This window comes from Longimicrobium sp. (assembly GCA_036377595.1).
GTDB lineage: Bacteria > Gemmatimonadota > Gemmatimonadetes > Longimicrobiales > Longimicrobiaceae > Longimicrobium.
In genome coordinates, this window is the sequence record DASUYB010000089.1 from 225,213 (window position 1) to 282,883 (window position 57,671).

At 71.5% G+C, this 57,671-nt stretch carries 45 protein-coding genes (2 of these 45 cut by a window edge); 23 read left to right on the forward strand and 22 right to left on the reverse strand.

The window, feature by feature from the left end; genetic code table 11:
* The 5 genes from VF092_13735 to VF092_13755 all read left to right on the forward strand — a co-directional run.
* Nucleotides 1-1,375: the 3' portion of a VanW family protein gene (locus VF092_13735; GenBank protein ID HEX6748352.1), read on the forward strand. 455 nt of this gene lie to the left of the window's left edge; the window shows 1,375 of its 1,830 coding nt (coding positions 456-1,830); its start codon lies beyond the left edge, outside the window; the stop codon is at nt 1,373-1,375.
* A gap of 341 nt (nt 1,376-1,716) precedes the next feature.
* Nucleotides 1,717-3,177: a sodium:solute symporter gene (locus tag VF092_13740; protein HEX6748353.1), complete on the forward strand. Its 1,461-nt coding sequence runs from the start codon at nt 1,717-1,719 to the stop codon at nt 3,175-3,177.
* 161 nt (nt 3,178-3,338) lie between these two features.
* Complete coding sequence (locus VF092_13745) at nt 3,339-4,154, forward strand: undecaprenyl-diphosphate phosphatase (GenBank protein HEX6748354.1); 816 nt, start codon at nt 3,339-3,341, stop codon at nt 4,152-4,154.
* 163 nt (nt 4,155-4,317) lie between these two features.
* Entirely contained in the window at nt 4,318-4,551 is a 234-nt protein-coding gene (locus VF092_13750; protein ID HEX6748355.1) for a hypothetical protein, read from the forward strand.
* Nucleotides 4,552-4,974: 423 nt separating this feature from the next.
* The gene (locus VF092_13755) at nt 4,975-6,651 is read left to right on the forward strand and encodes a M28 family peptidase (protein ID HEX6748356.1); all 1,677 of its coding nucleotides are present in this window, start codon (nt 4,975-4,977) and stop codon (nt 6,649-6,651) included.
* A 102-nt stretch (nt 6,652-6,753) separates the two neighbouring features.
* Here the strand turns inward: VF092_13755 and VF092_13760 are convergent, their stop codons facing one another.
* Nucleotides 6,754-8,562, reverse strand: coding sequence for a M1 family metallopeptidase (locus tag VF092_13760; GenBank protein HEX6748357.1), 1,809 nt, complete (start codon nt 8,560-8,562; stop codon nt 6,754-6,756).
* Nucleotides 8,563-8,683: 121 nt separating this feature from the next.
* Between VF092_13760 and VF092_13765 the strand changes: the two genes are divergently transcribed.
* A complete protein-coding gene (locus tag VF092_13765; protein ID HEX6748358.1) occupies nt 8,684-9,187 on the forward strand; it encodes a DUF4112 domain-containing protein in 504 nt (167 codons plus the stop codon).
* A gap of 344 nt (nt 9,188-9,531) precedes the next feature.
* Nucleotides 9,532-10,143: a DUF4082 domain-containing protein gene (locus tag VF092_13770; GenBank protein HEX6748359.1), complete on the forward strand. Its 612-nt coding sequence runs from the start codon at nt 9,532-9,534 to the stop codon at nt 10,141-10,143.
* A gap of 83 nt (nt 10,144-10,226) precedes the next feature.
* Here the strand turns inward: VF092_13770 and VF092_13775 are convergent, their stop codons facing one another.
* Nucleotides 10,227-10,646 carry a VOC family protein gene (locus tag VF092_13775; GenBank protein ID HEX6748360.1) on the reverse strand — a complete coding sequence of 140 codons (420 nt, stop codon included), beginning with the start codon at nt 10,644-10,646 and terminating at the stop codon, nt 10,227-10,229.
* A gap of 83 nt (nt 10,647-10,729) precedes the next feature.
* Nucleotides 10,730-11,830 carry an isoaspartyl peptidase/L-asparaginase gene (locus VF092_13780; GenBank protein HEX6748361.1) on the reverse strand — a complete coding sequence of 367 codons (1,101 nt, stop codon included), beginning with the start codon at nt 11,828-11,830 and terminating at the stop codon, nt 10,730-10,732.
* A gap of 168 nt (nt 11,831-11,998) precedes the next feature.
* Between VF092_13780 and VF092_13785 the strand changes: the two genes are divergently transcribed.
* Nucleotides 11,999-12,361 (forward strand): hypothetical protein, encoded by a 363-nt coding sequence (locus tag VF092_13785; GenBank protein ID HEX6748362.1) that lies wholly within the window; start codon nt 11,999-12,001, stop codon nt 12,359-12,361.
* Between the two features lie 4 nt (nt 12,362-12,365).
* Here VF092_13785 and VF092_13790 read toward each other — a convergent pair whose 3' ends face one another.
* The 5 genes from VF092_13790 to VF092_13810 all read right to left on the reverse strand — a co-directional run bounded on the left by VF092_13790 (nt 12,366) and on the right by VF092_13810 (nt 19,260).
* Nucleotides 12,366-15,164: a CHAT domain-containing protein gene (locus VF092_13790; GenBank protein ID HEX6748363.1), complete on the reverse strand. Its 2,799-nt coding sequence runs from the start codon at nt 15,162-15,164 to the stop codon at nt 12,366-12,368.
* Between the two features lie 97 nt (nt 15,165-15,261).
* On the reverse strand, nt 15,262-16,404 hold the full coding sequence (locus VF092_13795; protein HEX6748364.1) for a PQQ-dependent sugar dehydrogenase: 1,143 nt from the start codon (nt 16,402-16,404) through the stop codon (nt 15,262-15,264).
* On the reverse strand, nt 16,401-16,667 hold the full coding sequence (locus VF092_13800; protein ID HEX6748365.1) for a DUF2007 domain-containing protein: 267 nt from the start codon (nt 16,665-16,667) through the stop codon (nt 16,401-16,403). Before VF092_13800 ends, VF092_13795 begins: the two co-directional genes overlap by 4 nt.
* 321 nt (nt 16,668-16,988) lie before the next feature.
* The gene (locus VF092_13805) at nt 16,989-18,470 is read right to left on the reverse strand and encodes a 1-acyl-sn-glycerol-3-phosphate acyltransferase (protein HEX6748366.1); all 1,482 of its coding nucleotides are present in this window, start codon (nt 18,468-18,470) and stop codon (nt 16,989-16,991) included.
* A 280-nt stretch (nt 18,471-18,750) separates the two neighbouring features.
* On the reverse strand, nt 18,751-19,260 hold the full coding sequence (locus tag VF092_13810) for an LEA type 2 family protein (protein HEX6748367.1): 510 nt from the start codon (nt 19,258-19,260) through the stop codon (nt 18,751-18,753).
* Nucleotides 19,261-19,802: 542 nt separating this feature from the next.
* On the opposite strand from VF092_13810, the gene VF092_13815 reads away from it, so the two are divergent.
* Both VF092_13815 and VF092_13820 read left to right on the forward strand, forming a co-directional pair.
* Nucleotides 19,803-20,789 carry a ferritin-like domain-containing protein gene (locus tag VF092_13815; GenBank protein ID HEX6748368.1) on the forward strand — a complete coding sequence of 329 codons (987 nt, stop codon included), beginning with the start codon at nt 19,803-19,805 and terminating at the stop codon, nt 20,787-20,789.
* Between the two features lie 12 nt (nt 20,790-20,801).
* Nucleotides 20,802-22,295, forward strand: coding sequence for a hypothetical protein (locus VF092_13820; GenBank protein HEX6748369.1), 1,494 nt, complete (start codon nt 20,802-20,804; stop codon nt 22,293-22,295).
* Nucleotides 22,296-22,459: 164 nt separating this feature from the next.
* On the opposite strand, the gene VF092_13825 is transcribed toward VF092_13820, so the two are convergent.
* The 10 genes from VF092_13825 to VF092_13870 all read right to left on the reverse strand — a co-directional run bounded on the left by VF092_13825 (nt 22,460) and on the right by VF092_13870 (nt 38,982).
* Entirely contained in the window at nt 22,460-24,325 is a 1,866-nt protein-coding gene (locus VF092_13825; protein ID HEX6748370.1) for a POTRA domain-containing protein, read from the reverse strand.
* A gap of 199 nt (nt 24,326-24,524) precedes the next feature.
* A complete protein-coding gene (locus tag VF092_13830; protein ID HEX6748371.1) occupies nt 24,525-25,859 on the reverse strand; it encodes a tetratricopeptide repeat protein in 1,335 nt (444 codons plus the stop codon).
* A 52-nt stretch (nt 25,860-25,911) separates the two neighbouring features.
* Nucleotides 25,912-26,508 (reverse strand): hypothetical protein, encoded by a 597-nt coding sequence (locus tag VF092_13835; GenBank protein ID HEX6748372.1) that lies wholly within the window; start codon nt 26,506-26,508, stop codon nt 25,912-25,914.
* Nucleotides 26,509-26,924: 416 nt separating this feature from the next.
* Nucleotides 26,925-28,250, reverse strand: a complete 1,326-nt coding sequence (locus VF092_13840; protein HEX6748373.1) for a sigma-54 dependent transcriptional regulator — start codon at nt 28,248-28,250, stop codon at nt 26,925-26,927.
* A gap of 643 nt (nt 28,251-28,893) precedes the next feature.
* Nucleotides 28,894-29,754, reverse strand: a complete 861-nt coding sequence (locus VF092_13845) for a glutaminyl-peptide cyclotransferase (protein ID HEX6748374.1) — start codon at nt 29,752-29,754, stop codon at nt 28,894-28,896.
* Nucleotides 29,751-31,616 carry a PDZ domain-containing protein gene (locus VF092_13850; GenBank protein HEX6748375.1) on the reverse strand — a complete coding sequence of 622 codons (1,866 nt, stop codon included), beginning with the start codon at nt 31,614-31,616 and terminating at the stop codon, nt 29,751-29,753. Before VF092_13850 ends, VF092_13845 begins: the two co-directional genes overlap by 4 nt.
* Before the next feature lie 322 nt (nt 31,617-31,938).
* A complete protein-coding gene (locus VF092_13855; protein HEX6748376.1) occupies nt 31,939-33,684 on the reverse strand; it encodes a hypothetical protein in 1,746 nt (581 codons plus the stop codon).
* Nucleotides 33,685-33,946: 262 nt separating this feature from the next.
* Nucleotides 33,947-35,830 carry a methyl-accepting chemotaxis protein gene (locus VF092_13860; GenBank protein HEX6748377.1) on the reverse strand — a complete coding sequence of 628 codons (1,884 nt, stop codon included), beginning with the start codon at nt 35,828-35,830 and terminating at the stop codon, nt 33,947-33,949.
* On the reverse strand, nt 35,827-36,927 hold the full coding sequence (locus VF092_13865; GenBank protein HEX6748378.1) for a branched-chain amino acid ABC transporter substrate-binding protein: 1,101 nt from the start codon (nt 36,925-36,927) through the stop codon (nt 35,827-35,829). Before VF092_13865 ends, VF092_13860 begins: the two co-directional genes overlap by 4 nt.
* 666 nt (nt 36,928-37,593) lie before the next feature.
* Complete coding sequence (locus tag VF092_13870; GenBank protein ID HEX6748379.1) at nt 37,594-38,982, reverse strand: hypothetical protein; 1,389 nt, start codon at nt 38,980-38,982, stop codon at nt 37,594-37,596.
* 413 nt (nt 38,983-39,395) lie between these two features.
* Between VF092_13870 and VF092_13875 the strand changes: the two genes are divergently transcribed.
* The 3 genes from VF092_13875 to VF092_13885 all read left to right on the forward strand — a co-directional run bounded on the left by VF092_13875 (nt 39,396) and on the right by VF092_13885 (nt 42,395).
* Complete coding sequence (locus VF092_13875; GenBank protein HEX6748380.1) at nt 39,396-40,565, forward strand: acyl-CoA dehydrogenase; 1,170 nt, start codon at nt 39,396-39,398, stop codon at nt 40,563-40,565.
* Nucleotides 40,566-40,884: 319 nt separating this feature from the next.
* Nucleotides 40,885-41,844, forward strand: a complete 960-nt coding sequence (locus VF092_13880; GenBank protein HEX6748381.1) for a S1/P1 nuclease — start codon at nt 40,885-40,887, stop codon at nt 41,842-41,844.
* A 158-nt stretch (nt 41,845-42,002) separates the two neighbouring features.
* Complete coding sequence (locus VF092_13885) at nt 42,003-42,395, forward strand: hypothetical protein (GenBank protein HEX6748382.1); 393 nt, start codon at nt 42,003-42,005, stop codon at nt 42,393-42,395.
* A 353-nt stretch (nt 42,396-42,748) separates the two neighbouring features.
* Here VF092_13885 and VF092_13890 read toward each other — a convergent pair whose 3' ends face one another.
* The 3 genes from VF092_13890 to VF092_13900 form a co-directional block, all read right to left on the reverse strand.
* Entirely contained in the window at nt 42,749-45,217 is a 2,469-nt protein-coding gene (locus tag VF092_13890; GenBank protein ID HEX6748383.1) for a TonB family protein, read from the reverse strand.
* Nucleotides 45,218-45,485: 268 nt separating this feature from the next.
* Complete coding sequence (locus VF092_13895; protein HEX6748384.1) at nt 45,486-45,938, reverse strand: type II toxin-antitoxin system VapC family toxin; 453 nt, start codon at nt 45,936-45,938, stop codon at nt 45,486-45,488.
* Complete coding sequence (locus VF092_13900; protein ID HEX6748385.1) at nt 45,935-46,117, reverse strand: hypothetical protein; 183 nt, start codon at nt 46,115-46,117, stop codon at nt 45,935-45,937. The genes VF092_13895 and VF092_13900 overlap by 4 nt, the downstream gene beginning before the upstream one ends.
* Nucleotides 46,118-46,340: 223 nt before the next feature.
* On the opposite strand from VF092_13900, the gene VF092_13905 reads away from it, so the two are divergent.
* From VF092_13905 to VF092_13940, 8 genes are all read left to right on the forward strand, one after another.
* A complete protein-coding gene (locus tag VF092_13905; GenBank protein HEX6748386.1) occupies nt 46,341-46,847 on the forward strand; it encodes an acyl-CoA thioesterase in 507 nt (168 codons plus the stop codon).
* Nucleotides 46,847-47,497 carry an HD domain-containing protein gene (locus VF092_13910; GenBank protein HEX6748387.1) on the forward strand — a complete coding sequence of 217 codons (651 nt, stop codon included), beginning with the start codon at nt 46,847-46,849 and terminating at the stop codon, nt 47,495-47,497. Before VF092_13905 ends, VF092_13910 begins: the two co-directional genes overlap by 1 nt.
* A gap of 139 nt (nt 47,498-47,636) precedes the next feature.
* Nucleotides 47,637-49,340, forward strand: a complete 1,704-nt coding sequence (locus VF092_13915; protein ID HEX6748388.1) for a GAF domain-containing sensor histidine kinase — start codon at nt 47,637-47,639, stop codon at nt 49,338-49,340.
* A 681-nt stretch (nt 49,341-50,021) separates the two neighbouring features.
* Nucleotides 50,022-51,056 carry a TerC family protein gene (locus tag VF092_13920; protein HEX6748389.1) on the forward strand — a complete coding sequence of 345 codons (1,035 nt, stop codon included), beginning with the start codon at nt 50,022-50,024 and terminating at the stop codon, nt 51,054-51,056.
* Entirely contained in the window at nt 51,056-51,703 is a 648-nt protein-coding gene (locus VF092_13925) for an SCO family protein (protein HEX6748390.1), read from the forward strand. Before VF092_13920 ends, VF092_13925 begins: the two co-directional genes overlap by 1 nt.
* Before the next feature lie 160 nt (nt 51,704-51,863).
* Nucleotides 51,864-52,148, forward strand: a complete 285-nt coding sequence (locus tag VF092_13930) for a hypothetical protein (GenBank protein ID HEX6748391.1) — start codon at nt 51,864-51,866, stop codon at nt 52,146-52,148.
* Between the two features lie 201 nt (nt 52,149-52,349).
* Nucleotides 52,350-53,711 carry an outer membrane protein transport protein gene (locus VF092_13935; protein ID HEX6748392.1) on the forward strand — a complete coding sequence of 454 codons (1,362 nt, stop codon included), beginning with the start codon at nt 52,350-52,352 and terminating at the stop codon, nt 53,709-53,711.
* A gap of 69 nt (nt 53,712-53,780) precedes the next feature.
* Nucleotides 53,781-55,064 (forward strand): SGNH/GDSL hydrolase family protein, encoded by a 1,284-nt coding sequence (locus tag VF092_13940; protein ID HEX6748393.1) that lies wholly within the window; start codon nt 53,781-53,783, stop codon nt 55,062-55,064.
* A gap of 261 nt (nt 55,065-55,325) precedes the next feature.
* Here VF092_13940 and VF092_13945 read toward each other — a convergent pair whose 3' ends face one another.
* A complete protein-coding gene (locus tag VF092_13945; protein ID HEX6748394.1) occupies nt 55,326-56,405 on the reverse strand; it encodes a M57 family metalloprotease in 1,080 nt (359 codons plus the stop codon).
* Between the two features lie 331 nt (nt 56,406-56,736).
* On the opposite strand from VF092_13945, the gene VF092_13950 reads away from it, so the two are divergent.
* Both VF092_13950 and VF092_13955 read left to right on the forward strand, forming a co-directional pair.
* Nucleotides 56,737-57,204, forward strand: a complete 468-nt coding sequence (locus VF092_13950) for a SufE family protein (protein HEX6748395.1) — start codon at nt 56,737-56,739, stop codon at nt 57,202-57,204.
* 131 nt (nt 57,205-57,335) lie between these two features.
* Nucleotides 57,336-57,671, forward strand: the 5' portion of a protein-coding gene (locus VF092_13955) for a cytochrome c (GenBank protein ID HEX6748396.1). 174 nt of this gene lie beyond the right edge of the window; 336 of the gene's 510 nt are visible here — the first part of the coding sequence; its start codon is at nt 57,336-57,338; the stop codon falls past the right edge of the window.

Here is a 57,671-nt window from a genome sequence, read left to right on the forward strand (position 1 = left end):
GCAGGCCGGGTGCGAGATCGTGGAGCGGCACGCGCACACGCGCGGCGTTCCCGGGTCGCAGGCGGAGCGCGGGCGCGACGCCACCGTGTTCTGGAACTACGTGGACCTGCGCTTCCGCTCGCCGCGCCCGTTGCGCGTCGAGGCGCGGATGGATGCGGACACGCTCACCGTGCGCCTGCGCGGCCTCCCCGCCGGGGGCGAGGCGCGGACGCGAACGCCGGCGCGCGTACGCGTGCTGCGGGTGCTGGGAGGCGAACCGCGCAGCTGCGGGTCGTGCGGCCAGGACGAGTGCTTCCGCCACGACGACCGCCCGCGCGAGCCGGCCGGACGCGCCGCGCACCTGGTGGACGAGTGGTGGCCTGAGCTGGACCGCTATCTCGCCGGCGTCAGGAGACCGGGCGACGTGCTGGGGATTCCGCTGGACGGGCGGCGGTTCCGCAGGCCGGCGTATGCGTGGACCACGGACGGCGCCGCGCGCGTGCGGCAGAGCTGGCGGCAGACGCTGGCGCGGGCGTGGCGCTCGCGCCGGCTGGCGGCGCAGGGCGCGGCCCGGCAGCGCGCGCTGCTGGCGGCCGCGGCGGCGCTGGCGGAGAGCTACCTGCCGCTCCTGCGGTGGGACGTGACGCACGTCGTCGTCTCCCAGAACCTGCTCCCGTTCCTGTGGCGCGGCGGCCACCTGGGCGGGCGCACCTTCGACGTGCTGATGTCGTCGCCGCCAATGGCCGAGCTGCACGCGCGGCTCGACGCGGCGGCGCGGCTGCACCCCGGCAGCCCCACGCTGGCCGACTTCCGCGCGGACGAATCGCTCGTCCGCGACGAGGCCGAGGCGCTGGCGCACGCGCGCCGCGTCGTCACGCCGCACCGCGACGTGGCCGCGCTGTTCGGCGAGCGCGCCGAGGTGCTGGACTGGGTGATGCCGTCCCCGCGCACGACTCGACGGGGCGACGGCGGGCGCCCGCGCGTCGTCTTCCCCGGCCCGACCGCCGGCCGCAAGGGCGCGTACGAGCTGCGCGAGGCGCTCGCGGGGATGGAGGTGGAGCTGCGGGCGATGGGCTCGCGGCTGGAGGGTCCCGGCTTCTGGGACGGCGTGCGCCTGGCGGAGCCGGCGCCGCACTGGCTGGACGGGGCGGATCTCGTCGTGCTCCCCGCGTTCGTGGAGAACCGGCCGCGGCGGCTGCTCGAGGCGCTGGCGAGCGGCGTTCCCGTCGTCGCCACGGCGGCGTGCGGGCTGGGCGATGCGGAGGGACTCATCACCGTCGACGCGGGCGACGCCCCCGCGCTGCGCGGCGCGATCCAGCGCGTGCTCGACGCCCGGGTGGCGTCCGCGGCTGAGAGGGTGTCCCCGATTCCTGACACCCCTCGGGTGTCATCCTGAGAGAGGCGCTGCATCGAGCTCTCATCCGCACGAGCGCTGGGCGCCGACCGAAGGATCTGCTCGGCGCCGCGATGATCCCGGCTTCTCTCGACGGACTTCCGGCCCGCCCTGCAAGATCCTTCGGGCGCGCAGGCTTTGGGTAGAACGCGAGTCCGGTGCTCCGCGCCCTCAGGATGACATCCGGGAGGGGCCCACTGGGTCTGATCACGCTCTCCGAGGATCGTCCACGCGCGACATCATCCCCCCGCCACGCCTGCGCGGTTGCACGGCGGGTGGGGGGATGATCTATTGCGCACCTTCACCCCATCTCCCGCGTCGTCCCACTCTCGATCTCGCCCGGCATGAGGCACGCCTTCACCGCGCTGGACTGGGCCGTCCTGATGGCGTACCTGGTCGGCGTCACCGCGCTGGGCACGCTGCTGGGGCGGCGGCAGAAGGACGCGCGCGACTACTTCCTGGCCGACCGCTCCATCCCCTGGTGGGCCATCTGCTTCTCCGTCGTGGCCACGGAGACGAGCGCGCTGACCTTCATCAGCGTCCCCGCGACGGCGTACGGCAGCGACTTCTGGATGCTGCAGCTGGCTATCGGCTACGTGATCGGCCGCGTGGCCGTCTCCGCGCTCCTCCTTCCCGGCTACTTCCGCGGCGAGACGCTGACCGCGTACGCGCTGCTGGAGCGCCGCTTCGGCCCGGGGACGCGGCGCTTCGCCTCGGTCGTCTTCCTGGTCACCCGCGTGCTGGCGGACGGCGTGCGCGTGTTCGCCACCGCCATCCCCATCCGCCTGATCACCGGGCTCCCGTACTGGCAGGCGATCCTGCTGACGGGCCTCTTCACGGTGATCTACACCTGGTACGGCGGGCTGCGCGCCGTCGTCTGGGTCGACGTGGTGCAGCTGTTCGTCTACCTGCTCGGGGGGATCGCGGCGCTGTGGATCCTGGCGCGCCTGGTGCCGGGGGGATGGGGCGGGATCGTGGCCGCCGCGCCGGGGAAGATGCGCATCGTGCACCCGGAGGGGGGATTCGCGAGCCCGAGTTGGGTGCTGACGGGCGTCGTGGGCGGGACGTTCCTGTCGATGGCGTCGCACGGCGTCGACCACATCATCGTGCAGCGCCTGCTGGCCGCGCGCTCGCTGGGCGACGCGCGCAGGGCGCTGGTGACGAGCGGGGTGGTCGTCTTCCTCCAGTTCGCGCTCTTCCTCTGCGTGGGGACGGGGCTGTTCGTGTTCTATCGCGGGCGGGCGTTCGCCGCGCCGGACGAGATCTTCCCCACCTTCATCGTCGAGCAGTTGCCGCCGGGGGTGACGGGGCTGGTGATCGCCGCGATCCTGGCGGCAGCGATGAGCACCATCGCCAGCTCGCTGAACTCGTTGGCCAGCGCGGCCACGCACGACCTGTACGCCCCGCTCACCGGCCGGACGGACGAGACGCACCTGATGCGCGTGGGGCGCACGCTGACGCTGGTGTGGGGCGCGGTGCTGGTGGGCGCGGCGATGCTGTTCCAGTTCGCGCGGCAGGGCACGCCGGTGGTGGTGATCGCGCTGCAGATCGCCAGCTTCACCTACGGCGGGCTGCTGGGCGGGTTCCTGCTGGGGCTGGTTTCGAAGCGCGCGGGGCCGCGCGACGCGGTCGCGGGCATGGCGGTTGCCATCGCGCTGATGGCCGCGCTCTGGGCCGCCCAGCAGTTCGGCGCCATGCCGAAGGTGATCGACAGCCTGTGGTTCGCGCTGCTGGGCTCGGCGGTGACAGTGGGCGTGGGGTGCGCGCTGGCGGCGGTGCGGCGGCCGGTTTTGCGGGGCGAATGAATTCGCTGCGACAACCACACGAAGTCCGCCTTCGCGGACTACCGGCTGCGGCTTGGACGAGGCGGCGGCGCGCGCGACGGGCATCACGCCGGAGACACACGCAGATCCAGCAGTTGCTGTTTCTTCCTTCAAGAACCTAGAGACGAGAACGGACGGGCGCGGTGGATCCGATCCTGTTGCTGAAGGCGGCGGTGATGGGGCTGGTGGAGGGGGCCACGGAGTTCATCCCCGTGTCGTCCACCGGGCACCTGATCATCGCGGGCGACCTGCTGGGCTTCGACCGGTGGCACGGGGCGGAGACCTTCGAGATCTTCATCCAGCTGGGGGCCATCCTGGCGGTGGTGTGGCTGTACCGCGCCAAGATCTTCGGCGTGGTGCGCACCGCCCCGCGCGACGAGCGCTCGCGGCGGCTGATCCTGAACCTGGTCATCGCCTTCCTGCCGGCGGCGATCGTCGGCTTCCTGGCGCACGACTTCATCAAGGACAGGCTCTTCAACCCCGTCACCGTCGCGATCGCGCTGGTGGTGGGCGGCTTCGTCATCCTGGCGATCGAGGCGTGGCACCGGCGCGTCGTCACCGAGACGGTGGACGACGTGCGGCCTCGCGAGGCGCTGGGGGTGGGGCTGGCGCAGCTGCTGTCTCTGATCCCCGGCACGTCGCGCTCGGGGGCCACCATCATGGGCGGCGTGAGCCTGGGACTGAGCCGCGTGGCGGCGACGGAGTTCAGCTTCTTCCTGGCGATCCCCGTGATGTTCGCGGCCACGCTCTACGACCTGTGGAAGAGCCGTGACCTGCTCTCCGGCGCGGACCTGCCGGTGTTCGCGGTGGGCTTCGTCGTCTCGTTCGTCTCCGCGCTGCTGGTGATCCGCTGGCTGCTGCGCTTCGTGGCGCACCACGACTTCCGCGGTTTCGCATGGTACCGCATCGTCTTCGGCCTCCTCCTGCTCGGCTTCTACTGGGCGACGATGCGCGGATAACAGATGGTCTCACGCAGAGTTAGCAGGGTGTAGCAGTGATACTGACCGCTAACTCTGCCAACCCTGCGTGACAAAATTTTTTCTCGATTTCGGGGTTCGGAACGTGTGTTTTTGATGTATATTTCTCTGTGCTTTCATCGTCTTTCATCCGCCGGAGCATGCCATGCGTACAGAAGGCGCGTACTCGGAGCTTGCTGATTTCCTCGCCGCCAACATCGCGCCGGACACGCTGATCGCATTCCGCCCATCCGGGAACACGCGCCGCCGGGTCGTCGACCTCGTCGAGCGCGAAAAGACCTCGGGTCTGTCCCGCGCAGAACGGTCGGAGCTCGACCACTTCCTCTCGATCGAACACCTCATGCGCTTGGCAAAGGCGCGCGCACGTCTGGCGGAGTGAATTATCGGCTGCCGCAATTGATTGTGCATTCCGGCCGGATGTCATTCCGAGCGGCGCCGCTGCTCCGAATCTTCGATCGCGCGGATGCCGGGCGGCGCCCGAGGAATCTGTGGCATACGTCCGAGCGACAGGCGGCCTGTGGCTCAGGAGCCGGCCACAGATTCCTCAGGCGCCACGGCTTCGGCATGGAAGACAGGTCAGCGCGGCGCCTTCGGAATGACATTCCTTCCGGCAATGCGCAGTTGATCCGGAGATTCAGTGTGACAGATCTCCACTCTTGCGTGTGAATGCATCAGAGCGCCCCGGAACGCCTGGTTCCGCGGCGCTCCCGATTTTTGCGTGGCTTGGCGGCGAATCTCGCCTCATATCCCCAGCACCACCTCGCCGGAGGCACGGGTGATCCACGGACGGAGCAGGCTCGGCATGATCGCGGCGGGCGCGCTCGGGTGCGCGCTGGCGGCCGGTCCGGCGCTCGCTCAGGCGGGCGTGGCGCGCGCGGAGCAGGGGGTCACGGCGGAGCGGCTGCTGCAGCACGTGCGCGTGCTGGCCTCGGACCGCTTCGGCGGGCGCGGGCCGGGGACGTTCGGCGAGGACTCGACCGTCGCCTACCTGGCCGACCAGCTCCGGCGGATGGGGCTGCAGCCGGGGAACGCGGGGAGCTTCTTCCAGACCGTGCCACTGGTCGGCACCATCAGCCAGGTGACCGCGTCGGTAGCCGTGCGCGGCCAGCGGCAGGAGCTGAGGCAGCCGGATGACTATGTCGCCTGGTCGATGCGGCCGAATGCGGAAGTGCGCGTCGACGACAGCGAGCTCGTGTTCGTGGGCTACGGGGTGGTGGCGCCGGAGTTCGGGTGGGACGACTTCAAGGGCGTGGACGTGCGCGGCAAGACGGTGGTGATGCTGGTCGGTGACCCGCCCATCCCCGATCCGCGCGACCCGGCGAGGCTGGACCCGCGCGTCTTCCGCGGTCCCGCGATGACGTACTACGGGCGCTGGACCTACAAGTACGAGACGGCGGCGGCGCGCGGCGCGGCGGCGTGCATCATCGTCCACCAGACGGGGCCGGCGGGATACGCGTGGGGCGTCGTGGCGTCGAACACCGGCCGCGAGCGCTTCGACATCCAGGGCGCGGGCGCGCAGCACATCCCCGTGGAGGGGTGGATCCAGCTCGATGTTGCGAAGCGGCTGTTCTCCGCCGCGGGGCAGGACTTCGACGCGCTGGAGCGCGCGGCCGCCACGCGCGCGTTCCGCCCGGTCTCGCTCGGCGCGACGGCCAGCTTCGTGGTGCGCAATGCCGTACGCGAGGTGCGGTCGCGCAACGTCGTGGCGCGGCTCGACGGGCGCGACCCGGCGGCGCGCAGCCAGTACGTCCTCTACACCGCGCACTGGGACCACTTCGGGATCGGCCGCACCATCAACGGCGACTCGATCTACAACGGCGCGCTGGACAACGCCGCCGGACTGGCGTGGCTGCTGGAGACGGCGCGCGCCTACCGTGCGCTGCCGACCGCGCCGCGGCGGAGCATCGTCTTCCTCGCCGTCACCGCGGAGGAGCAGGGGCTGCTGGGCGCGCGCTGGTACGCGGCGCATCCCATCTACCCGCTGGCGCGCACGCTGGCGGACATCAACATGGACATCCCCAACCCGTGGGGCCGCACCCGCTCGATCGTCAGCGTGAGCCACGGCCAGACGACGCTGGAGGGGATCCTCGCGCGCGAGGCGGCGCGCGTGGGGCGGCGGGTCGTGCCCGATCCGGAGCCGGAGAAGGGCTACTTCTACCGCTCGGACCACTTCGAGCTGTCGCGGCAGGGGGTGCCCGCGCTGGCGTTCCTCTTCCCCGGCACGGACTACATCGGCCGGCCGGCGGACTACGGCACCCGCGTCCGCGCCAACTACGTCGCCAACGATTACCACAAGCCGACGGACGAGGTGAAGCCCGACTGGGACCTCGCGGGGATGGTGGACGACACGCGCCTCCTCTTCCGCGTGGGGATCGACGTGGCGAACGGGACGACGTGGCCGCAGTGGAACCCCGGCACCGAGTTCCGCGCCGCCCGCGAGCGGATGCTCCATCCCCGCAACTGCGGCAACTGCGATTAAAGACTGGTCTCACGCAGAGGAGCAGAGGCAGCGGAGAACTGAACGCAGTTCCTCTGCTGCCTCTGCTCCTCTGCGTGAGCTCCTTCTGTTCAGCAGATCACGTCACTGCACCGGCGCGGCGTTGTTCGCGCGGTTGTAGTCGATCAGCACCCACTTTGGATCGAGCATCACCGTCGCGGGCTTCGCGGCGGTCGTCACCGTCACGGTCTGGCGGCGGTCGCGCGAGGTCAGGCGCTGGGTGGCGCCGCCCACCTGGAGGTCGACCGGCATCCACGCCTCGCCGGCGCGCTGCACGGTGACGGTGGTGCTCCATCTCCCATCACCCAGCTGGCGCGCGCGGGCTTCGGCGACGGAATAGTCGAGCTTGTCGGTGCGGCGGATCCACTGGTCCCAGAACCAGCCCAGCTGCTGCCCGCTCACCTGCTCCGCCACCTGCCGGAAGTCCTCGCCCGTCACGTGGCGGAACTGGTAGCGCCGCGCGTACTCGCGCAGCACGCGCTCGAACACCGGCGTCCCGAGATGCTCGCGCAGCATGCGGAAGACGGCCGACGGCTTGGTGTAGGTCATCAGGTTGTACATCCGGAAGCTGCGGAACGCCTCGGCGGGGAGCGCGATGGCCTGCGTGCTGTCGCCGCGCTCGACCTGCTCCAGCGTCTGCATCGTCCCGCGCCAAACGTTGGTCGTGTCGCCCGTCCGGCGGTTCTTCTCCTCCGTGTACCAGCTGGTCATGAACGAGGTGAAGCCCTCGTCCAGCCATCCCTCCTTCCACTCGTTGTTCCCCAGGATCCCGTGCAGCCACTGGTGCGTGGTCTCGTGCACGATCAGCCCCTCGGCGGCGCTGCCGTCCATCACCACCATGGGGAACTCGGTGCCGCCGCTCTCGATGCGGTGGAGGTTCGTCAGCTGCGGCCACGGGTACTGCGAGAGCTTCGACTGCAGCCACACCAGCGCGTCGTACGTCCGCCGCGACGCCTGGTTGTTGGCCCACGACGTGTCCTCGGGGAGATAGAGGACGTGGATGGTGGGGAGCCCGCGCGCCACGGAGTCGGCGTCGCTGACCACCGCGCGCTCCACGATGTCGTGGCGGTAGCGGGGATCGATGGACCAGGCGAAGTGGTGCACGTTCTCGGCGTGGAAGCGCACCAGCTTGCGCCCCGCCGCCACCGGCTCGGTGACGAGGCCGAGCGCGCCGCCGCCGCGGTTGTAGAAGCGCTTCTCGAAGTCCGTCACCGTGTAGCCCGGATCGCCCGCCACCGCCACGCCCGTGGCGCCGATCACCTGGTCGGCGGCGACGTCGAGGGTGACGTCGTACGTCGCGTACTCGCCGTAGAACTCGCCCTGCGGCAGCAGCGGGTGCGCCTCCCATCCCCAGCGGTCGTACACGGCGATGCGCGGGTACCACTGCGCGAAGTCGTAGTGCCGCCCCGCCCTCCCCTGCCGGCGGGGAAGCGTCGCCAGCCGCGCGTCCCAGTCCATCCGCAGCTCCGCCGTCGCGCCCGGCGGCAGCCGCGCGGGGAGCGGGATGGCGGCGACGGTGGAGTCGGGCGAGAGCGGGTAGACGGGGCGCACCGCGCGGCCGTCGACGGTGACCGAGGTGAAGCGCTCGTAGGCGTGGTCGTTGGGCCCCAGCGCCTGGAAGCGGTCGACCCCCTGCTCCAGCTCGCGCCGCGCCCACGCGCTGTTGGGGCGGAAGGCGTTCAGGTGCTGGTGGAGATAGATGGTGTCGAGCGCGCGCGGGGCGTGGTTGGTGTAGCGCAGCCGCGCGCGGCCGTGCAGCACCGACGTCTGCTCGTCGAGCCGCGCCTCGATGCGGTACTGCACGCCCTGCTGGAAGGCGCCGGCGCCCTGCGCGGGCGCGGCGAGCGGAACGAGGAGGGCCGCGGCGGCCGCGGCGGTCACGCTGAGTCTCATCCACACCTGCAGGGGTTGGGGTCCGGCGCCAACATCGCCCGGCGCGCGGCGGAGTGCAAGGCGCCGCGGCGCGCCGTGTGCGTAGCGGGCGTGCCGGACCGCGGAACCGACGGGAGGCGGCGTGGCGACGAAGACCGTGGCGATGGACGACCCTCGCGAAGCGAAGCGCACCGCGCTGGTGCGGCGGCTGGACACGCTGGCGTACCTGCTCGACAACTCCATCCCTATCCCCGGCACGGGCACGCGCGTGGGGCTCGACGCGGTGATCGGGCTGATCCCCGGCATCGGCGACGCGGCGGGCGCCATCCTGTCGGGCTACATCGTGCTCGAGGCGGCGCGGCTCGGCGCCGGCTTCGCGGTGATCCTGCGGATGCTGCTGAACGTGGGGATCGAGACGGTGGTGGGCGCCATCCCGCTCCTCGGCGACCTGTTCGACGCGGGATGGAAGGCCAACGAGCGCAACCTCCGCCTGCTGCACCGGGCCATCGACGCGCCCGGGGCGGCGCGGCGGACGAGCTGGCTGTTCGTGGGCTTCGTGCTGCTGGTGATCCTGGGGATGCTGGCGGGGGTGGCGTGGGTGGTGTGGTGGCTGCTGACGCACTTCACCCAGCCCGCGACGTGGTAGGCCAACTGCCCGCGGGGTGACGGCGATCCAGAGCAGACCGCGCGCTTCGACGGCAGGGATTCGGCGGATCACGTCCCATATGTCTCACACAATCCGCCATTGATTGTGCAAACCTTATCATCTCTTTCTCCAACTTTAAGCTCATAAGCAACAGCGCCAATCCGGTAAACATATGGTTGACAAGAATCCATCTCCGCTCTTATACTGCCTTTCCAGTTACGCACGTCGGTAGCTGTCGCCTGCCTTGCCAGCACACGCCGGCCGGGCCGGAGTGCGCAACGATGCCCATCTCCGGGCGTGACCGGCGTGCATCACCCCCGTACCCACCCTACGAGGAGGCACACATGCGGAGACAGTTCCTGCTGGCGTCCGTCGCGACGCTGGCGCTCGCCGGCTGCGCCGACGGGCCGACGGCCGCCGTCCAGACGGAGACCCCGGATGCGCCGAAGTCCGCGCCGTCGTTCTACGCGTCGGGCGACCGCTTCGGCATCTTCGACGGGATCACGCCCGCCAGCACGCTCGACGCCTCGCCCGGCTGGGAGGTCGGCACCCGCTTCTACGTCACCGCGCCCGGGTGCGTGGTGCAGCTGCGCTTCTACCGGGCCGCGGGCGAGACGGGGACCAACACCGTCAAGCTCTGGTCGAACTCGGGCCAGCTCCTCGCCTCGCAGACGTTCAGCGGCGCCACCACCGGGTGGAACTACGTGGAGTTGCGCAACCACGGCATCGGCCCGTACTACGACTTCAGCGTCTGCCTCCAGACGAACACGTGGTACCGCGTGTCGGTGAACACCAACACGAAGCAGGTGAAGACCTTCGGCTATCTCGACAGTGGCCCCATCGTCCGTGGGCCCCTCGTGGCCGACGCGGGCTTCTACGGCCAGCCCACCGGCAGCATGCCCACCACCCAGACGGGCAGCATCTTCTTCGTGGACGTGGTGTTCGAGGCGGACTAGCCGCTCGCGCGGACCGGCGCGGACGGAAAACGCCCCGCGGGACTCAGGTCCCGCGGGGCGCCGCCGTCTGGAACACATCCTCCTCACCCGTCGCCGAACGTCTCCGCGTCAGTGAGGTGCCAGATGGAGGGGGTGCCGAGCTCGATGCTGTTGCCGGCCGGGTCGCGGAAGTAGATCGATCTCCCCCCGCCCGGCCACTCCTTCTCCTGCTCGATCTCCACGCCCCGCGCGCGCAGGTGCGCCCGCCACCCCTCCAGCTCGCCCGCTGCCGCGGCGAAGCAGGCGTGCCCCGCGCCCGCCGCGCCGTGGCCAGGGATGAATCCCCCCGCCGCCGTCTCGCGCGGGTCGAAGACCAGGAACACGCGCCCGCCGCAGCGGAAGAACACGTGCCGCCCCTCCACCCGCGCGATCCGCTCCAGCCCCAGCACCTCCGTGTAGAAGCGCTCGGCCGCGTCCAGGTCCTCGGCGTAGAGGCAGGTCTCCAGGATCTCGCGGGCGCGCATTGGCCAGTGCGAAGGTGCGAGAGTGCGAAGGTGCGAAAGTCGATCGGCCGCCGGAGGTTGCGTGGCGGCCGATCATCTTTCCCCTACTGCTTGAAGATCTGGATCTCGACACGGCCGGCGGCGTCGATGTGGCCGCGGTACATGCCGCTGGTGTTGAAGGGCCACGCCCAGTTCCCCTGCCGGTCCATCGCGATCACCCCGCCGTCGCCGTTCTGCGCCACCAGCTGGCGCATGACGATGCTGTCGGCGGCCTGCGCCAGCGGCAGGCGCGCGTACTCCACCAGCGCGCAGATCGAGTGCGCCACGGTGTTGCGGATGAAGTACTCGCCCGTGCCCGTGGCCGAGACGGCGCAGGAGCGGTTGTTGGCGTACGTCCCCGCGCCGATGATGGGCGCGTCGCCCACGCGGCCGTAGCGCTTCATCTGCGTGCCGCCGGTCGACGTCCCCGCGGCGAGGTTCCCCGCCTGGTCGAGCGCCACCGCGCCCACTGTGCCGAACTTCCGCTCGTCTGGCACCGACCACGCGGGCTCGGCCATCGCCGTCCCCGTCCCCCGCGCGCGGGCGCTGTCGGCGGCGCGCTGGCGCTCCCACGACCGGCGGCGCGGCTCGGTGATGAAGTAGCCCGGGTCCACCTGCTCGATCCCCTGCTGCCGGCCGAAGAGCTCGGCGCCGTCGCCCACCATCATCACGTGCGGGCTCTTCTCCATCACCGCGCGCGCGAGGTTGATCGGGTTCTTCGTGCGGTGGATCCCCGCCACGGAGCCCGCCGCCAGCGTGGCGCCGTTCATGATCGCCGCATCGAGCTCGGCGTTCCCCTCGGCGTTCAGCACCGCGCCCTTCCCCGCGTTGAAGAGCGAGTCGTCCTCCATCACGTTGATGGCGGCCTGCACGGCGTCGAGGCTGGGCCCGCCGCGCTGCAGCACCGCGTAGCCGGCGCGGAGCGCGCGTTCCAGGCCCGCGCGGTAGGCGGCCTCGCGCTCGGGCGTCATCTGCTGGCGCGAGATGGTGCCGGCGCCGCCGTGGATCACCATCCCCCAGCGCGCGGGCTGCTGCACGGAGCCGGAGCCGGCGGGGAGCGCCGCGGGGGTGGATGCCGGCGCCGGCGCGGGGGGCGCGCACGCCGCCGCGGCCAGGGCCAGGGCGAGGAGGACCGCGGGGATGCGGAGGGACGGATGCGTGCTCATGCCGGTCGCAGGTTCGAGTGTTCCGTTGGGAAGATGACCGTGGGGGCGCCGCGAAGCGCGTGCCGCATGTCCATCAACATCCTTGACCGCGCGCGCCGTGCCCCCCGGATTATGGGGCGCGGAACCGCCGAGGGCCAACCCACCACACCCACCGGATCGGAAACGACAATGCATCCCGACAACGAATGGCTCACCTTCATCGCCGCGCTGCTCTTCGGCGTGGTGGTAGGATGGGTGACGTACCGCACGCTGCGCCACGCCACGGTCACCGGGCTCTCCGACATCGCCACGGTGATCGGCGCGATCGGCGGCGCGGCGATCACCGGCCTGTTCCCGCTGGCCGACGGGGCGTTCAACGGCTACTGCATCGGCCTGTTCCTGGGCTTCTTCCTCTACTTCCGCACCGCGCGCGACCCCCACGCGCCGGCGTGGATGGGTGGGCCGAAGCCCGGCGCGGGCGGCGGCGGCGGCGTGGGACCGCAGCCCGGCCTCGGCCCCAAGCCCGGCGTGCCCGGCGGGCCGCACGCCTGAGCGGCTAGGCGTCGACCAGCAGCTTGAGCCCGGCCAGCGCGTACATCGTGTAGGCCAGCCCCAGCAGGTTTCCCTTGTCGGCCAGCGCCCAGCGCATCTCGCGCAGCGCGTCGTCGGCCGCGGCGCCGCGCACCAGGGCGCCCAGCAACAGGTCGGCGGCTTCGATGGCCACGGGAAGCTGCACGCTGATCTCGGTGCCGATCACGCCGGCGGCGCCCGCGAAGCCGAAGGTGGAGACGAAGTTCAGCAGCCGTCCGGGCTCCAGCTCGAAGGTGTGGCAGCCGTTGACCACCACCAGCGGCCGCCGGTCGAGCCAGACGTCCGGCGGCTGCGTGCGCAGCCACCCCGAGAGCTTGTTGGCGTACACGCGGCGGTTGGGGTCCGCGTCGCCGCGGCCGATCCCCAGGTAGCCGTCGGCGGTGGCCTCGTCGTACCGGCCGTGGCAGAGGAAGTAGACGACCTCGGGCTGCGCCAGGATCTTCTGCACCCCCGGCCAGTCGTCGGCCGGCGGCGGCGCGTAGCGCACCTTCGCCAGGCCGGAGAGCCGGTTCAGGTGGGCCTCGGCCGCCTTCAGCGAGTCGTCGTCCAGCTCCTCGGTGACCGCCGCCACCAGGTCGATCTCCGCCCCGCACTTCACCTTGTCGGTGGTGCCGGGCGGGTCGCGGTCGTCGTCGGCCAGCAGCGCCCCCAGCGGCTGCTCCACGCGGTGGGCCAATCCCCAGAACCCGTAGGGGCAGATCACGTCCATCTGGTGCCACGCCTCGCCCGCGTGCGGGCAGGCGGTGCGCAGCGGCCCGGTGCGGACGCCGTCCTCGCCCCATTCGGCCAGCACGTCGCACCAGCGCACCTTCGCGGGGTCGGCCTCCACCAGCGGGTACTCGTACATCACCGCCCAGGGAAGGACCCAGTTGGCCGCCCCCGTGCGCGCCACCTGCACCACGCCCGCGCCCGCCGCGCGGCGGAACTTCCACTCCCACGTCCGCGCGTCCATCCCCTTCGGCCGGAGGTTGGTGGCCACCATCTCGTACAGGCGGCTCCCCTCGCTGGCCAGGCGGAACAGGTCCATCTGGAACTGGTCGCGGTCCTTGCCGTTGCGCGCGTCCAGCCCCGGGACCGCTTCGTCCACCCTGTAGCTGCCGGGGTCGCGGCGGAAGAACACCTCCATCAGCCGGGCGCGCACCCCGTCCAGCACGGTCCTGGCCTCCCCGGGGTCGAACGGCAGCCAGGCGGGGACGGCGTCGGGGGCGTCCTTCAGGATGATGCGGTGCCCGCCCGCGCCGTCGCCGTTCAGCGCGAGGGAGAGCGACACCGGCACCGCCTCCTCGCGCCCGTCCACGAGCAGCGTGCGGGTGGCGAAGGCGTCCAGGTCGAGGTCGGCGGAGAGCACGTAGTCGACCTCTATGCGGTTGTCGCGCTCCAGCGTCTCGCCCGGCGCCGCCCGCACACCGACCCGGACGATGGCGGACTGCACCAGGTTGCTGCCGAAGTACATGCAGAGCCGCCCCAGCGCCTCCCCGGAGCCTTCATCGACGCTGGCGGGGGCGGTGACGCGCAGCGCCAGCGGTCCCGGCCGCCCGGCCCGTACGCCGTCGACCACCGGGAAGCTCCGGCCGGCACGCGCGGGGAGGAAGATCTCGCCGGTGACGGTGCCCGGGGTGAAGTGCTCGCTGATCAGCACCACCTGGATCGGCCACCCTTCGTCGGTGGGCGGCAGGTGCCGCTCGGGGAAGGTCTTCTTCCCCTTCACCAGCGTCTTCTCCGGGTCCCACGGCGGCCCGACGTCCACGCGCAGCTCGTACTCGCGCCCGGCGCCCAGCGCGGCGCGCGGCGGCAGCACGTCCGCGGCGCCGGGCTCGGCGAAGTTGGCGTTCAGCACCCGCGGCGCCGGACCTCCCCCATCTCCCTCCTCTTTCTCCACCGGCGGCCGCCGCTTCTTCCCGCCGTTCGGCCGGGGGACCTCTTCCTTCTCGTCCGGCTGCAGCGACTCGGCGCCACCACCGTCGTCTCCCTCCGGCTCCACGGCGGACTTGGTCTCTTCGCCATCGACCTCCTCCGTGCCCCGGGACTCCCTGGCGGACTCCGCCTTCTCCTCGACCTCGTCCGGCTCCCCGGCGAACGCCTGCTCGCGCGCGCCCACCCGGGGCTTTCCGGCCGAGCCCTGGACGGGGTGCGCGACGACGATCTCCGGACGGTGGCCGGCGGGGAAGACGGGGATCTCGGGGACCTCGTCGCCCAGGAAGAGCTCCGCCTCCAGCCCGCGCTCGTCGTCGAAGCGGAACGGGCGCGCGGCCTCCTCCAGCGACGTCCCCTCCGCGAGCGACTCGTAGAGCTTGCGGAAGTAGCGCTTCGACGAGAGCGGCGCGTCGGGAATCCGCACCCGCAGCGTGGCCGGGCCGCCCGCGCGCACCACCTCGCGGGCGAACCCGTCCATCTTCGCGGGGGCGCCCTCCAGCACCAGCAGCCCGGTGCCGAGGTCCCTCAGCATCTCCGCCACGTGCTCCGGGTCGGCTTCGGCCAGCGGGGCCGAGGTCACCGTGTGCAGCACCGGCACCGTTCCGCGCGCGTACGCCCTCACGTCGCGCATCCGCAGCACCTCGTGGCGATAGGGGACGATCACCCCCAGCGAGCCGCCGATGATGTCGCGGAGCTTGCGGACGTAGTCGGGGCGGAGGACCGGCCCGGTGATGGCCGACGACAGCCGCCAGGCGCGCTCCTCGCCCAGCAGCTCCAGCTCGCCGTAGCGGCCGATGCGGGTGGCGGCCAGCACCGCCGACGCGCGGCCGAAGCGGCCCGGCTCGGCCATGCGGGTGCGGGAGGGGATGGAATGAACGAGGTACATTGTGCCCTGCCATGAGGATGGAGTCCGCGGCGGGGCCATGCGCCCGGCCGCGGCGACGGGATCACGACGCGGGCGCGATGCGGAGGACGCGGCCGCCCGCGGTGGTGATGTACAGCTCGTGGCTCATGTCCTCGCCGAACGAGGTCACGTTGCCGATGCTGCCGACGTCCCACTGGCGGGGATCGGCGGCCTGCGCGCCGTCCCAGCGGAAGCTGCGCAGCCAGCCGTTGCAGTAGTCCGAGTAGAAGTAATGCCCGCGGACGGCGGGGATGGCGCTGCCGCGGTAGACGTAGCCGCCGGTGATGGAGCACCCGTCGCCGTGCCCGTACTCGGCCACGGGAAGGGTGAGCCCCTGCTGGCTGCAGCTGCCCGCGTTGTAGCAGTGCATCCCCTCCATCAGGTTCCACCCGAAGTTCAGCCCGCCCGTGCGCGCGGAGACGACGTTCACCTCCTCCCACGCGTTCTGCCCCACGTCGGCCACGTACAGCAGGCTGGACGAGGCGTCGAACGAGAAGCGCCACGGGTTGCGCACGCCGTAGATCCAGATCTCCCCCCGACGCCCCGCCTGCCCCGCGAACGGGTTGTCGGCGGGGATGGCGTACGGCTGCGCGCCATCGACGTCGATGCGCAGGATCTTTCCCAGCAGCGCCGCCAGGTTCTGCCCGTTCCCCTGCGGGTCGCCGCCGCCGCCACCGTCGCCCAGCCCCACGTACAGCTTCCCGTCGGGGCCGAAGAGCAGCAGCCCGCCGTTGTGGTTGGCGAACGGCTGGGCGACGCCGAGCACGACCATCGCGCTCTGCGGGTCCGCGACGTTGGGGTCGCCGCTCACGTGGTAGCGGACCACGCGCGTGTCGCCGTTGCGGTCGGTGTAGTAGACGTAGAAGAAGCCGTTGGTGGCGTAGTGCGGATGGAAGGCCATCGACAGCAGCCCGCGCTCGCCGCCCGAGGTGATCAGCGAGGTGACGTCGAGGAAGGGCGCGGCCCGGAGGCTGCCGTTCTGAATGATGCGGATCTTCCCCGTCTGCTCGACCACGAACAGGCGCGGGTCCGACGGCGGGGAGGTGAGGAAGAGCGGATGGTCGAGCCCGCCGGCCACCTCCACCAGGCGGAGGCCGTCGGCGGGAAGCGGCGGCGGATTGGTGTCCGACGGGCCGCCGCGCCCGCACGCGGCGATGAGGAGGAGGACGGCGAAGCGGCTGATCATGCGGACTCCTCGTGGACGTCGTCGTCCGTGCCGGGATCGAGCCCTTCCAGGATCATCCGGGCGTCGTCCTCGCGGTGCCAGGGAACCATCACCCGCGCGCCGAACATGGAGGGGCCCTGGTACCCGGCGCCGAAGATCCCCAGGTGCGCGCCGGTCACGCGCGCGGGGATGCCGGCCTCCTCGAGCGTGGCCGCGGCGAAGTCGGCCTCGAGCACGGCGCCGTACTCCGCGACGATCACCCAGGGTGCGGTTGGATCTGGCATGCTCTCTTGGACTCTCCGCGTCAGCCGGTGTTCCCGGGATCAATGGTAATCCGCCGCGCGTGCGGGGACAAATGGCGGGGTGCAGGGATCGGGCTGCGATGCGGACGTGACGGAACGCCGCCGCGGTTCCCCCCCACCCCCGGCCCCTCCCCCACGAGGGGGGAGGATGGGGGAGGGGAGACCTGATCGCGGGATCGGCTTCCGGTTCGCGGTTGCAGTTGCCGTTCACCTCTCCCAGGCTGTTTTGGGAGAGGTCGAAAAATGGAGATGGGCGAGACGGCTGTTTTTGTCTCGCCCATCTCCATTTTTCGGGTGAGGGCCCTATCCGGGCGAGGCTCGCGCAGGGGCCATGGTGTCAATCACCGTATCGGGCAGCGCGACGGCGGCCGGGCGCGGCGGGAGCAGGTGGGCGATGGAGTTGGCGTAGTAGGCCAGCGCCTGCATCTCCCGCGGCTCGGCGGCGAACAGGCCGTCGCTCTCGCGCGCGAGGTGGCGCAGGGTGAGCATGCGCAGGCCCACCGTCACCGCGTAGTCCATGTCGCTGCGGGGGATGTAGATGCGCGCGCCGGCCGCCTCCAGCTCGCGGATCAGGTCGCGGACGCGCGCCTTCAGCTCCAGCTCGCTGATCGCCGTGGCCGGGTCGCGCACGAACACCGTGGCCACGAGCGAGACGGGGACCACGGGAACGACGTCGCCGACCTCGCGCATCAGCTCGGCGCCGAGCGCCTCGACGGCGGCGTGGCGCTCGTCCTTCCCCATCGTCCTGAAGTCAAGCCCCCGCTCCGCGCAGTACGCGCGCATGGACACGGGTGTGCCGAAGTTGGCGCAGGCGTAGCCGAAGCGGTGCCAGTGCCCGCGCGCCATCAGCCACAGGTTGCGCCCCACGAAGCGGAGCGAGTTCACCGCCGCGGCCATGCGCCCCGCCTTCGGCCGCTCGGGCTGCAGGTCCAGCAGCAGCGTGCGGTCTTCCAGCGTGCGGTCGTAGTTGATGCCGACGGGGATGAACACCAGGTCGCGCTCGCCGTGGGGGTCGAACGCACGGAGGATGTAGTCCAGCAGCCCCAGCTTGGGCCGGCGGAGGCGGCCGTCGCGGCTGAGGCCGCCCTCGGGGTACACGGCCTGGGTCACACCGGCGCTGGTGGCCATCCACACGTAGCGCTCCAGCACGCGGCGGTACAGCTCGTCGCCGCTGTTGCGGCGCACGAAGTAGGCGCCCATCGAGCGGATCAGCGCCTGCAGCGGCCAGACGCGCGCCCACTCGCCCACCGCGTAGCTGAGGGCCGCGCGCTTGCTGGCCAGGTAGCCGACCAGCACGTAGTCCATGTTGCTGCGGTGGTTCATCACGAAGACGACCGTGCTTCCCTTCGCGATCCCCGCCAGCCCGGCCTCGTCGCTGTAGCCGAGACGGACGCGGTAGAGGAAGCGCGCCAGCCGCCGCGCCGCCCAGTAGCCGATGCGGAAGTACAGGTACGCATTGAACGCGGGCACGATCTCGCGGGCGTAGCGGCCCACGCGCTCCATGGCCACCTCGCGCGGCATCCCGCGTTCGCGCGCGAAGGCCTCGGCGGCTTCGAGCACGCGCGGGTCGTACATCAGCCGGTCGATCAGGACCTGGCGCTTGGTGAGGTTGAAGTGGGGGATCTCGATGGGAAGCCGCGTGTTGATCTCCTCGATCACGCGGTTGGTGCGCTGGCGCAGGAACCACCGCACGCTGGGCACCATCAGCCGGTCCAGCGCCGCCCACGCCGCGAGGATCGCGATCAGTACGAAGAGCCACGCGGGGAGGGTGACCGTGCTGGACATCAGGAAACAGGGGACAGGGGACAGCGGGAAACTCAGCGCGAAACCAGCCATCCGCGCCGAATGAGATTCCGCGCCGGCGCAGTCCGCGAAGGCGGACTTCTCGCCTTTCGAGCGGTGGGTTTCTAACCCACCGGAGATGGAGGGCGGATTGCCCGAATGGATATCCCAACTGCTGGATGGCGATCAATCACAGGATAAATCGCCGCGAGAGTAGATCCAACGAAAACGGCGGCGCCCGATCACAAGGCGCCGCCGTTCCCCTGTCCCCTGTCCCTAAATCCTATCTCGTCACCCGCACGTTGCCGGCAAGCAGGTTCATCGGGCCGAACGTGGGCTGGCCGAGCACGCCCGCGTCGACGCCGACGGTGCCGTTCAGCGCGTAGCGGATGGACTGCCCCGTCGCCGCGCGCAGCAGCACGTCGGCAAGGCCGGGGATGTCGTTGAAGTTCACGATGATGTCCAGCGGCACCAGCACGTCGCCGTTGGCCTGCAGCGGAACGCCGAGCGGGAAGTCGACCTGCGCGGCGTTGCGCCCCTCCAGCTGCAGCCCGCCCGCCAGCCGCGCCAGCGTCAGCCCGATGGGATTGGGATTGCGCACCCGCGCGTACAGCCGCAGCGCGGCGCCCCCGCGCGGATTCTGGAAGCTCGGGCCGACCAGCCGCAGCTGCGGCTGCTGCGAGTTGTCCACCGTGAACTGCGGCGCCTGGATCCCCAGCTGCGCCAGCGTGGCGCACCCGGACAGCAGCGGCAGCGCCATCAGCATCACGCCCGCGCGCCTCAGACTCTTCATCGCCATCTCCTCGTCTCCCTTTGTGGAGGTCGAATCTCCAGGAACTTCATCTCCAGGGACTTCGACCGATCATCGCTCCAACCAGCCGGCATCCCCGCGGCCGCGGACGACCCCCTCCCCCGCTTCGCAGGGGCGGGGGAGCACTCAGCGCCGACGCCTGCGTCCGCGCCGAGGTCTCCCCTCCCCCATCCCTCCCCCCGCGTGGGGGAGGGGCCGGGGGTGGGGGGGGAGGCAGGCTGCCCCCGGGAGGCACTCCGCCCCGCGCCGGGGGGATTGCCGTCTCGCACAACCCCATGCGCCGCATCCGCATCCACGCTTCAGCCGTGTGTGCCGTCTCCCTTGCCACAGCCGTGCCACCATCCCGCGCACACCCGATTCTCCCGCGGCGGCGCGGGGTGCCGGGTGGAATGATTGGTGCATCCCCGCGTCGGCTCCCGTCCCCACCCGGCGACATGCGCGCGCCCGGCGGAGAGGACGGCGGAACGGACTGGGACATGGCCGGGGAAGGCACTGAACCGCCTGCTGCGCAAAGGAGGAAACCGGTGGACACGCAACTGACCGGCATGGGAGGGACGCACGCGCCGGCGCTCCAGGAGGTGCTGGACGGGCTGAACGACCTGCTCCAGCTCGACCACGACGCCGTGGCCGCGTACGACGTGGCCATCGCCAAGCTCGAGGACCGCGACCACGCCGACATGATCGCCGGCTTCCGCCGCGACCACGAGCGCCACATCCGCGAGCTGAACGAGCTCGTGTCGCGGCTGGGCGGCACTCCCGTCAACCATCCCCATGCCACCGGCCCCTTCAAGACCGCCCTGCAGGGGCTGGGCGGGCTGGCCGGCGACAAGGGGCTGCTGATGGCCTTCCGCACCAACGAGCTGCAGGTGCGCACCAAGTACGACAGCTACGCCAGCAAGGCCATGCTCTGGCCCCCCGACGTCAAGCGCATCATCGACGGCGCCGCGCTCGACGAGGAGCGCCACTACGCCTGGGTGGCCGGCGTGCTGCAGCGCATGGGCGTGGGCCAGGGCGAGGTCGAGGGCGTGCACTCCATGAACGCCGCGCGCGAGGCCGCCAACGTGGGCCACGGCGTGGTGGAGACGGCGAAGGACGCCGTCGCCGGCGCCGCCTCGGCCGTGGGCGAGAAGGTGAGCGGCCTGGCCGGCGCGGTGGGCGGCACGGTCGGCGGCGCGGCCTCGGCGGTCAGCGAGACGGTGAGCGGCGCGGCCTCGTCCGTGGGCGACACGGTGAGCGGCGCGGCGGGGAGCGTGGCCGACCGGGTGAGCGGGCTGGCCGGCTCGGTGCGCGAGCGAGTGACGGGCGGCGCCGACGCGGTGCGCAACCGCATCGCGGGGCTGCTCGACACCGACGAGGGGCCGCTGGCGGGCGCCCGCGGCTATGTGGACACGGCGCGCAGCGGCGTCCAGTCGGCCGCCGACGGGTTCGAGGGACGGGTGCGCGAGAAGCCGCTCCAGACGCTGCTGCTGGCCGGCGTCGCGGGGTTCGTCATCGGCCGGCTGCTTCGCTAGGGAGAAACCGCAATGGCTGACTACCGACACGACGACGACCGGACGCTTCCGGGCGGACCGGGGATGAACCGCACCCCCGAGACCGACCCCGAGCACCTGATCCCCGAGCACACGCACGCCGCGGCGCCGGGGACCATCGGCGCCAGCTCGACCAGCGACGACCCCGACGTGGTGCGCGGCGAGATCGAGCGCACCCGCCAGCGCATGTCCAGCACCATCGACGAGATCGAGGGCGCGCTGCTGCGCAAGAAGGGCGAGATCCAGGACCGGCTCGACTTCGCCGCCCCGGTGCGCCAGCGGCCGTGGGCCTTCGCCGCGGGCGTGTTCGGCACCGGGCTGGCGCTCGGCTTCCTCACCGGCGGCGGCAGCCGGAGCGACGACGACGGCGACCGCGAGTACGTGAAGATCCCCCGCACGCTGCTGGAGGGGATCGGGGTGGAAGAGGCGGGCTCGTCGGGGAACACCGCCGGGAACGGCCTCGGCGCGGGCGACTGGGAGCTGCGCACGCGCGAGCTGATGCAGGTGGTGGCGCGGCAGGAAGAGGAGATCCGCGACCTGCGCGCCGTCGTCTACGGCCGCGACGACGACCTCGACGCGCTGGCGAACGCGGAGATCGGCGCCCCCGAGTCCATCGGCGAGGTGGAGATCGAGGACGAGTGGGACGAGGACTGGAACTTCAGCGACCAGGGCGACGACTTCCAGGACTTCGAGGCGCTGGGGATGGAGGCCGAGGACGAGGGCGGCTTCAGCCTCGGCAAGCCGCTGGCCGGGGTGATCGCCGCCGGCGTGGCGGGGATCGTGGGTGGGCTGGCGAAGAAGCTCATCGACAACCGCGGCTCCGACGAGCTGGACGTGGAGATCGACCTGGAGCCCCGTCCCCCCGCCAGTGTGGTGGACGACCGCGCGCACCGCTACACCGCCCGCGGCACCGCGGACGTGCGCGAGGCGCTGGCCGCGACGGAGACGGAGCCCTACCAGCCGACGGGGCGCACGCGGATGGAGCGCGAGCGCGAGCGGCACTACGAGGGCACGCTTCGCCCGCCGCAGTACGGCGAGCCGCTGGAGGTGGAGGTCGAGCTGGACCAGGCCGGCTACGTGCCGCGCCGTCCCCGCCGCCGGAGCCTGCGCGCGCCGGAGATGAGCCCGCTGGCCGGCGCCGTGGCCGTGGGCGCGGCGGTCGCGATCAGCGGCCTGGTCGCCCGCCTCCTCCACAACCGCCGCTCGGACGAGATGGACGTCGAGGTCGAGCTGGAGGACCGCACCGGCTACCGCCCGTCCGCGCAGCCGCGCACCGCCTACACTTCGACTCCGCGTTCGACCGGCGAGATGGAGGTGGAGGTCGAGCTCGAGTCGCGCGGCACCACGACCTCGGGCTACACGGCCGCCGATGCGGGCACGCAGCGGGAGCTCGACGTGGAGGTCGATCTCGAACCTCGCGCCGGCGATCCTCGGCCGCGGAGTGACGACCTGGGCGGCAGCGGCACCCAGTCTCCGCCGCTGATGTAAGACGGAGGAGAGGACACGGAGATCTCGATCCCCGTGTCCTCCCTGTTTTAACCCAAACAGCAGGTCTCACGCAGAGCAGCAGAGGCAGCAGAGGTGAGTTCTCCGCTGCCTCTGCTGCTCTGCGTGAGGCAAATCTTTTCCGGATTCGGTGGCACCAGGAGCGCTTACCGGTCCGTCGGATAGTCGAACAACGACACGCCGATCGGGCGGCGCGAGCTGCGGCCGATCTGCGGATCGTCCTCCACCGCGGTGCGGCCCACCGCCTGGCCGGTGCCGATGGAGATCTGGATCGAACGCGGCTTGAAGTCCGGCGCCACCGGGAACGCGAAGTCCAGCCGGTACGTACGCCGCGACCCCGGCGGGAAGGCGATCCGCAGCCCCGCGCCCGCGGCCACCAGGATCGGCGAGTCGCGGCCGAACGGGTCGCCGCCGGCCCACGACTTTCCCGCGTCCACGAACACCGCCGAGCCCAGGTCGAACAGCCGCGGGAACGGCCACGCCAGGAACGCGCGGTGCTCCAGCGTAGCCACCACGCGCCGCTGCCCGGCGTACACCTGCCGCGGATAGCCGCGCAGCCCCGCGCGGTGCCCCAGCGTCAGCTGGAAGGGCACCATCGCGTGCCATCCCCCCGCCGCGTGCGCCGCGGCCACGAACGTGTGCTTGCTGTCGCCCGCGGGGCGCCAGTACGCCCACACATCGCCCTCCCCGAAGATGTCGCGCCAGACGGCGCCGCCGGACCCCTCGAAGTCGCGCTTGGCCTCCAGCAGCAGGCGCGTGCCCGCCAGGATGCCGCCGGGCAGGTCGCGCGCGGCGTTCAGCCCGAAGTCGAACGACAGGTCGTCGCCGTCCGACAGCGCCTCGATGCTGCGCCCCACCGCCGCCTCCAGGTCGGCGCCCAGCTGCACGTCCTCCGCGCCGTGCACCGCGTCGAGCCCGCGCCGCCGGTCGAACGTCACCCGCCGCTGGCCGGCCAGCAGCACCAGCCGCGTGGCCGACACCGGCTCCAGCCCCGGCACCACCCCGCCGCCGGGAAGGAGGGAGACGGGGATCCCCTCCTCCACCGTGCTGAAGGTGTCCTGCGGAAAAGTCCGCCGCTCCCCCGCCAGCGCGAGACCGAAGAGCGTCAGGTTGCCGCGCCGTCCGAACCGCCGCACCACGCCCACGTCCCATCCCGTGCGCTCGACCGGGAACAGCCGCTTGTCGAGCCCGTCGCTGCCCTGCACGTAGTACTGGAAGTTGCGCTCGTCGCGGAAGATGGCCTGCCGCCACGCCCACCGCGCCCCCTCGCCGCGGAAGGGAAACGCGATCCGCTCGCCCCCCGAGAACCCGATCGGCGTCTTCGCCAGCGACACCTCGGCGTCCAGGTGCGTGCCGAAAAGCTGCGGCGTGCCCGCGCGCCCACCGAACACCCGCTCGCCCTGCTGCTGCCGCCAGAACGCCGCGACGCGCGCGCCGCGCCCGGCCAGGTTGTCCTCGCGCAGCTCCACCCCCGTCACTTCGCCCGAGCCCGCGGCCGCCTCGAGCCGGGTCGACCACTCGTCGCGCGTCTCCACGATCACGTCGTAGCTGCCGTCCGGCTGGCGCACGGAAAAGACGTCGGCGTCGGCCAGGTAGCCGGTCGAGCGCAGGATCCGCTCGCTGTCCTCCAGCAGCTCGGGGCGATAGCACCCGCCCTCGTGGAACAGCAGCTCGCGGCGGATCACCGACTCGCGGGTGCGCACGTGCAGCCGGTTGGCCAGCCGGTACGCGTCGGTGAAGCGCTGGTCCAGGTTGGGGTCGCCGACGAGGAAGACGGAGTTGTTGTCGACGAAGATGTTGCCGATGCGCGGGCACCCCGGCGCCGTGTCCCCCCGCGCGACCGCGGCCGAGTCGGGCCGGGGGAGGGTGGAGATGGTGTCGCCGCGCGCCGCCGCGGTGTCGCGCTTCGCGCCGGGGATGGTGTCCTGCGCGCGCGCGGCGGCGGGCGCGCACGCGGCGAGCGCGGCGGCCGCCAGGGCGGCGCGAAGCGGGTTCGATCGGGTCGGCGGCACTCTGGGCCTTGGGCGGAACGAGCGGCCCCGCGGCACCCAGGGTGCGGCGGCCGGGTCGTTCCTGCGCGTGTCTGAGAGCGAGCGGTCAGGGGTCCGGGAGCACGGGGGAGCAATCTTCGCGCCCCACGCCGGGGAACGCAAACGGCGGGGCCGCAAGCCGCGGCCCCGCCGTTCGCATCCCGTCTCGCCGTCCGGCGCGCTAGTCGCCGGCGGCCGCCAGCGGCGCCTCGCCCTCGGGCTCCAGCTCGTCCGCCTCCGCGCGCAACGCGGCCAGCGCGCGGTTCACCCGCTCGACCTCGCCCGCCGCGCCCAGCTCGCGGAAGATCTCGCGCGCCCGCTCCAGGTAGGCCGCGGCCTCTTCGCCGCCATCGTTCTGCGCCCGCAGCGCCGCGTAGTCCAGGAGCGTTTCGGCCTCGAGGAAGGGATAGCCCTTCTCGCGGGCGATCTCCAGCGCCTTCTCGAAGAAGGTGAACCCGTCCGCGTCGCCCAGGACCCGCGCGATGTTGCCGCGCCCTTGGTACATGTAGCCGATGGTGTAGGGCGATCCCGCCGCGATCGCCTGCTCCTCGGCCAGGCGGCCCCACTCGTCGGCCTGCGTCACGTGCCCCTCGTGCAGCCACCACTCGGCCAGGTCCGTGGCGATGGTGGCCCGCAGCACCTTGGGGATGGACATCTTCAGCGCGGTCTCGTAGCCGCGGCGCGCCTCGTCCCAGCGCTCCTGCGCCTCGCGCAGGTGGGCGTGGTTGTGGTGGCAGATCGCCAGGTCCACGGGAGAATCCAGCGAGTCCCACACGCGGAAGGCGCTCTCGAACCACCCCTCGGACTCCTCCAGCCGCTGCTGCCGCGTCGTGAGGTTCCCCAGGTTGTTGTAGATCTGCCCGCGCTCCAGGGTCAGCCCCGTGGCCGCGGCCTCGGTGAGCGAGAGCGCCTCGTGGTAGCACGACTCGGCCTCGTTCCAGCGGCCCTGCCACATCCGCACGTTGCCGATCCCGATCCGTCCCACGACCTCGCCGTGCACGTCGCCCGAGTCGCGCGCCAGATCGGCGCTCCGCTCGTAGTAGGCCACCGCCTCCTGGAAGTCGCCCACGCTCACCGCCACGCGCCCGATGCGGCGCAGCGCCAGGATCTGCGCGCCCTTCTCGACCAGGGGAAGCGAGATGGTGAGCGCCGCGCGATAGCACTGGCGGGCGCCCATCAGCCGGCCGCTGGCCTCCAGGCTTTCACCCAGGCTCACCAGATGGCGCGCGGCCTGGTCGTGGTCGCCCGCGAAGAAGCTCTGCAGCAGCGGGCGCAGCCCGGCGTGCAGGAGGGTGACGAACTCGTGCAGCGCCCGCTCCGCCTCGTCGACCGCGCGCTCCACCACCTCCGGGGTGACGATGCGCTTGTCGATCGTCGTGTAGGCGCTGGAGCTGTCCCATTCCTTCCCCGGGTCGCGAACCGCGGCGGCAACCAGCCGCAACCGGAGGACCTCGAGCTCTTCGAGGTCCGGCAGCAGTCCCAGGATTTCTTCGATGGTCGCTTCAGGGCGGCTCACTGCTCTCACTTCCAGGAGGGTCGGTTCACACCGGTCACAGAACGACAGAAGCTCAGCCGCCCGAAACGCTCATGCCGCCGCCGCGCGCGCTGGTGGTGCCGTATTCCGAGAAGTGCGGGGTCTGCGTGAAGATCTGCGAACCGTCGGCCGACACCGTGCCGCCCACGTCGACCCACGCGTTGTTCCACCACACCACGTGCGCGTTCGCGTCGCCCTCGATGGTGGTGCCGCGATAGGGGAAGCCGATGGTCACCGGGCTCGCGAAGGGCACGTTGTGCGGCCCGAACTCGGCCACCACGCGCTCCGAGCCGTTGGGGTCCACCGGCAGCCGGATGGTGAACATCGTCACCTTGTCCACCGCGCCCGCGGGAACCACGATGGTGAAGCCCTGGAAGTCGAGCCGCCCGCCCTGCGGGCCGATCCACGCCTTGGCCCAGGCGATCGTGACCTGCGGCTTCACCTTGAAGCGCGCGATGATGTCCAGCTCGGTCGACGAGGCCAGCTCGGTGGTGGTGGACGTCGTCGTGGCCCCGCGCTCGGAGCGGGCCGGCGTAGCCGCCGTGGGCGTTCCGGCCTCGGAGCACCCCGCCGTGAACGAGACCGCCGCAGCCGCAACAGCGAGAAGCAGGTTACGAAACCTGAGGCTCATCAAGACCTCCGGAGTGGTGGAAGGCAGGCACGCACCCGGGTGGGCGGCACGGTGCATACCAGACGGCGCGGTCGCGCCAGAGAGTCGGCAAGTACCGACAAGTTAACGGTTTATACGACAGATGGCAACCCGTTCCGGCCGAGATCCGGCGCGGACGAGTGCACCAGAAGTGTGCGGAGTCGCTGCCGGATGGTGCGGGCCTCCGGAGGAGCCTGGCACCGGTCTCCCACCCGTTCGGAGCGGGCCCGTTCGTGCATGATCGCCCCGTGGACGCACCCTACCTCAATCTGCCGCCATGGGTACGGCCACCGCTTGGACGCGCTTGGCCCCTTACGCGTCCCGTTCGCGCCCTCGGCGAAAGCTGCGTGCCACGCGAGGCGCAGACGCAGGCGGAGCGCACCCGCTGCGACGAGGCCTCAGTGCTCGATCCCGTACTCGGCGATCTTGCGACGCAGCGTGTTGCGGTGGATCCCCAGCCGCTCGGCGGCCATGGTCAGGTTGTCCTGCGTTTCGCGCAGCGCGCGGCGGATCATCCGCTTCTCCATCTCCTCCAGCGTCACCAGCGGCATCTCGCCCGGCTCCTCGCCCGCCCCGCGCGCGGCCGGGGGGTGCAGGATGTCGGGGGGAAGGTGCTGGGGGAGGAGGACCTCGCCGTCGGACATCACCACCGCGCGCTCCATGGCGTTGCGCAGCTGGCGCACGTTCCCCGGCCAGGGGTGCGCCCGCAGCGCGGCGAACACCTCCTCGGCGATGGCGCGCACCGGGCGGTCGTGCTCCCGCGCGTAGTGGGCGACGAAGTGGCTGGCCAGGAGGTCGAGGTCCATCCCCCGCTCGCGCAGCGGGGGAAGGGTGAGGGTGACGACGGCCAGGCGGTAGAAGAGGTCCTCGCGGAAGCGTCCCTCCGCGACGGCGCCGTGCAGGTCGCGGTTGGTGGCCGCCACGATGCGCACGTCGATGGGGACGGCGCTGCTGCCGCCCACGCGCTCGATCTCCCGCTCCTGCAGCGCTCGCAGGATCTTGCTCTGCAGCGCCAGCGACATGTCGCCGATCTCGTCCAGGAACAGGGTGCCCCCGCTGGCGCGCTCGAAGCGGCCGATGCGCCGTCCGATGGCGCCAGTGAAGGCGCCCTTCTCGTGCCCGAAGAGCTCGCTCTCCAGCAGGTTCTCGGGGATGGCGGCGCAGTTGATGGGTACGAACGGCCCGCGCGAGCGCCGCGAGCGCGAGTGCAGCACCCGCGCGACCATCTCCTTCCCCGTGCCGCTCTCGCCCAGCACCAGCACGGTGGCGTCGCTGGCCGCGGCGCGGGCGACGGACTTGTAGACCGCCATCATCCCCTGGCTGGCCCCCACGATGGTGGAGTCGTCGGCGACCTCGGAGGGAAGGGGGCGGAGGCGGCGGACCTCCTCGATGCCCAGCAGGATCTCGCGGACGCGGCCGCGCGGGACGGGCTTGGGAAGGACGTCGTGGGCGCCCTGGCGGATGGCCTCCATCGCCAGGTCCATCGACGGGTTCTGGGCCAGCAGGACCACGGGGGTGGGATTGCCGTCGTGCAGGCGACCCAGCAGCTCCAGCCCGCCCCCGGAAAAGTCGGCGTCGAGGAGGATCAGGTCCCAGTGCGCCTGCGCGACCATGCGCAGCCCCTCGGAAAGGGACTGCGCCGAGTGAAGCTCGGTGTGGCCGTTAAGCTCCGGTTCGAGCGTGCGACCGACGCCGCGGTCGGCGTCGAGGAGAAGGACCCTCAACGGAGTGCAACCCCCGGGTACACTGTGGTTGGACGCGAATAATAGTGATCGCGCCACGAATTGCGCAAACTACCGAAGCGCGACGGAAAAGAAACGGTAACCGATACCCTGCGGCCACCGCACAAACGTTTCGCAAGATATTCTCTTGCAACGCCTTTGTGATCGGGAACGTGACACCGAGGCGCCGATGCAGCTTCTTCCACCGCGGGAAGATGGCGCCTCTCCATCCGTGCACCGAATTGGTGCAAGCGACAATTCGTGGGATGTTTGTTCCCGAACGGGAACGCATCGAAGGCGGATTCGGGGAAAGGTCGTGGCGGAAAGTGCGTGAGTGCGGAAGTGCGGAAGTGCGGCCCAACGCACTCCCGCACTCATGCACTCACGCACCCAGACGCAACACGCCCGGGGCACGCGCTTGCGAGCGAGCCCCGGGCGGGAGCAGATGCCTTCGTCAGACCCGCTTCACCGCCAGAGGCGGAGGAGGCGGAGGAGACTCGGCCAGAAGCGACCAAGGAGCTTAATGACCAGCCCCAGGATCACCGTCTTGAAGAAGTAGCGAAGGAGAACGAGCACGGGGGTCCGGCGGTTCAGGGTGTCTGACGTCTTGCTCGGCGTACTCTACGCGGGCCGCCGCGCGGAAGTTTCATCGCGCCGGCGCCCCGCCCCCGCCGGCCACCCCCGGCACGGTGATCTCGAACAGCGCCGGCCACAGCTTGCCGGTGACGAACAGCCGGTCGTGCTCCGCGTCGTAAGCGATCCCGTTGGGCACCGCCTCGGGGTCCGGCCGCTGCCCGGCGTCGAGCAGGCCCGTTAGCTCCACCCACGCCTTCACCTTCCCCGTCTGCGGGTCGATGCGGGCGATGCGCTCGGTGTGCCACACGTTGGCCCATACCTCGCCCTTCACCCACTCCAGCTCGTTGATGTCGTTGACGTACTCGGTGCCGTCCATCACGTCGAGGGTGCGCTGCACCGTCCACGTGGCCGGGTCGAGGAAGCGGAGCTGGTTGGAGCCGTCGCTCAGGATCATCGACCGGCCGTCCGTCGTCAGCCCCCACCCCTCGCCCTGGTAGGCGAAGGTGCTCTGCTGCCTGAAGTCGAGGCCGTAGATGAACCCCTGCTGGTTCTGCCAGGTGAGCTGGTAGAGACGGCCGCCGAAGAGCGCGAGCCCCTCGGCGAAGTAGGGCGAGGGGACGTCGATGCGCTGCAGCACCTTCCCCGTCTCCAGCTCCGCCTTGCGCAGGGTGGAGCGGCCCTCGCGGCCGGTGCTCTCGTACAGCGCGCCGTCGTGCCAGAGCAGCCCCTGGGTAAAGGCCGCGGTGTCGTGCGGGTAGCTGCGCACCACGCTGGCGGCGGTCACGGGCGCCACCGGCCGGGGAGGCTGGTCCACGGGGGGGATCTTGTCCGGGTCCTGGTTTCCTCCCGCGCGCTTGCAGGAGCAGAAGGCCAGCAGTCCCATCGCCAGCAGCGTGGCGGGGCGCGCGGCGCCGAGGAGCCGCGGGCTCATCGCGCACCTGCCTTCGAGCCGAGCCAGTCGCGGCGGAAGGCGCGCATCGCGTCGGTCACCGTCATCCCCGCCTTCTCGTAGGTCACCACCTCGACCGCCGGGTTCTCCACCAGTGGGACGGACATTTCGTGCCGCACGCCGCGCTGCTCCACCTCCATCCGCACCGTCTGTCCCGCGGCCTTCCCGCGCAGCACCACGATCAGCGAGTCGGCCGAGGGCGTGGGGACCCCGTCCACCGACAGGATGCGGTCGCCGCGGTCGATCCCCGCGCGGTAGAGCGATCCTCCTTCCACCGACGGCTGGACGACCACGGCGGCACCCTCGTCCGTGTCCAGCCCGGCACCGAGCCACGGGCGCCCCGGCTGGGCCTTGCGGACGAGGAAGCCCGCCTGCGCGAGGAGCCGCGCGTAGTCGACCGCCTCGTGCCCCTCGACGTAGCGGCGGAAGAAGTCGTTGGCGAACGCCGTGTCGTGCGTCACCTGGCCGAGGACGCGGCGCAGGTCGGCCAGCGTGTACGGCCGCTGCGGCGCCAGCGCGGGCGTCTGGTACTGCCCGAACTCGCGCCACATCGCCCGCATGTAGTCCTGGAGGGAGATGCCGGGGAAGCGCTGGCGGAGCGTCAGGTCCAGCCCCAGCCCGAGCGCGGCGCCCCAGGTGTAGTAGGAGATGAAGGTGTTGCCGCGATTCACCGGGTCGATCGAGGTGGCCGCGTCGACGAACGGCGCCTGCATGCTCATCTCCACCGCACTGAAGTGGCGGCGGCCGGGCGCGTTGATGACCGTGTTGACGTCGCCCGAGATGTCGCCGGCGTACTGGTCGTCGGTGTAGAGCCCGGCGCGGCGGAGGAAGAGCGCGTCCCAGTAGCTGGTGAAGCCCTCGGCGAACCACAGCTCGCCGCTCATGTTCTCGCGCTCGAAGTCGAACGGCTCCAGCGACCGGGGGCGCAGCCGCTCCACGTTCCACGAGTGGAAGAACTCGTGCGACACCGTCCCCAGGTTCCCCAGCCGCTGCGCGGGGTCCACGATGTTGCGGCTGCTGGAGACGATGGTGGAGTTGCGGTGCTCCATCCCGTCGCCGCTGGCCCAGGGGAGGTAGTCGGCGATGAAGGTGTAGGTGCCGAAGTCGTACGGCGCCGGCGCGCCCCACATCGCCACCTCCTCCGCCACGATGCGGCGCGCGGCCTCGGCGAAGGTATCGGCGGCCGCGTCCGTCCCCAGGTGATGCAGGGCGATGCGCCAGGTGTACGTCTTCCCCCCGTGCTCCGCCGTCCAGGTGCGGAAGACGACGGGCCCGACCTCCGTGGGCGAGTCCATGAAGTACTGGAGATTGGGCGCCTCGAACACGGTCGAGTCCGCCGTCGGCCGCAGCTGCGTGGCCACGCGCCAGCCGGGCTGCGGGCGGAAGACGACGCGGATCGGCACCTCGTCCATCCCCCGCGCGAACATGAAGGTGGCGGGCATGTTGAGATGGGCGTGCGTGCGGTCGACGCCGAGATAAGTCCCGTCCGTGCGGTCGCCGAAGACGGTGTAGGCGACGCGGACGGTGGTCCCGTTCGGCGTCACGTCCCACTGCTGGGGATTGGGACGGGTGACGGCGAGCGGGCGGCCCGACGCGTCGGTCACGCGCACGTCGTAGACGTTCTTGGCGAACTCGTGGCGCGCGTAGCGGCCGGGCGACGAGACGCTCATCCGCAGCTGCAGCGGGCGCCCCTGCGGCACGCCGCGGAAGACGGCCGTCACCTGCGCCTCGTGGTGCGCGGCGTTGGGGAAGGCGATCTCGTACTCGACGCGCCGCTGCTGCGCCTGCGCGGGCATGGCGGCGAGCGCGAGGAGCACGGCCGCGCGGGGAAGGATGCGGTTCATCCGGTTCAGGGCGATGGGGATGCGGTTCCGAACGAGCGCAGGAGAGTAGCGCGTCGCGCGGTGCGGGGCCAGCGCAGGTGCGGAGGTGGGGTGCACGCGCGGATCGTGACGGGGATGAAACCGCGCGGCGGGGGGATTGTTCCGAACGGGCGGAGATCGGCCAGGGGATCGAGTGAGGACGGGCGAATGGAATTCGCGGCAACAACGGCCCGAAGTCCGCCTTCGCGGACTCCCGCGGCGGCATCGTCGTGAGATGCCAAAGTCGAGGGCGGCGAATCGATCCCGATCCGCCGCCCTCGCCGTTCATCTCCATCTCCCGTCCCTACCAGCGCGAGCCGGGCGGCACGGGGGCACCGCCCCAGCGGCGGTTGAAGTCCTCCAGCACCGAGCCCGGATCTCTCCAGGTGGCGCGCATCACCGTCACCAGCCCCATCAGCGACCAGGGGTTGTGGCGATTCACGCGTTGCGGCAGCGACCCGCGCGGGTCCCATACGGGCTCGCAGAGGTCGATCTGCTCGCCCAGGTCGCACAGGTACACGGCCTCGGCCTCCTTGGCCCGCCCCGCGTCCAGCAGCACCGCGCCCAGCGAGTGCCGCGCGGCGTATGGGAAGGGCGGCGGCTCGTCGTAGCTCAGCGAGTCCTGCAGGAGCACCGCGCGCCGCAGCGCGGCGATCGCGGGCCCGTAGTCGCGGGCCACGGACCGGATCTCGCCGTCCAGGATCCCCGCGGCGATCTCCAGCAGCCGGCCGGCGCGGTTGCCCATGATGATGGAGTCGCGCACCGGCCCCCGGGCGATGGCGTACAGCTCGGACAGGTGCCGGTTGGCCGCGACCGTGTCTCCCCTCCGCAGCCGCGCCATCCCCTGCCCGAAGTGCCAGATCCCCAGCGGATACCTGTACTTCGGCTGCGGCAGCGCCAGCGCCTGGTCCCACTCGCCGAAGCGGACGTGCACCAGCATCCGCGCGGTGAGGAAGTGCTGCGCGTTGTAGAAGCGCGAGATCAGCTCGTCGCTGGCGATGCTCTCCAGCGCCCGGGCCGCCGCCATCGCGTCGTCGCGCCGGCCGCCGAAGTTGGCCGACACCCACAGGAAGTCGTGGTTGTGCGCCCAGTACATGGGGTAGCGCCCCGCCATCCCGCGGAAGACCAGGTACGCGCTGTCGAGCGCCACCGCGCGCTGGTTGTGCCGCACCCCGTCGGCGTAGCGTCCCAGGCGGTGATAGATGTGCGACGGCATGTGCACGATGTGCCCCGAGCGCGGCATCAGTCCGGCCAGCGTGTCGGCCGCCCACTCGGCCGAGTCGGGCCACGGGGAGCCCTCGAAGACGTGGATCCAGAGGTGCGCCGCGCCCACGTGGTCGCGCTTGCGCCCCAGCACGTCGTGGAGCTGCGCCAGCACCGAATCGGTGCCGGGCTGCTTGTTGCCGTTCAGGTCCCACTGGTTCCACGGCCGCAGGTCCATCCGCGCCTCCGCGGCGATGGCCCCGGCGTCGAGATCGGGGTGCCCCTCCGCCAGGCTCAGCCGCCACACCTGCGCCATCGCCCGTGCGTAGGCGCTGTCCATCTGCGCGCGGAGGGTGTCGAGGCGCGCCTGCGGCACGCGCGGGAAGTCGGGGAGCGGGAGGTAGCGCGCGGCGCCCGCGTCGAGGTACGCCCGCTCCATCGTGGTCAGCGGCCGCAGCCCGCGCGCCGTCTCGATGGCGCCGGCCGCCTGCCGCCAGCGCGAGGTGTCCATCGCCAGGTTGATGTTGGGCCCGAGCGCCACCGCCTTCCCCCAGTAGCACATGACGCAGCCGGGGTCGAGCTGGTAGGCCTTCTGGAACGAGAGCACCGCCTCCAGGTGGTTGAAGCCGTAGATCAGCGCCAGCCCCTGGTCGAAGTACGCCTGCGCGCGCGTGTTGTCGGTGACGGGATGGTGCACGTTCGTGCGCACCGAGTCCCAGAGCGGCACCGAGTCCGGATTGAGCGGCTGCGGCTCAGGACCCGAGCCGTGGACGTGCTGCGCGAACGCCGCCGCCGACACGCAGCACAGGCCGGCGGCGAGCACGAGGATGCCTCGGAGAGGTCGCATGGTGGCTGTCCGGCTGGAGGGGATGAACGGGAGGAGAATCCAAGGTGCGTCGTAGTATCCCCGCGGAACGATCCTGCTGCAAGCATTTTGCGCGAGGGCCAATCCTCATACCCATTCCGAAGATTCGGTGTGCATTCCGATAGCCTCAAAAGAATGACTCACACGGAGGGAACGGAGGGAACGGAGGAACTGAACGCGGCAACAAAAGATGAGGGGCGACGGAGATCCGCCGCCCCTCGATCTTCATCCGCCGACCATCTCCCTACCGGCCGGCCATCACCCGCCGCCTGCGCAGCCGCTCGTGCGCGGAGACGAGGTCGGGGTGCACGAGGGTGTTGGGGTCGATCAGCGAGGTGTCGACGTACGGCGCCGGCACGTCCACGCCGCCCACGGCCTCCAGCTCGGCCGGCGCGACCGGCTCCTCCGACGGCTCCGGCGCGTGATCGCCGACGGTGAGGTTGCCGACTAGGCCGCGCAGCTCGGCGGCGCTGCCGATCAGCCGGCGCGTGGCGTCGGCGACGAGCAGGCACGCGCTCTCCTGCTGCGTCGTGGCGGCGCGCACGCCCTCGGCCGTCTCGGCGTGCACCTCGGCCGTCTCCGCCACCGCGGCGATGCCCGACGCGGCGTCGACCGCGGCGGCGGCGTTCCCCTCGGCGGCGCTGGTCACGCTCTCGGCCGCCGCGCGGGTGCGCTCGGCCGCGGCGAGGATCGTCGCCAGCGCGGCCTCGACCTGCTGGGCCACGCGCTCGATCTCGTCCACCTGCGCGGCGCCGGCCGTCATCGCCCGCGCGGTGGACTCTACCCGCTGGCGCACGGCGCGGGTGATCCCCGCCACGCGCTCGGCGCCAGCGCGCGCCTGTCCGGCCAGCTTGCGCACCTCGCCCGCCACCACGGCGAAGCCCGCCCCCTCCTCACCCGCGCGCGCCGCCTCGATCGCGGCGTTGAGGCCCAGGAGGTTGGTCTGCGCGGCGATCTCGTCCACCGTCTCCACGAAGCTGGAGATGTCGCCCACCGCCTCGTGCAGCGCCTCGGTCTCGGCGGCGGCGTCCTGCACCGCGCGCTTGATCTGGATCAGCGTCAAGAGCGCCTGCGCGGTCTCCTCGCGGCGGCTGCGGGCCACGTCCTCGATCGACGCGGCCAGCGCCGACACCTCGCGCACCTCCGCGGCCACCGAGCGAGCCTGCGACAGCATCGCCCGCAGCGCGTCGTCCACCCGGCGCAGCTGCGTCACCTGGTCGGCCGCGCCGCCCGACACCTGCGTCATCGAGCGCGTCACCTCGCCCACCGCGGCCGCCAGCTGCTCGGAGATGGCGGAGAGGTCGTCGGCCGAGCGGGTGATGCTGTCGGCCGCGCCCGCCGCCCCCGCGCCGATGCGCGAGAGCGAGTCGCTGGTGCGGTTCATCGCCTCCGCCAGCAGCCCCAGCTCGCCGGGGAGATGGCCGGTCGTCCGCGCGGTCAGGTCGCCCTCGCCCAGCGCGCCGGCGTGGCGCGCCAGCTGCCCCAGCGGGCCGGAGATCGACCGCACCACGCGCAGCACCACCACGGTCGCCACCACCGCGGCCACGGCGATCAGCGCCACCAGCAGCCAGGCGCGGCGCTGCGCCGCCTCGTCGAGCGCGCCGGCGGTCTCGCCCAGCCGCTTGGCCTTGGCCTCGCCCAGCTTGTCGAGGTCCGCCAGCATCGCCGCCTCGATCGCCCGCGCGCTGTCGGTCTGCGCGGCGGCCTCGGCGGCGCGCCCCATCTCGCGGAGCCGGCGGGCGACCACGTAGCGCACCTCGGCGTCCGAGAGCGCCTGGTCGATCCCCACCAGCGTGGTCTTGTCCTCGGCGCGCAGCTCGCGGCGGCGGAGCGCGCGGTGGGTGCCGTGCGTGTGCCAGCGCAGCGAGTCGAACGCGGCCGCCGCGCCCGCGTCGGTGTTCTCGATGTAGCGCGCGGCCACGGCGATCTCGCGGGCCACGTCGGTGGCCAGTCCGGTGCTGAGGCGCGCCTCCTCCTCCACCCCCTGGTTGGCGGTGCGGATGGAGGAGGAGAGGGAGCGGAGCGCCGTCCACCCCACCGCGCCCGCGGCCAGGACGAGGACGAGCATCACGCCGAAGCCGGAGAGGAGGCGGGTGCGGATCTGCCCGCGGGTGACGATCTGGCTCATCGCGCGTCCTCCACGGGAACGAGGGCGCCGTTCTGCACCCGGGTCATCACGAAGCCCGCACGGTCGGGGTCGCCGTCTGCGCGGAAGCGGATCTCGCCGGTCACGCCGCGGAAGGCGTTCCCGCCCTTCACCCTCGCCATGTAGTCGCGGATGGCCGCGCGGTCGGGGCCCACCGCCTCGATCGCCTTCACCAGCAGCATGGCCGCGTCGTAGGCCATCGCCGCGTTGGCGTCGGGCTTCACCCCGTAGCGCGCGGCGAACTGCTCGGCGAAGCGCCGTCCCTCGTCCGAGCGGTCGAGCCGCACCGGCGTGGCGATCAGCGCGCCTTCCGCCGCCGCCGTGTCGGCCGCCACGCCGGGCCACCCGTCGCCCGCCAGCCACTGGGTGGTGAACCCCTGCCGCGCCGCCTCGCGCAGCAGCGCCCGGCCCGACATCTCCGTCCCGGCCACGAAGACCAGGTCGGGCTGCACGCCGCGGTAGTAGGAGACGAACGGCTCCACCTTGCTGCCGTCGTCGGCGATGGGGTCGACGCCGATGGGGCGGCCGGGATACGCGGCCAGGAAGGCCTGCGCCAGGTCGCGCCCGTAGACGTTGTTCTCGTAGAGGACCACCACGCGCTGGCGGCCCAGGCGCGCGGCGTAGCGGGCCAGGTTGGCGCCGTTCACCGAGTCGTTCACGGTCACGCGGAACACCCAGGGCGAGATCCCGGTGATCTCGGGCGAGGTGGCGCTGGGAACGACGGCCACCAGGCCGCGATCGTACTCGGGCGCGGCGCCCACCATCCCGCCCGAGTTGGCGTGGCCGACGACGCCGACCACGTCGGGGTTGTCGTAGAAGCCGCGGGCGACGGTGCCGGCCTTCACGCCGTTCCCCTCGTCGTCCACGGCCTGCACCTGCAGGCGGCGGCCGTCGATGCCGCCGCGCGCGTTCACCTCCTCGACCGCCATCTCCACGGCGTGGCGCACCATGGTGGCGTATGCTTCCTTGAACGGGCCTGCCGTGCCGATGACGATGGTGCCGCCGCCGCGCGAGCACGCGGGGAGCGCAGCGCAGACGAGGATGGGCGCAAGCCAGCGCCGCAGTGCGGATGTGCGCACCGGTTCTCCTTCTCCGGGGAATCGGGCTGGAGGGTCCTGAAAGATGGGAAGTCGCCGTGACCCAGAACGAACGCCCGCCGGGTGACCTGAGAACGGGCGTAGCAGATGCACCGGGCGATTGGAGCAGCCGCCCCCGGCATCTGCTGCAAGGTTTTGCGACACTTGGATGAGGCGCTGAATTATAGGACGGAAAATGGCTGGCGTCAAACCTCGTAGCAGATTTTCTGCACAATTGGTCCATCGCTGGCGCAAAACGATTGCATTTGCGTCGGGTGGTGTAGGAAAATGTGTTTGGGGGTGATGACGGAGGGATGGATGGAACCAGGACAGACCCGGACGATGGGCAGGAAGATCGCGCGGGTGGGGATCTCAATTCCAGGAATCGGGTCGATGCACAGGAGCGATCCCACGCTGACGTCATCCCGAGGCTGGCCAGACCGTAACCAGCGTCTGCGAAAGCGTTTGCAGGCCGAAGGATCTATAATCGCGTCGGCACGAGATTCGGTCGGACGTACGAATACTCCACCCAGACCTCATCTCACGGGCGGGTAAACCCGCGGCTGGAAGATTGGGAAGCCTGCTGCGCAGGCTGTGTTAGGGACGATAAAAGGCGCCGGCCGCGGATCGCTCCGCGGCCGGCGCCGATCGTTGAGGATCGAGCTAGGGTCAGCTGTTCGACGTTCCCGACCCCGACTTGCCGCTGTCGTCGGTGGTGTCGGTGGGCGTCTCGTCGAGCCCACTGCCACTGCCGCCGGCGCCGGAGCGCGGACCGAGCGAGTCCTCGATCGGCGGGTCGCCCGGCTTGGTGTCCTCCGTATCCTGCGGCCACGTGCCGGACGACGAGCTCCCCGTGGACGTGCCGCCGGTCGTCGAGGACGAGCCCGTGCTCGATCCGGTGCCCGCGTCCGTCCCGCCCAGCCCGAAGGAGCGGTCGGCGGACGATGCGCCACTGGCGCCGCTCGCGCCGGTGCCGGTGGTGGCGCCGCTCGGCGTGGAGCCGGAGGACGTGGACGCGGTGCCGGCGCCGGTGCCGTAGCTCGACGCGCCGCCCGGCGTGGTGCCGGTGCCGTACCCCGCGCCGGACCCGCTGCCGGCCGCGGCGCTGTCCGGCGGCGGCATCCCTTCGCTCGAGCCGGTGCCGCCGCCCGTCGCGCCACCGCCATGCCGCGTCTCCGCGCGGTCGGCGCGCTCCTCGAAGTCGCGGCGCAGCCCGTCGATGGCGTTCTGGATGCGCGAGAGGAGCGCGTCGACGCGCGGCTGCACCTCGCTGACGAAGCTGTCGACCTTCGGGCGGACGCGGTCCTTGGCGTCGCTCACCTTCGGCTTGATGTCTTCCAGCGCGGAGTCGATGCGCGAGTCCAGCTCCTGGAACACGCTCTTGATCTTCGGCCGCAGCTCGTGCAGCGCGGACTCGATGCGCGACCCCAGGTCCTCGAACGGATCGCGCCGCCCGCCACCCGACGACGTCCCCGAGGTGCCCTCGCCGCTCTCGGCCGAGCCGGTGCCGGACGACGAGGTGCCGCCGGTGTAGCCCGGCCCCGCCTCCGAGCCGGCGGCCGAGCCGGTCGAGCTCCACCCCGACGACCCACCCGTCGAGCCGGTACCGCCCGTCGTCCCCGAGCTCGCCCCGCCGAAGTCGGTCCCGGCGGCTCCCCCGGATCCGCTGGACCCGGTGCCGCCCGTCGAGCTCGCCGAGCCCCATCCCGCAGAGCCGCTACCTGCGCCGCTTCCGCCCGATGTACCGCCGGCGTCCGACGTCCCGCCGCTCGAACCCGTGCTCCCCCATCCCGCCGATCCGCCGCTCCCCGAGCCGCTTCCGCCGGACGAGCTGCCCGCGTCCGAAGTGCCGCCGGTACCGGACGACCCGCTGCCGCCGCTTCCGCTCGACGAGCCGCCGATGTCCGACGAGCCGGTGCCGCCGCTCGAGCCGGAGGCACCCGCGGGATCAGCGCCGCCGGTGCTGCCGCCATAGCCGCCGGTGCCATGCGAGTCCGGCGAGTCAGGCGGCGTGGAGCTGCTGCCGGAGCCCGCGTTGTTCCAGGGATTGTTGTCCATTGACCGTCTCCGTTCAGGAAGAGCGTGCGAAAGCACCGGCCGGGCGAGCGCGCCGGCCATGCCGGGATCTACGGACCCGGAGCCCGCCGGTTTCGGACGCACCCCCCGTGCCCGAACGACGTGCGGGAGTCGGCCCGGGCGAGACCGAGGTGTGCGCGGCCGGCATCGCAGGCCCCCTCCCCCGGCTCGCTCCGCTCGCCACCGTCGCGCGAAGCGCGGGGTGGGGGGCCTCCGCGGCCGCGCCGGCGCCGGCCGCTGCGCGCATCCCAATTCCCGCGCCTCCAGCGCCAAACTCGCCCCAACCGCGTAGTTCTCCCCTCGTCGTTTGCGGCGGAAGGTGCTAACTTGTGCGCGCTTCACCGCTTCGGCCCGGCCGAGGCTGCCGGACAACCCATACGCGATCAATCCAGAAGATGGCTACCGTTGACCTTGCCGCCGGCGGCGCCCCGCTGACCGTGCTGAGCGAAGACGAGCAGATGTTCCGCGACGCCGTGCGGCAGTTCGCGGAAGACGAGGTGCGCCCCCGCGTCCACGCCATGGACGAGGCGCAGAAGATGGACCCCGCGCTCATCCCGCAGTTCTTCGAGCTGGGGCTGATGGGGATCGAGGTGCCCGAGGAGCTGGGCGGCACCGGCAGCTCGTTCTTCACCGCCGCGCTGGTGGTGGAGGAGCTCTCCCGCGTGGACGCCAGCGTGGGCGTGTTCGTGGACGTGCAGAACACGCTCGTCAACAACGCCTTCCTGCGCTGGGGGTCCGACGACCTCAAGGCGAAGTACCTCCCCCAGCTCTGCGCCGAGAAGGTGGGCGCCTACGCGCTCTCGGAGGCGGGCTCCGGCTCCGACGCGTTCGCGCTGGCCACGCGCGGCGCCAAGGCCGACGGCGGCTTCCGGCTCACCGGCCGCAAGCTGTGGATCACCAACGGCGGCGAGGCCGAGGTCTTCATCATCTTCGCCAACGTCGACCCGGCGGCCGGCTACCGCGGCATCACCGCCTTCATCGTGGAGAAGGAGTTCCCCGGCTTCTCGGTGGGCAAGAAGGAGGACAAGCTGGGGATCCGCGCCTCGTCGACCACGGAGCTGATCTTGGAGGACGTGTTCGTCCCCGCCGAGAACGTCCTCGGTGAAGTCGGAAAGGGCTACAAGACGGCCATCGAGACGCTGAACGAGGGCCGCATCGGCATCGGCGCGCAGATGGTGGGGATCGGCACCGGCGCGCTGGAGGCGACGATCCGCTACGTGCAGGAGCGCGAGCAGTTCGGGAAGAAGATCGGCGACTTCCAGGGCGTGCAGTTCCAGCTGGCGCAGATGGCCACCGAGCTCGAGGCGGCGCGGCTGATGGTGTACAACGCCGCTCGGCTGAAGGACGCCGGGCAGCCATTCCTGCAGGAGGCGGCCATGGCCAAGCTGTTCAGCAGCCAGGTGGCGCAGCGGATCACCTCCACCTGCATCGACCTGTACGGCGGCTACGGCTTCACCCGCGAGTACCCCGTGGAGAAGTACTACCGCGACAGCAAGATCGGCACGATCTACGAGGGCACCAGCAACATGCAGCTCAACACCATCGCCAAGAACCTGATGAAGTAAGGGTGAGGTATACGGAACAGGCGCCCGGCCGGACCGGGCGTCTGTTCGTTTCTTCTTCGCGCGACAACAACACTCTACTCTCCGCCCGAAAATCGGATTAGAGTAATTCCAATTCTCATCTTGCGTTGCCGATCAGCCGCATTTCGTCGTCGTTCCGCCGTTCGTACCTGATAGCTCCTGTCACTTCTCGGTGCTGCTGACCAACGTTTCCCTCTCATGAGTTCCCCGCCCTGTAACGCGACCGGATTCCGGAGGTCGCAGCAGCCCACGCGCGCAACGTTGCCCCACGTTTCCTGAATCCTTTCCAGGAGAGGATCTGATGCGACGCCACTTGTTTGCGCTGCTCCTGCCCGTGGTCACACTCGTCGCGGGCACTCTCCTCGCCCGCACCCTCCGCGCGGCGGATCCGACGCTAGCGGCGCCGCCGGCGCGCGAGGTCTGGGGATTCGAGGGACACCGGATCGTGTGCGAGATCGCCTGGCGCCAGCTCGACCCAGCCGGACGCGCGCTCGTGAGCAGACTGCGGGACAGGAGTTACCCGACCTTTGCACACAGCTGCACGTGGGCCGACGAGCTCTTGCAGGGAAATAGCACCCACTACACGAAGGATTATCACTTCATCAACCTGCCTGGGGGCCGGACCGGAATTGACATGGTGCGGGACTGCCCGGCTCCGAGGCGCTGCGCTCCATGGGCGATTCGCCATTACGCGGAGCGCCTCGCCAACAGGAACCTGTCCCCCAGCCAACGCGCGGCGGCCCTGAAATTCCTCGGCCACTTCGTGGGCGACATCCACCAGCCGCTCCACGCCGGACACCCGGCCGTTCCGGGCGTACCCGGAAACGACCGTGGGGGCAACTGGGTTCAGGTCGCGCTCGACGGCTCCGTCACGAACCTGCACTCGGCGTGGGACGCCAGGCTCGTGTCGAGCGCCGGCCTCTCCTTGGCGGCGGCGCAGGCGCTGGCAGGTGAGATCACCTCCGGCCAAGTCAATGCGTGGTCGAATTTCGACGTGGTCGCCTGGGCGAACGAGTCCTATCATCTCGCCGACACGCTCGCCTACGCCCGCACGAAGCCGCCGGTCAGCGGTGACGAAGACTTCGGAGACCCGAAGCAAGGCAAGCCCGGCCCGGGGTACAACATCATCCGGGAGCTCGATTCGACCTACGAGGACGCCGCCGTGCGGGCGATCCGTCAGCGCCTGCAGCAGGCCGGGGTTCGGCTCGCGCATCTGATCAACCATGCCGCCGCTGGCGATCTCGACTTCCCCCCGGACTAAAGGACGACACAGGGGCACCTGGCCGGCGGCCGGGTGCCCCTTCGCGTTCCGGCGCCGGTCATGGCGCGTTGGACAGGACCGCGCGATGGCGTAATCGTTGAAGGTGACTACGCGAAGATCAAGGCGATGGTGACGAAGAACACGCAGCGGGCAGCCAGATGAGCACTTCGCCATTCACCCAGGTCGAACCGACCCCCTGGCCGAGCGGGCACGGGGACGTCATCGCCGTGGTCAGGCTCGAGCCGTGGCTGTTCTCCAAGGCGTTCGACATCTCGTTCTTCGACGGAAGCGACAATCTCGACGCGTACACGGCGGCAGCCATTCGCCTGCGCTCGGGACGCATCCTGGGATTGCTGCGCCACGTCGGCGATCCCTCACCGGGCACGGAGATCCACGCGGACGCGGATGACAATCCATTGAACGCGCTGCGCGAGTTCCTGGACGCGTTCGACCTCTGCGCGGACGACCTGCGCTGGTTGCGCCACGACGTTCCCGTCGACCATCTACGTGCGGCGGAAGAAGGCGTCCGCGCCGCTTCGAGTCGCGCATAGGTTAGGTGACCACGAAAGCCCCGGCCAAGCGATTCGGCCGGGGCTTCGCCGTTCCCAATAACATCGCCCCCCCCGCACCCGTTCCGCGGACCCGTCCGGGTGGCTCGGCCTGCTGCAGCGCACCGTCGCGCGGCTCGACGCCGAGCGGCGCACGGAGGAAACGGAGGGGTTATTCATCATCCTCCGTTTCCTCCGTTCCCTCCGTGTGAGTCATTCTGTTGGTCTGATTGCATAATTAATCCGCAGATTCGGTATGAGTGGCGCGGGGGAGACCCGGCACCCGATGACGACGAAAGCCCCGGCGGGGATCTCCCGGCCGGGGCTTCGCGTTGGGTCAGGGCGATGGCGATCGGCTACTGGCCGTCCAGGCTCCACGTCACGGGCATGGTCACCTGCACGCGCACGGTCTGGCCCTTCACCGTGGCGGGGCGGAAGCGGGCGCGCCGGAGCACGCCCTGCGTCGGCGCGTTGAAGCCCTGGTTGGGCGAGTTGAGGATGCGGATGCTGGACGGGTCCACGCGCCCATCCGTGCCGACCACGAACGTCGCCGTCACGCGCCCGGAGACGCGGTTCGCGGCGAGCTGCTGCGGATAGCGGTCGTTCAGCGCGCGCTGCAGCTCCGCCGCGTTGGTCAGCCGCGGCCGCTCCTCCACCACGTCGATGTCGTAGACCTCGTTCGACGGGCGGGCGGGTGCGGCCTCCTCGCGCGCCGGCGCGGGGGCGGGCGGCGGCGCGGGGGGCGGAGCCGGCGGCGGCGCGATGGCCACCTGCTGCGGCCGGGCCTGCGGCTGCTGCACCGGCGCCTGCACCACGGGCTGCTGCGGCTGCTGCGCCGCCGCGGCCGCCTGCTGTTGCTGCTGCTGGAGAAGCGCGGCCTGGCGCGCCTTCTCCTCTTCCTGCCGGCGCCGATCCTCCTCCTGCTTCTTCTTCGCCGCGTCGAGCGCGGCCTGCTGCGCCGGCGTCTTCGCCGCGGTGTCGGCGGCGGCCGGGACGGGCGCCTCGGGCTGCGCCGCGGCAGGCGCGGGGGCGGTGCCGTTCGCCGCCGGAGTAGCGGACGTGGCGTTCGCGGCGAGCGCGGTAGTGGACGGGGTCGCCGCGCCCGCCTCGGGCCTGGTCCGCGTGGCGATCCACGCGGCGGAACCGAGCACGAGAAGGCCGAGCACGAACCCGGCAGCCATCGCCGGGGGCGCGCGGAACGTGCCGGCGCCCGCCTTCTTCTTCCCGCCGCCCGCGATCAGCTTCAGCGCGCGCGGCGCAATCGCGGCGGCCGCCACGGGCACGGGGGAAGCCTCGGCATCCGGCGCCTCGGCCGCGGGCGCCTCGGCCGCGACGGGCGACGGCGCAACATCCATCGCCTCGGCGGCGACGGGAATCACGGCGGCCGCGACGACGGGCACGGCAACCTCCGCCGGCGGCGTCTCCTCGACCGGGGCGGCGGCGACCGGCTCGGGCGCGTCGGCGCTCGCCGCGATGGGCGCGGCGACCGGGGGAGTCTCCGGCTCGGACTTCCTCTTCGCCGGGGGATAGTAGAGCTCCAGATCGCCGACCTGCCGCTTCGGCGGCCGGCTCGGGGCGGCCGGTGCCGACGCAGCCGGCGCGATCACCGGCGCGGCGGGCTCGTCGGCGACCGGTGCGGTCTCCGAAGCCGTATCCGCCGCGGTCTCCGCGACGGGCGATTCGACGGCCTGCGGCGCCTCGGCGATCGCATCCCCGGACACGACCGCTTCCGCCGGCTGCGTCTCCGGTTCGATCGCGTCGGAGATGGCCTCCGCGGGAGCGCTCTCGGCATCACCCGCGGCCGCGGCGGCCAGGGCGATGATCGCGGCGGCATCCACCGCCGGCGCGGCCTCGTCGGACGCGGACGGCTCGGGCGCGGCTTCAGCGGCGGGCGGCGTCTCCGCGACGGGCGCCGGCGCGGCCTCGACCGGCGCGGCGACGATCTTCGGGACGGCGACCACGCGCGGCGCGGCGGGCTCGCGCACCGCGGCGGCGAATGCGGCGCCGTCGGCGAAGCGCTCGGCGGGGTCCATCCGCAGCGCCTGCAGCACCGCGTCCATCACGTGCGGCGGGACGGAGGCGGCCACCTCGGCGGGCGGCTCGATCTCCACCGCGCGGCCGTCGGCCATCGCCGTCCGCGCCGCGTCGTCCAGCGCCAGCGCGCCCGTCATCAGCTCGAACCCGATCATCCCCAGGCTGAAGACGTCGCTCGCGGGCGTCAGGCGGGCGCTGCCGCCGGCCAGCATCTCGGGCGAGGCGTAGGCGCGGATCTCCGGCGCCGCCACGGCCAGCGACTCGCGGCGCACCAGCTGCGGAACGCCGAAGCCGGTGATCTTCACCCGCACGTGCCGCTCGGCCTCGGTGCGCACCAGGTACAGGCTGCCCGGGCGCAGGTCGCGGTGCACCAGCCCCGCCGCGTGGCCCGCCGCCAGCCCCTCGGCCGCGTCGCTCAACAGCCTAAGGCCGAGCGAGATCGGCGGCTTGCCGCGCTGCGACAGCACGCCGGCCAGGCTCTGCCCGCGCATCAGCTCGGACACGATGAAGTCCAGCTCCAGCTCGGCGTCGCCGCCCATGGCGTGGACGGCGGCGACGTGCGGGTGCCGGATGGCGGACGCGGCGGCCACCTCGCGGGCCACCAGCTGGCGGAAGCGCTCGCGCGCCTCGGGGGCGCGCGGGGCGTTCAGCACCTTCACGGCCACGTCGGCGTCGAGTTCGGCGTCGTGCGCGCGGTAGACCAGGCCGGCGCGCCCGGGCCCGATCAGCTCCTGGACGGCGTAGCGGCCGGCGAGCGTGCGCCCGATGAGCAGTCGTTCAAGCCCCACCATGGCTGGAGATCGGCGGAAAGAGGGATGGGCAGGCTCCGCGCGCCGCGGCCGTGTACCGGCACGGGCGAAAAGCCGCGGGAGATCGCGGAGACGCGACGAACCCGGGTCGCAAGGCGCCCGGGGAACCGCACGTGCGTGTGGGGTTCGGAACCACGCGGGAACGCCCGGCCGCATCGCGCGGCCCAGCGCTGGGGGGAGGTAGAACTGGCGTGGGGAAGCGGAAGTTAGTGCGCCGCGCCGCGTTGGTCAATGCGCGCGTGGGATTCGGTTAGCGCCGGACCGCTGGCGGCCACGGTTGCGAGAACTGAAACGGAACGAAGGGCTTCAGTCGCTCAAAGTCTTGAACGTTGTCCGTCAGCAGCATTACTCCCGCCTCTGAACACGAGACAGCGATGAGCGCATCGTTCACAAACGCCCGCGGCATCCGGCTCCGTTCCATGCCAACCGTGCTGGCGATTTCCGACAGAACTTCACCCGCCCGGCTCCACGCCGCATGCGTAGGCGTGACAATCCGCTTCGGCAGGCTCAGGAAGCGTGTGAAACTGTCGCGGATTTCGCGCACGTGGGCAGGAGTGCTGGCGCCGACCATCATCTCGTGCAGGACCACGGACGACAGATGCAGCGCAGGTGCATGCCTCGCCTGGAACGCCTGAAGCTCGGTCCGGAACGTCGCATCCCGGATCGACCGAATGTACAGGTTGGTGTCGAGCGCGTATTTCACCACTCCGGGTGATCGTCGAAGAAGTTCTTGATCTCCCCCGCCGCGGCGAGCCGGTCGATCCCCGCGTTGAGGTCGTCGCCGAGCAGCACTAGATCGAGGGCCTCGTCAAGGGCCTCTGCCACTGAGCTAGAGCCAAGGATGGTGATGGCGCGATGAAGCTTATCCTGGTCGATATCCACGCTCATTCGCCGGAGGCGGGGACTTCCCTCTGCCGCCGAAGAGCCCCGAGGAGACGTTGAGGCCATCGGATCACTCCTTCGAAATGTCACCCAAACCTAACATCCGGACCACCCACTTGCAATCGCTCGTTCAGCGATGCGCGTGCCATATGGCCGGCCATGGAAGCACGACATAGACTTCCGAACCGGAAATCACCCGCGCCTCCCGGAGAGAACGGTCGACGTGACGGAGCCCGAATCCCCCACCCCCGGCAAGACGCCGCGCGAGTCGTACACGGTGCTGTCGGAGAGCATGATGCCCGACCAGCTCAACCACCACGGCAACGTGTTCGGCGGCGTGATCCTGGCGCTGGTGGACAAGTGCGGCGGCGTGGTGGCGCGCCGGCACTCGCGCCTTCCCGTGGTCACCGTCTCCATCGACCGCGTGGAGTTCAACCAGCCGGTGTACGCCAACGACTACGTCGAGGCGCACGGCCGCATCGTCCTGGTCGGCCGCACCTCGATGGACGTGCTGGTGACGGTGACCGCCGAGCAGGTGGAGACGGGCGTGCGGCGCCAGACCAACCGCTGCATCCTGACCTACGTGGCCCTCGACCGGCTGAACGGCCGCCCCGCGCGCGTGCCCCCGCTGGTGCTGGAGACGGAGGAGGACCGGCGGCTGAACGCCGCCGCCCGGCGCCGGCGCGAGCGTCGCAGCGCCGAAGCCAGGGACGAGCAGGACGAATGGTGATGGATCGCGACGCCGCGGACCCCGCCGCCGCCGCGCGGGGTTCAACGGAAGCGGGAGATGGAGATGCGCTCGCGCGGCGCATCCGCTTCGCGCTGGAGGCCGACCGGCTGAAGGGCGTGCTGCGGCGCACCCGGCTGGTCGACGGCTCGCGCCACGAGAACAGCGCCGAGCACTCCTGGCACCTCGCGCTCCTCGCCATCCTCCTGGCCGACGCCGCCGCGCCGGAGGTCGACGCCGCGCGAGTGATCCGCATGCTCGTGGTGCACGACCTGGTGGAGGTGGAGGCGGGCGACACCTTCTGCTACGACGCGGGCGCCAACCTGGGGCGCGAGGAGCGCGAGCGCCTGGCCGCCGACCGCACCTTCGGCATCCTCCCCGCGGACGAGGGCGGCGCGCTGCGGGCGCTGTGGGAGGAGTTCGAGGCGGGGGCGACGGCCGACGCGCGCTTCGCGGTGGCGCTCGACCGCTTCCAGCCGCTGCTGCTGAACTTCTATGGCGGCGGGGGCTCGTGGCGCGAGCACGGGATCGCCCGCGCGCAGGTGCTGGCACGGATGGCGCCCATCGAGACCGGCGCGCCCGCGCTCTGGCCGTTCGTGCTGGAGGTGATCGAGCGCGCCTGCGCGGAAGGGTGGATCTCGCCCGACGCGTGAGTTTGCCTGTCCGCGCGGGCCGCTTATCTTCGGGAAAGATGGGGCGCCCGCCGCCGGTGGTACCGCAGCACCCGCCGTTCCCCGCAGCCGGTTCCGCAGTCTCGCGATGCAGCATCACGGCTTCCCCGGCCTCGCAGCGATGTCAAGCCGCTTCCACCTTGCCACGGAACCCGGCGTGCTCGACCGCCTGGCGCGGCTCGCGTGCTCGGTCTCGGGCGCGCGCGCGGCACTGGTGGTGACGGAGCGCGACGGGCGCACCGTCGCGGCCGGGCGGCACGGGTGGGACGGGTCGCCGCCGCTGGACGAGCTGGGGATGGAGCCGCGGGCGCGCCCCGGCCGCGCCGCGCCGCTCCACGTGGCCGCGTCGCTGCCGCTGGAGGCGAACGGCGCCGCGGAGCCGCTCGGCTCGCTCGTGGTGCTGGATGCTGGGCCGCGCGAGTGGAGCGCCGCCGAGCGGCTGGCGCTGGACGACGTGGCCTCCGCCGCCGCGGCCGAGCTGCTGCGCCTGCGCGACGCCGAGCGCCACGCCGCGCCCTCGCTCGAGGCGGAGCGCGCCGCCCGCGTGCAGGCCGAGGCGGGCGAGAAGCGCTACGCCTTCCTGGCCGAGGTCAGCTCGCTGCTGGACGCGTCGCTGGACTACGGGACCACCTTCCAGAAGCTGGCCCGCCTCGTCGTTCCCTCTCTCGCGGACTACTGCCTGATCGACGAGGCGGAGCCGGGCGGCGGCCTGCGGCGCATCGCCCGCGCGCACGTGGATCCCGGGAAGGAGAAGATCCTCTACACCAACACCTACCATCCACCGCTGGCGGAGGAGGAGGACCTGTCGCGCCACCCGGTGCTGCGGGTGATCCGCACCGGGCTGCCGCTGCTGGTGGCCGACTTCACGCCGCGGATGATCGACACCATCGCCCACGACGACGACCACCGCGGGCGATTGGCGATCCTCGACCTGCGCTCGTACATCATCGCGCCGCTGGCGGCGCGCGGGCGGGTGCTGGGGGCCATCACGCTGGCGGCCGCGGTCGAGTCCGGCCGCCGCTACCGCGCCACGGACGTGGCGCTCGCGGAGGAGGTGGCGCGGCGCGCGGCGCTGGCCATCGACAACGCGCGGCTGTACACGCTGGCGCAGGCCGCCATCCGCGCCCGCGAGGCCGTGCTCGCCGTGGTCAGCCACGACATGCGGAACCCGCTCGCCAGCATCCTGCTGAACGCCACGATGCTGCTGGACATGGCGCCGCGCGGCGCGCTGGAGCCGTGGATGGAGGACAACCTGCGGCAGATCGTGAACTCAGTGGAGCAGACCAACCGGCTGATCACCGACCTGCTGGACGTGGCGCGGATGGAGGCCAGCGGCGGCATCCCGCTGGACCGCACGCCGGTGGACGCGCGGCCCCTCGTTGCCGCGGCCGTGCGCATGCTGCAGCCGCTGGCGGCCCAGCGCGGGGTGGAGCTGGTGGACGACGCCAACGGCCCGCTTCCCGTGGTGGCGGACCCCGACCGGATCGTCCAGGTGCTCTCGAACCTGCTGGGGAACGCGGTGAAGTTCACCAACGCGGGCGGGCGGGTGCGTGTGACGGCCGCCACCTACGGCGCCGAGCAGTGGTTCGAGGTCACCGACACGGGGGTGGGGATCGCGCCGCAGGACCAGCCGCACGTGTTCGACCGCTTCCGCCAGGTGGGCCGCGACCGCCGCGGCGTGGGGCTGGGGCTGCCCATCGCGCGGGGGATCGTGGAGGCGCACGGCGGGAGGATCTGGGTGGAGAGCACCCCCGGCACCGGCACCACCATCCGCTTCACCCTTCCCGCCGCGGACGGCGACGCCGAGCGGGCGAACCCGGCGTAGGACCCTCATCCCTCCGGCCCCCTTCTCCCGAAATGCACGGGGGAAGGGGAGGACTCAGCGTGGGGGGAAGGTTCGGCGTCGGTTGAGAGGCATCTGCCCGCCGCGGGTGGCCCCCTCCCCCGGCCCCTCCCCCGCTGCGCAGGGGAGGGGAGAACTCAGCGCGGGGCAAGCACTTGCGTGAGGGATGCGCGCCCGGAGGGCCGGGACACCGCCGCGCGTGACGGAGGCCGACGGATCACGAAGATGCGTGGCGCGGCGGTGGCCCGGCGCCGTTGGCCACAGTAGTATCGTGGCCTACGGCGCGCGCAGCCCGTTTGGGCGTCTCAGCGCCCAACACGCCCAGATCCCGCAGTTCATCCACGCTTGCCCAGAGGCACATGTTCCCGGGCGTCGGGTACGATTGCTACGGACGCGCGGTTTGACGGCAGGAGAGTTGCACGCTAGCTTGCGCGGACACACGGAAGGGGAGTAGCTCACCGGGCGAGACAACCCGGCGGCCGAGTCGTCAAGACTGCGGGTGCACGCCCGCACGGTTCGGTCGGGGCGGAGGCGCGAGCGGCGCCTCTTTCAGGGCGAGACCTTCGTTTCGGCACCACGGATGCCCGTTGGATCGGGCGGCCGCGGGCCGGACGAGGGTTTCGCCCCTTTTCATGGCCGCGCCAACGGGGGAAGGACGGGCATTTGGCTGCACACGTGCTGGCGTGGGCGGGATTCGTGGGAATCGTGCTGGCGCTCCTGGCGGTGGACCTGGGGGTGTTCAACCGCCGCGCGCACGTCATCTCCATCCGGGAGGCGGCGCGCTGGAGCGCGATCACCCTCGTGCTGGCGCTGGTGTTCGCCGGGCTCATCTACACGCACAACCTGCCCACCGACATCGTGGGCGGGCGCAAGCACGCGCTGGAGTTCGTCACCGGCTACCTGATCGAGCTGGCGCTGTCGGTCGACAACATCTTCGTCTTCGTCCTGATCTTCGGCTACTTCAGCGTGCCCCCGCGCCACCAGCACCGCGTGCTGTTCTGGGGCGTGCTGGGCGCGCTGGTGTTCCGCGGCGCCATGATCGGCGCGGGCGCGCTGCTGATCCAGCGCTTCGAGTGGGTGGTGTACGTGTTCGGCGCGTTCCTGGTGTTCACCGGAATCCGCATGGCCATGCAGGAAGACGTGGAGATCGAGCCCGAGGCCAACCCGGTGCTCAAGCTCATCCGCCGCTTCCTGCCGGTGAGCGCCGACTACGACGGGCAGAAGTTCTTCACCCGCGAGAAGCTGGACGGAAAGTGGCGCCGCGCCGCCACGCCCCTCTTCGTCGTCCTGGCGCTCGTGGAGACGACGGACCTGATCTTCGCGGTCGATTCCATCCCCGCCATCTTCGCGGTCACGCGCAACCCGTTCCTGGTGTTCACCTCGAACGTGTTCGCCATCCTCTGCCTGCGCTCGCTGTACTTCCTGCTGGCCGAGGTGATCGACCGCTTCCACTACCTCAAGGCCGGCCTCTCCATCGTGCTGATCTTCATCGGCGCCAAGATGCTGGCGACGATGTTCCACCTGCACGTGGACACCGCCGTGTCGCTGGTGATCGTGGCGTGCGTGCTGATCGGCTCCGTCGTCCTCTCCCTCCTGCGGCCCAAGAAGACGGAAAACGCGCCCGACGTGCTCGAGGAGCCCGACCCGGACGAGCCGGAGACCTCCGAGACGGTGCGCACAGGGACGGAGGAGCGGTGATGGAGACGCCCCGCCGCTTCCCCGTGGTCCCCGCCGCGGTGGCGGCGATCGCGCTGGTGGCGGCGGCCGCGGCGTGGCTGGCGGTGCCGCGGAGGATCGCCTTCCACGGCACCACGTACGATCCGGTCGCGCCCGCGGAGGATTTCCGGCTCGTGGACCAGGACGGGCGCGCGGTGACGCTGGCCTCGTACCGCGGCGCCCCGCTGCTCGTCTTCTTCGGCTACACGCGCTGCGCGGACTACTGCCCGCAGACGCTCGGCCGCCTCACCCGCGCGGTCCGATCGCTGGACGGCGCGGAGGGCACGCGCATCCTCCTCGTCACCGTGGACCCGGCGCACGACACGCCGGCCGCGCTGAAGGCGTACGCCGCGCGCTTCGGCCCGCACGTCTCGGCGCTGACGGGCGATTCGGCCTCGCTGGCGGCGGCGTGGCAGGGCTACGGCGCGTACGTCCTCCCCCCGAGCGAATCTCCCGCCGCGCACCACGACGGCCACGCGGAGAAGCCGGCCGCCCGGGTCCCGCCGCAGCTCGTGCACAGCGGCGTCGTCTACGGCATCGACCGCCGCGGCAACCTCCAGGTCGTGATCTCCGAGGGCGCCACCGAGGAGGAGATGCGCGACGACATCCGCACGCTCGCCCGTCTGTAGAAACAGAAAGCCTCACGCGGAGACGCGGAGTCGCGGAGAACCCGGTGCCGGGGTGAGTTCTCCGCGCCTCCGCGTCTCCGCGTGAGGCTTTTCTCGATCGCGGCCCGCGCCGTGCATCGCCGCCGCCCAACATCGCAGAAAACGAATCAGCGGAGGATGGATGGCGAAGACGCCGAGCCGGCGCGCGTCGGACCGGATGGGGGTGAAGGTCGTGGGATGGATCGCCTGCCTGGCGCTGGCGACGTCGCTCACCTACACCTTCGTCAAGGCGCTCACCGAGGGGCCCGAGCAGGTGGATCCCCTCTTCTTCGCCCTGCAGTCGCTGGCCAGCCTCCTTTTCCTCGTCTACTCGCTGAGACTGAAGAACCCGGTGTTCGTCGCCGCCAACTGCATCGCGCTGGCGAACGCGGCGGGGACGCTGGTGGTGGCCGCCGCCGGGCGCTGAGCGGCGCTCACCGCCCGGAAGCCCCGGAGACGGCGGAAGCCGTGTGGCGGCGCGGATTTCCGCCTTGCGCACGGGGTCTGCCCAATGTATCGTGCTCCGCGCACACACCCGTATCATCAAGACCCGTCATCCCCAGCACCCTCCGTCATTCCGGGCTCCACGGCCTGGAGCTTCACCGCTAAGCACCCAAGGAGAACTCGCATGAGACGAAGTCTGGCAATCGCCGGCGCCGCCGCGCTCGCGTGCGCCGCCAGCGCCCCGCTCCACGCGCAGGGGTCCGGTGTCGACCAGCAGAGCGCGTGCATGTCGGGACGCGTGGGCGCAGGCATCGCTTCGCCCTGCGACGACGCCTCGGGCGTGTACTTCAGCCCCGGCGGCCTGGCCCTGCAGGGGAGCAACATCGGCATCGGCGTCACGCTGATCCGCGCCGGCGGCGAGTTCACCTACGACCCCGGCCGCGAGCCGGTGGGCACGGCGTCGCACATCACGCGCGAGACCGAGATCGTGCCCGTGCCGCAGATCTTCCTATCGTACAAGGCCACGCCCCGCCTGGCAGCGGCGATCGGCGCCTTCGCGCCGTACGGCCTGGGGCTCGACTGGCCGGTGTGCGACGCCAGCCAGAGCACCGCGTCGTGCACCGCCGCGGGCACCACCAACTTCGAGGGGCGCTACACGGGGTACGACAACTCGCTGCGCGCCTACTACGTGCAGCCCACCCTGTCGTACGAGCTGATCCCCGGCGTGCTGTCGGTGGGCGCGGGGCTCGACCTGGTGCACAGCACCATCGAGGTGCACCAGCGCGCCGACGCGCCGACCGTGGGGCTGCGCGGCTTCGACATCGCCGACGCCACGCTGAAGGGGAGCGGCAACGGGATCACCGGCCACGTGGGCGCGGTGCTGCGCATCAGCGACCGCACCCGGGTGGGCGTGCGCTACCTGCACCGCACCAAGGTGGACCTGGAGGGCGACGCCGACTTCACCCAGGTACCCACCGGCACCATCTTCGACCCGCTCCTGGCGGCGCAGTTCGCGGCCGGCGGCCCGCTCGAGGACCAGGGGATCGCCACCACCATCACCTTCCCCAGCCAGTTCGTGGCGGGCGTGAGCTTCCGCCCGGTGGAGGTGCTGAACCTGCTCTTCGACTACCAGCGCACCGGGTGGAGCAGCTTCGACCGCTTCGACATCGACTTCCAGGGCGCGGGCGGCGTGGACCGTACGCTGAACCTGAACTACCGCAACACCAACACCTTCCGCGCGGCCGCGCAGTTCGATTACAGCGACGCCGTGGCCATCCGCCTGGGCTACCGCTACAACACCGCCGCCACGCCGCGCGCCACGCCGTTCCTTCCCGAGGGCGAGCGCAACTACTACACGGCCGGCCTGGGGCTGCGGCTCACGCGGGCGCTGACCACCGATCTGTCGTTCCAGTACATCAACCAGCCCGACCGCCGCGGCGCGGTGCGCCCCGACGAGCCGGTCATCGGCGTGTACGGAGCCACCGGCCAGACCTTCGGCGTGACCTTCTCGTACCACTTCGGCGCGCAGCCCAACGCCCTGCAGTGACGGCCGGCGACCGGTGCTCGTCCCGTAAACAGATGAACGCGTGACAACCCTCAGGAGAGCAGCATGAGAGTGGCAACCAGACGCCCGTTCCTGGCCGTGGCCGCGCTGGCCGCCCTGGCGATGGGCGCGTGCGTGGGCGACGGCGACGACCTCGCCACGCTCCAGACCCCGGCGAACGGCGGCACGCTGTTCACGCGCTACGTGTCGCTGGGCAACTCGATCACCGCGGGCTTCCAGTCGGCGGGGATCGTGGACTCGACGCAGCGGAACTCGTACGCCAACCTGCTGGCGCAGCGCGCGGGCACGCCCTTCAACCAGCCGCTGTTCGCGCGGCCCGGGTGCCCGCCGCTGATGACGGCGCCGCTGACCCCGTCGACCGCCGCCAGCACCTGCTCGCGGGTGGACTCGGCCAAGGTGTTCGCGGGCGCCAACCTGGCGGTGCCGGGGGTGCGCATCGCCGACCTGTTCGCCATCCCCGGCGGCCAGATCGCGCAGCTGTACGGCCTGCTCACCGGCGGCCGCACCGAGATCCAGGCCATGCAGGACCTGCAGCCCACCTTCGTCTCCGCCTGGATCGGCAACAACGACGCGCTCTCCGCGGCGCTGTCGGGCACGCTGGGGCCGCTGGCCGCCGGGGCCGACTCGAACCTCACGCGGCTCGCTCCGTTCCAGGCCAACGTGACCGCCATGGCCAACGCCATCAAGGCGTCGGGCGCGCAGGGCGCGGTGATCATCGGCGTGGTGTTCGCCGACAGCGCGGCGCCGCTGCTGCAGCCGGGCGCGTACTTCTTCCTGTCGCGCGACGCGGCGGGCCGGTTCAACGGCAAGCCGGTGAACAACAACTGCTCGCCGGTGACGGCGCTGGGCACGCCCAACCCGCTGGCGGCCAACATGGTGTCGTTCCAGATCGTCAGCAGCGCGCTGCCGGAGATCAACTGCGACCCGGCCTCGGCGCAGGGCGGCGCGTTCCTGCTCGACGCCGCCGAGCGGGCGGTGCTGGGGGCGCGCATCGCCGCGTTCAACGCGGCGCTGAAGGCCGCGGCCGACGCCAACGGGTGGCTGTACGTGAACCCGATGGACATCCTGCGCCCCGAGCTGGCGCGGACCACCTCGGGCCGCTTCAACCAGATCCGCAAGTGCCAGCTCCTGGCCACGGCCACCACGGCGGCGCAGTTCCAGACGGCGGTGCTCAACAGCTGCCCGGTGACAGGCGCCACGGCGGCGCCGGGCTTCTTCGGGGCGCTGATCTCGTACGACGGGGTGCACCCCAGCTCGGCGGCGCACCTGCTGATCGCGCAGCAGCTCGCGGCGCGCATCAACACCAAGTACGGCACCACGCTGGCGACGAACTGACGGCGCCAGAAGATCGGCACGACGGCGAGGGGCGGCTCCGGATCCGGGGCCGCCCCTCAGCGTTCAGGGCACTGGATGAAGAGCCGGATTCAGGCGTGTTCCGGCCGTCGGGGGAGCGTTTTCGGAGATCCGAAAAAGACGGCCTCACGCAGAGCGGCAGAGGCAGCGGAGAACTCACCTCTTCTGCCTCTGCTGCTCTGCGTGAGACCTGTTGTTCTTCCGGATCTGGTATGAGCTTTTCTTTTCTGCTCGCCCTGCCGCTCACGAGTAGCAGATGGGGTTGCCGTCGCTGCTCACCGTGCCGTCGGGGAACACGGCGCGCACCGAGTATCCCGAAACCGTGATCGAGCACTGCCCCACGTTCGAGAAGGTGCGCGTGGCGTCGGTGTACGACGTGCTCAAGGTGCTCCCCACGTACGTGTACCAGGTGGTGTAGGTGGCGGTGAAGGGATCGAACCCCGTGTCGACCTTGTAGACCTGGTACGACGACGCGTCGCCCATGGCGGGCCACGAGATCACCGGGTGGCCGCCGGAGAGCGTGCCGCTGGCGTTCGGCCCCAGGCCGCCGGGGAACAGCACCCGCGCCGACCAGCGGTCGTAGTAGCTGAAGCCGTTGAACGACGTCGCATTCGACATCATCACCGAGGTGGGATCGGTGTCGGCGCTCCCCGAGGTGCTCACCGGCGTGCCGTCGATGTGCTCCGCGCCCTCCGTGCCGATCTCCTCGCTGCAGACGTCGGTGGGATAACATCTGTTGTTCCAGTTGGTGTGCCGGAACCCCAGCGTGTGCCCCAGCTCGTGCACCATCACCCACAGCTTCTCCGACGACGAAAGCTGGTTCTGGAAGTCGGGGTCGATGTGGATGATCGGCCCGGTGCCGCCGCCGGAGGTGGGGAAGCTGGCGCAGGCGATGGTGCCGGCGTCCGGGCACTGCGAGAAGTCGATGGTGACGTCGGGCGTGGTGGAGGTGCCCGCGGTGCGCATCAGCACGCGCGCGCCCGGGATGCTGTTCCACTGGCCGAGCGCGCTGGTGATGGCCGTGGCCCACGCCGAGCTCACGCTGCTGACCGCGGAATACTTCACGTCGATGTCGTACGCGACGCTGGAGCTCACCCGGTCGGTGGTGGCGTACTGGAGGCGCGGCCCCGCGGGCCGGGCGCGCAGATCCGCCTTGCGCAGCATGATGTCGCCCTCCACCACGTAATAGCTTCCCGCGTCGCGCAGGCCGAGGGTGCTGAAGCCCATCGCCGCGATCCGCGCCACCAGCGGATCGGGGGTGCTGGCGGTGACGTTCGCGGCCTCGTCGCCGCACGCCGCCAGCAGCAGTATCGATCCGACCAAGCCCATCCATGTTCGAACGACCCGGTTGCCGCGCATGACGTACTCCGTGGTGCTGGGTGGAAGAAACTCCCATGAGGAGATGTTGCACCCGCTCGCGTATCACCTTGCGTTCGCTGGCACAAACATTTATTCCTCACGTTATGCGCCGAATATCACAACAGCCCGACTCGCACGTCAAGGCGTCGGGTGACGCGCGGAGAGGACGAGGCGGCCGATCAGTACGGGTGGAACGGAGGAGGCCGCGACCCCATCCTGGCCGCGGCCTTTCTCCATCCCCTTGCCGCCACCTGCTATATTCCCGGTCCGTACCCTGCAGCCATCGAACGCACCGATGACCGAGCAAGCTTCCGCGGCGGGGATCCCGCCGTCCATCGACCGCATCCTGCGGCGCTTCGCCATGCTGTCGCCCGACATGACGCGGCAGGCGCTGGTGCAGTACGCCAACCGGCTTCCGCCGCTCCCCGAGCGCTTCCGGGGGCTCGACATGGAGCAGTACCGCGTGCACGAGTGCCAGACGCCGGTGGCCATCTTCCCCGAGGTGGTGGACGGGAAGATGTGGTTCCACGCCGACGTCCCGCGCGAGAGCGCCGCCATCCGCGCGCTGCTGGCCATGCTCTTCGAGGCGCTGAACGGCCAGCCGCCGCAGACCACCCTCGACATCCCCCCCGACTTCGTGCGCCAGGTGATGGGCAAGATCGGCCTGCAGGCGCGCGAGAACGGGCTGAACGCCATGGTCGAGCGCCTGCGCCGCGCCGCCCGCCGGGCCACCGCCGAGGCGGGACCGGCAACGGCGGGATGACGGGGCGGAAGGGGACGCGGATCGCCGCCCGGGCGGCGCACTTCGGCGCGCGGGCGAGCCAAAACGCACTTGCGCGACGGGGGCCGCCGCATTCTTTTGTCGGCCCGGACCGACAGGAGACCTGGATACCGATGCCTCGACCGATCCCCGGCCTGGTGCGCCCGGCGCTCGTCGCCGCGCTGGCGCTGGCCGCCGCAGGCTGCCACCCCGGCGGCGACTACGGGTACGACCGCGTTTCGTACCGCGAAGAGCCCGCCGTGCCGCAGGCCACCAACCCCGACCCGCCCCCGGTTCCCGCCGGCGGGCTGGCCGGCGCCGCGCAGGCGCGCCTGGCCGCGAAGAACCTTCCCGCCGGCGTCACGCAGGCCATGGTGGACCAGGGGCAGGACCTGTTCGGCACCGTGTGCGCCGGCTGCCACGGGCCCGCGGGGGCCGGCACCACCACCTGCCCCACGCTGAGCGACACC

What these genes read in the sequence shown, in the direction of transcription:
- VF092_13835 (HEX6748372.1), bottom strand. Translation starts at nt 26,508, where the DNA reads ATGAGCCTCAGGTTTCGTAACCTGCTTCTCGCTGTTGCGGCTGCGGCG.
- VF092_13880 (HEX6748381.1), top strand. Translation starts at nt 40,885, where the DNA reads ATGCGACGCCACTTGTTTGCGCTGCTCCTGCCCGTGGTCACACTCGTC.
- VF092_13760 (HEX6748357.1), bottom strand. Translation starts at nt 8,562, where the DNA reads ATGAGACTCAGCGTGACCGCCGCGGCCGCCGCGGCCCTCCTCGTTCCG.
- VF092_13935 (HEX6748392.1), top strand. Translation starts at nt 52,350, where the DNA reads ATGAGACGAAGTCTGGCAATCGCCGGCGCCGCCGCGCTCGCGTGCGCC.
- VF092_13785 (HEX6748362.1), top strand. Translation starts at nt 11,999, where the DNA reads ATGCATCCCGACAACGAATGGCTCACCTTCATCGCCGCGCTGCTCTTC.
- VF092_13750 (HEX6748355.1), top strand. Translation starts at nt 4,318, where the DNA reads ATGCGTACAGAAGGCGCGTACTCGGAGCTTGCTGATTTCCTCGCCGCC.
- VF092_13885 (HEX6748382.1), top strand. Translation starts at nt 42,003, where the DNA reads ATGAGCACTTCGCCATTCACCCAGGTCGAACCGACCCCCTGGCCGAGC.
- VF092_13950 (HEX6748395.1), top strand. Translation starts at nt 56,737, where the DNA reads ATGACCGAGCAAGCTTCCGCGGCGGGGATCCCGCCGTCCATCGACCGC.
- VF092_13855 (HEX6748376.1), bottom strand. Translation starts at nt 33,684, where the DNA reads ATGCGACCTCTCCGAGGCATCCTCGTGCTCGCCGCCGGCCTGTGCTGC.
- VF092_13755 (HEX6748356.1), top strand. Translation starts at nt 4,975, where the DNA reads ATGATCGCGGCGGGCGCGCTCGGGTGCGCGCTGGCGGCCGGTCCGGCG.
- VF092_13860 (HEX6748377.1), bottom strand. Translation starts at nt 35,830, where the DNA reads ATGAGCCAGATCGTCACCCGCGGGCAGATCCGCACCCGCCTCCTCTCC.
- VF092_13775 (HEX6748360.1), bottom strand. Translation starts at nt 10,646, where the DNA reads ATGCGCGCCCGCGAGATCCTGGAGACCTGCCTCTACGCCGAGGACCTG.
- VF092_13810 (HEX6748367.1), bottom strand. Translation starts at nt 19,260, where the DNA reads ATGAAGAGTCTGAGGCGCGCGGGCGTGATGCTGATGGCGCTGCCGCTG.
- VF092_13875 (HEX6748380.1), top strand. Translation starts at nt 39,396, where the DNA reads ATGGCTACCGTTGACCTTGCCGCCGGCGGCGCCCCGCTGACCGTGCTG.
- VF092_13820 (HEX6748369.1), top strand. Translation starts at nt 20,802, where the DNA reads ATGGCTGACTACCGACACGACGACGACCGGACGCTTCCGGGCGGACCG.
- VF092_13740 (HEX6748353.1), top strand. Translation starts at nt 1,717, where the DNA reads ATGAGGCACGCCTTCACCGCGCTGGACTGGGCCGTCCTGATGGCGTAC.
- VF092_13805 (HEX6748366.1), bottom strand. Translation starts at nt 18,470, where the DNA reads ATGTCCAGCACGGTCACCCTCCCCGCGTGGCTCTTCGTACTGATCGCG.
- VF092_13780 (HEX6748361.1), bottom strand. Translation starts at nt 11,830, where the DNA reads ATGAGCACGCATCCGTCCCTCCGCATCCCCGCGGTCCTCCTCGCCCTG.
- VF092_13910 (HEX6748387.1), top strand. Translation starts at nt 46,847, where the DNA reads ATGGATCGCGACGCCGCGGACCCCGCCGCCGCCGCGCGGGGTTCAACG.
- VF092_13790 (HEX6748363.1), bottom strand. Translation starts at nt 15,164, where the DNA reads ATGGCCGAGCCGGGCCGCTTCGGCCGCGCGTCGGCGGTGCTGGCCGCC.
- VF092_13795 (HEX6748364.1), bottom strand. Translation starts at nt 16,404, where the DNA reads ATGATCAGCCGCTTCGCCGTCCTCCTCCTCATCGCCGCGTGCGGGCGC.
- VF092_13870 (HEX6748379.1), bottom strand. Translation starts at nt 38,982, where the DNA reads ATGGACAACAATCCCTGGAACAACGCGGGCTCCGGCAGCAGCTCCACG.
- VF092_13890 (HEX6748383.1), bottom strand. Translation starts at nt 45,217, where the DNA reads ATGGTGGGGCTTGAACGACTGCTCATCGGGCGCACGCTCGCCGGCCGC.
- VF092_13800 (HEX6748365.1), bottom strand. Translation starts at nt 16,667, where the DNA reads ATGCCAGATCCAACCGCACCCTGGGTGATCGTCGCGGAGTACGGCGCC.
- VF092_13845 (HEX6748374.1), bottom strand. Translation starts at nt 29,754, where the DNA reads ATGAGCCCGCGGCTCCTCGGCGCCGCGCGCCCCGCCACGCTGCTGGCG.
- VF092_13770 (HEX6748359.1), top strand. Translation starts at nt 9,532, where the DNA reads ATGCGGAGACAGTTCCTGCTGGCGTCCGTCGCGACGCTGGCGCTCGCC.
- VF092_13915 (HEX6748388.1), top strand. Translation starts at nt 47,637, where the DNA reads ATGTCAAGCCGCTTCCACCTTGCCACGGAACCCGGCGTGCTCGACCGC.
- VF092_13930 (HEX6748391.1), top strand. Translation starts at nt 51,864, where the DNA reads ATGGCGAAGACGCCGAGCCGGCGCGCGTCGGACCGGATGGGGGTGAAG.
- VF092_13925 (HEX6748390.1), top strand. Translation starts at nt 51,056, where the DNA reads ATGGAGACGCCCCGCCGCTTCCCCGTGGTCCCCGCCGCGGTGGCGGCG.
- VF092_13850 (HEX6748375.1), bottom strand. Translation starts at nt 31,616, where the DNA reads ATGAACCGCATCCTTCCCCGCGCGGCCGTGCTCCTCGCGCTCGCCGCC.